This window comes from Phyllobacterium sp. CCNWLW183 (assembly GCF_037203775.1).
GTDB classification, from domain to species: Bacteria; Pseudomonadota; Alphaproteobacteria; order Rhizobiales; family Rhizobiaceae; genus Phyllobacterium; species Phyllobacterium ifriqiyense.
This window is the reverse complement of sequence record NZ_JBBCBN010000001.1, coordinates 1-56,440: the sequence shown is the minus strand read 5'-3', so window position 1 is coordinate 56,440 and position 56,440 is coordinate 1. Positions and strand designations below refer to the sequence as shown.

The window sequence follows — 56,440 nt, the reverse complement described above, 5'->3', positions numbered from 1 at the left end:
AGGGTGCGGAGTTTTTCGCCGCCGTTCCTGCCGTTCGCGATAAGTTGCAAACATTGGCGAAGGTCGGCCTTGGTTATATTCATGTCGGGCAACAGGCAAACACGCTTTCCGGCGGTGAGGCGCAACGAATCAAACTCGCCAAGGAACTGTCCCGCAAGGCAACTGGCAGAACGCTTTATATTCTTGATGAGCCGACAACAGGCTTGCATTTCCATGATGTAGCCAAGCTTCTTGAAGTTTTGCATGAGCTTGTGGATCAAGGCAACACGGTGGTTGTGATCGAGCATAATCTCGAAGTCATCAAGACCGCTGATTGGGTGATTGATCTTGGTCCGGAAGGCGGCGACGGCGGCGGTGAAATCGTAGCGGTTGGTCGTCCTGAGGATATTGTCGATGTTGAGCGTTCTTATACGGGTCAATTCCTGAAGGAGCTGTTGCGGCGCCGTCCGGGACATAGGGTGCAAGCAGCGGCGGAATAGCTGCTTGCAGAGATGTCGTGGCGTTGGTCTGGATACGGTCAGGGAGGAAACTATGACTGCAGGAACTATTCGGGCGGGCATCGGCGGCTGGATATTTGAACCTTGGCGCGGGACCTTCTACCCGGAAGGTCTTTCAAAGGCCAAGGAGCTTAATTATGCAGGACAGCATCTCCAGACGATAGAAATCAACAGCACCTATTACGGCACGCAAAAACCGGAGACCTTCGCCAAATGGGCTGGCCAGGTGCCGGATGGTTTCATTTTCTCCGTTAAAGGAAATCGTTTTGTCACCAATCGAAAGGTGCTGGCGGAGGCTGGAGAGTCCATGGAGCGATTTATCAAATCGGGACTTGCAGAACTTGGTGACCGTTTAGGACCGCTTATCTGGCAGTTCGCGCCGACAAAAAAGTTTGATATTGAGGATTTCGGCGCTTTTCTCGACCTTCTTCCCCGAAAGGAAGCGGGCTTGCCGTTGCGGCACGCGGTTGAAGTGCGCAATCCATCTTTTATCGATCCTGATTTCATTGCCTTGGCACGCAAGAAGAACGTGGCCGTCGTTTATGCCGAGCATTTTGAATATCCGGAGATCGCTGATGTGACGTCCGATTTTGTCTATGCACGACTTCAAAAAGGCGATGATAATATCGAAACAGCTTATTCAACTGACGCATTGGACAAGTGGGCTGAGCGAGCGCAATTATGGGCCGAAGGCGGGGTGCCGGATGATCTTCCCTTGGCTGCTCCCAATGAGAAGACGCAGAAGCATCCTCGTGATGTGTTCGTTTACTTCATCCACGAAGGCAAAGTGCGCGCTCCGCAGGCAGCGCAAGCGCTCACAGGGCGAATCCAGTAAGTCGCCGTCCCTGCCCAGCCTAATAATGTTGCAATTCGCCTAATTTTTAGGCTGCGCAACGGTCTGATTTGTGCATTCATGGTTCAATTCATCGACGGGAAATAAAATTCCCTTTGCCAAAGCGGCATTAAAATTGCCATTTCAAGAATATTCTTCAAAAGCGATGGAATTGGCACGCTTCATGCTTTTATGATGGGCAAGCGGGCATAGGCCCGCCGGTTATATAGGGAGATCGATCTCTGATGAAGAAAATCGAAGCCATCATCAAGCCGTTCAAGCTGGACGAGGTGAAAGAAGCACTGCAGGAAGTGGGGCTTCAAGGCATCACGGTCACCGAAGCCAAGGGCTTTGGCCGTCAAAAGGGTCACACGGAATTGTATCGTGGCGCGGAATATGTCGTCGACTTTTTGCCCAAGGTTAAAGTGGAAATCGTTCTCGGCGATGAATCTGTCGAAGCCGCAATAGAGGCAATTCGCAAGGCTGCGCAGACCGGGCGCATCGGCGACGGAAAAATCTTCGTCTCGAATATCGAGGAAGTCGTTCGCATTCGTACTGGTGAATCCGGTATCGACGCCATCTGATCCAACTGTTGCCGGCGATGAATCCGGTACCCAATCATCGTGCTTAATAAGGAAAATTGGTATGACGACTGCAAATGATATTCTCAAGCAGATCAAAGACAACGACGTAAAGTTCCTTGATCTTCGCTTCACAGATCCCAAGGGCAAGCTGCAGCATGTGACAATGGACGTTGCTGAAGTTGATGAGGATATGTTCGCCGATGGCGTTATGTTCGACGGCTCGTCCATCGCCGGTTGGAAAGCCATCAATGAATCGGACATGGTGCTGATGCCAGATACCGAAACGGTTCACATGGATCCGTTCTTTGCTCAGTCAACCATGGTTATTCTTTGTGATATCCTTGATCCGGTTTCTGGCGAATCCTACAATCGTGATCCGCGCGGCACTGCCAAGAAGGCTGAAGCCTATATGAAGGCCGAAGGCGTTGGCGATACAATTTTTGTTGGCCCAGAAGCGGAATTCTTCGTCTTTGACGATGTGAAGTACAAGGCTGACCCGTATAATACAGGTTTCAAGCTGGATTCAACGGAACTGCCGTCAAACGATGACACAGACTATGAGACCGGCAACCTCGGTCACCGTCCGCGCGTCAAGGGCGGCTACTTCCCGGTTCCTCCGATTGACAGCGCACAGGACATGCGCTCGGAAATGCTTACCGTTTTGACGGAAATGGGCGTGCGCGTCGAAAAGCACCACCACGAAGTGGCAGCTGCTCAACACGAGCTCGGCATCAAGTTCGATCACCTGACACGCAATGCCGACAAGATGCTTATTTACAAGTATGTCGTTCATCAGGTTGCCAATGCCTATGGCAAGACGGCTACCTTCATGCCAAAGCCGATCTTCGGCGATAATGGCTCGGGCATGCACGTGCACATGTCGATCTGGAAAGATGGCAAGCCGACATTCGCTGGCAATGAATATGCGGGCCTGTCAGAAAACTGCCTGTTCTTCATTGGTGGCATTATCAAACACGCCAAGGCAATCAATGCCTTCACCAACCCGTCGACCAACTCCTACAAGCGTCTGGTACCGGGTTATGAAGCTCCGGTCCTGCTGGCATATTCTGCGCGCAACCGCTCGGCTTCATGCCGTATTCCATTCGGCTCTTCGCCAAAGTCGAAGCGCGTTGAGATCCGCTTCCCCGATCCAACAGCAAATCCATATCTCGGTTTTGCTGCCATGTTGATGGCCGGTCTGGATGGCATCAAGAACAAGATTCATCCTGGTCAGCCAATGGACAAGGATCTTTATGATCTTCCAGCAAAGGAACTCAAAAAGATCCCGACTGTCTGCGGTTCGCTGCGTGAAGCGCTCCAGAGCCTCGACAAGGATCGCTCCTTCCTCAAGGCAGGCGGCGTATTTGACGACGATCAGATCGACTCCTTCATCGAGCTGAAAATGGCTGAAGTGATGCGTTACGAAATGACCCCGCATCCGGTCGAATATGACATGTACTATTCGGTCTGATAGCGACCTCTGCATACGAAAAACCCCGGCTCACGCCGGGGTTTTTTATTGAGTCAAATCGGGCAAAATGCCTATACCGAAACCGCTTGCAATATTTGCACGGCGGCCTGCATTTCACGCTTACGTATATCACGGCGAATAGCGGCTTCGGCGTCTTCGCCCCACTGCTCTGATGTCCAGTCCTCCTCCAGATGGGCAAGTTCCCAAGCCTCGTCGCCGGAGATTTCACCTTTGGCTACGGCCAGCGCCAAAATGGCCGAACCCGTTAGGGTTGTGATCGTATGGAGCGCCGCAATCGCAAAGGGATCGGTAAAAGCTCCAAGGTGAACACCAAAAGCGCCAAGCGCTTCGCGTGGCTGCTCCACATGGATCACACCTTCGGCCAAGATAAAACGCGCATTAAGTACAGCCGCCGCCCAGTCGATAATCGGATCCCAGGACTCAGTCTGGCGTTGGACCAGACGTTGCGGAGAACCGGCGCGATAGCAAAGCATATCCGACGAGGCAAAACGCAAAACATCTTCCAGCACCGCCTGTGGATCATTGATGATACCGTCAATTGCTGTGTTGGCCAATCGTGTTGCGGGCATCTGCGCCGGATCGATTTCCTTTTCCTGCGCGGTAAATTCGTCAGCGATGAGTTGTGCTGCGGCACGCGTTGGCAGAACCAGATTTTGCCGGGCGGGGGTTTTAACCACACGCCCATCCAGCTCCACTGAAAATCCGCCATCGCGCTCTGCAACAGCGGCCTCTTTGTAGAATCGCTTTGGCAGAGGCAGTTTTGAGGTTATTTGCGCACGGCGAACAGGGTCCGGATCGGAAAGCTCCTGTTTTGCATCCATGCTGAAAAGTTCATCGCGCATTGTTAAAGTCCATTCCTACGCCTGAGAGGTTATCCCTCTCAATTGTCTTCGTCTGCATCATTTTCGTCCAGACCCAAGAGGTTCCATGTCTGGACCATATGTGGTGGCAGAGGTGCTGTAACATCAATGATACCACCGGATGGATTTGGTATGCGAATGCGCCTTGCATGAAGATGCAGGCGATTTTGGATCCCGCCCGGAAATGACCAGTTTGTATCGGCTTCGAAATATTTCGGATCACCGATGATCGGGCAACCAATATGGGCTGCGTGAACGCGAAGCTGGTGCGTGCGCCCAGTGTAAGGCTCCATTTCAAGCCAGGTCAGCACCTGCCCTGCAGATTCAATAACCCGGTAGTAGGAAATCGCATGATCGGAATCTGGCTCGCCATGAGGGACAACGCGCATTCGGTCGCCATCTTCCGTTGCTTCCTTGGCTAGCCAGGTGGCGATTTTGTCTTCCCGCTTGCGTGGAATACCCTTGACCAGAGCCCAATAGGTTTTCTTGGTTTCACGCTCGCGAAATGCAGCGGTCAATGCCTGCGCGGCACCGCGCGTGCGGGCAACGACCAGCACACCCGAAGTATCGCGGTCAAGCCGGTGCACAAGCCGAGGCTTTTCACCTCTTTTGTTGCGCCATGCTTCCAGCATATCGTCCACGTGGCGGTTAACGCCCGAACCACCCTGAACGGCTAGACCCGCAGGTTTGTTGAAAACATAGACTTTCGGATCTTCATAAAGCAGCATCTGCTTTAGAACATCGCCATCATCGCGGCCGCGTATGCTTTTGCCTGTCAGATGGCCTTCAGCTTTGGAATCTACGGGCAGCGGCGGGATACGGACCGTCTGTCCTGCCTGAAGCCGCGTATCGGATTTGGCGCGCGACCCATCAATTCTTATCTGGCCGGAACGCAGCAATTTTTGCAAATGCCCGAAACCGAGGCCCGGATAATGTACTTTGAACCAACGGTCGAGGCGCATTTCCGCCTCACCCGTATCGACTGTTTTTTGTTCTACCGCTGCCATCAGCTCAAGCCTTTTAATCGCAGACCTTTAGATTCGGCGTGTCCTCAAGCGTATGAAACGCGGAAATCGCATCGAATGATTATTTATGGAATTACAGGTCTTGCGGCAGCGCTTAGCACTATGCGACGGTTCTTGCGAGCCATAATCCTAAAAACACTGCGCAAATGCTCAATACGACGCTTATTAGCACGTAAAAAGCGGCGCTTGCCGTCTCGCCGCGCTGCCAAAGCATAACAACATCGAGCGAAAACGACGAAAAGGTTGTGAAGCCGCCCAGTATGCCAACCGCAACGAACAGGCGAAGCTCTTCCGAACCCTCAAATCGCCGCGTTAGCAGTTCGATAAACAGGCCCATGATCAGCCCGCCAACCACATTGACCACCAACGTGCCATAGGGAAACGCGGTACCAAATAGACGTGTCATTGCCAGACCGGTGAGATATCGCAGAACCGAGCCAATGGCTCCTCCAGATGCGACCAGTAAAATTGCGTTCATGTTACATTCAGTTCGGCTGGATTAATTTGCGATCTCAGTAAGTTGACTCATCACGGGACGTTACGAGCCGTAGAAAAATGTTCCCACTTACGACAGGGAACGATCAAGACTTTAGAGCATTGAATATTGCGGTGCACAAGAGTCTGATGCAGTGTCATTTCTACGCGTTAGTGGCGGACCAAGCAATCGGAGTGGCAAAGTGTCATTATTAAACATCTATTGGAGATCCCTCCAATATCTCGGCGCCGAAAAGCGCGCGACCATGTTTATATGCATCGCCAATATTGCACTCGCTGCAAGCATGATCGTAGAACCATGGCTTGCTGGCCGGGTGATTCAGGCTATCGCAACAAAAACCGCCATCATTCCCCCGCTTAGCCAGTTGGCTGCTGTGGGCTTGTTTCATATTGGTGCCAATGTTCTGGTTTCTCGTGAAGCCGACAGGCTGGCCCATCGTCGCAAGCTCGCCGTACTTACCGAATCCTACAATCGCGTGATCAGCATGCCGCTCGCTTGGCATCATCAGCGCGGCACATCAAACGCGCTGCATACATTGCTGCGCGCGATCGAAACTCTGTTCGGCCTGTGGCTCGAATTCATGCGCACCCATCTGGCAACTGCCGTTGGCCTGGTGCTGCTGTTCCCGCTTGCTCTCAGCCAGGATTGGCGTTTGACCTCAGTGCTCGTTGTGCTCGGCGTGGTCTATATGATGGTTGTCCGTGTCGTTACCAGCAAGACCAAGGATGGTCAGGCCCAGGTGGAACGTCATCACATCACAGCTTTCAGCCATGTCAGTGACTCCATGAGCAACATCTCGGTATTGCAAAGCTACAACCGTGTTGAAGAAGAAACACGGGCGTTGCAGACCTATACAAAGAACCTGCTGGATTCCCAGTATCCGGTTTTGAACTGGTGGGCTCTCGCCGCTGGTATCAACCGCATGGCCTCAACAATCTCCATGATCATCGTTTTGCTGCTTGGTTCTTATTTCGTCATGCGTGACGAGATGAATGTAGGTCAGGTTGTTGCGTTCACAGGTTTTGCCGGTTTGCTGATCGGCCGTCTCGACCAGTTGAGTGCCTTCGTGAACCAGATTTTCGCGGCTCGTGCCAAGCTTGAAGACTTCTATGCAATGGAAGAATCTGCTGCCTATGCAGTCGAGCCGAAGACTGTGCACGATATCGACAATGTAACCGGTGATGTGGAATTCGAAAATGTCTCGTTTGAATTTCCGAACTCTACGCAGGGCTTGAAGAATGTAAGCTTCAAGGCAAAGGCTGGTGAGACTGTTGCCATTGTTGGACCGACAGGTGCCGGCAAGACAACGTTGATCAATCTGTTGCAGAGGGTTTATGATCCCAAGGAAGGCCGTATTCTTGTCGACGATATCGACACGAAGACAATCAGCCGTCGCTCGTTGCGTAATGCCATTGCGACAGTGTTCCAGGATGCTGGCATGTTCAACCGCACGATTGAGGACAATATCCGCGTTGGTCGCCCCAAAGCTTCTGATGAAGATGTCTTTGCCGCTGCGGAAGCTGCCGATGCAAGCGACTTCATCCTGTCGAAGTCTGCAGGCTATAACACTGTTGTCGGCGAACGTGGCTCGCAATTGTCCGGCGGTGAGCGCCAGCGTGTGGCTATCGCCCGTGCGATCCTGAAGGATGCTCCCATCCTGGTATTGGATGAGGCAACGAGTGCTCTTGACGTTGAGACAGAGGCCCGAGTTAAGGTTGCGGTCGACAAGCTTTGCCAGAACCGTACAACGTTCATCATTGCGCACCGTCTGTCGACCGTCCGCGACGCTGACCTCGTACTGTTCATGGATCAGGGTGAAGTTGTTGAATCCGGCAGCTTTGATGATCTGGCCCGTCAGAATGGCCGCTTTACCTCGCTGCTGAAGGCTGGCGGTCTGAAGCTTGATGATGACACAGCCAATGTCACTCCCTTCCCGCGCAAGCCGGAAGCGGCCTGAAAGGGTGAATAAACAAAAGGCCGCTCATGAGCGGCCTTTTTCTTTTGCGGCGATACCCCAGTAGCGCCAAGGCAGGTACCAGGCGAAACGCTTATCAAGCGCTACGGGCACCGGGTCCAACCCGCTGGTGCCGCCCGGCCCACAACGGGCAAACCTGAACAACCCCATCCACCCGCCCGCCCAAAATCCATGACGCGCAATTGCCTCATAGGCATATTCCGAGCAGGTCGGCAAATGCCGACAGGAATTCCCGATGAATCCAGACAGGGTGAGTTGATAAAAGCGAACCAGCCCGGTTCCGATCAGGCGTCCCGGTGTCTTGCGCCATGGACCGCCCCAATTGCGGGAGTATTTTACCGGATGCTTATGCGCGGGATCATTGCACATCCCGTCAGGCTGCGGCTTCGGCGTTTTTTCTATCGATCTGATCAAGACAATCCACAACTGCATCGAAGGTCAACAGTGTGGAGTTGTGCCTGGCTTTGTAATCGCGGACAGGTTCCAGAAATTTCAAATCTTCAAAGCGACCTTCCGGGGGTGGACCATTTTCTTTCAACATGCGCAACATCGTCAGGCGTAATGCGCGAAGTTCTTCGGGCGTTGCGCCGATCACATGACGGGCCATGATTGAAGACGAAGCCTGACCGAGCGCGCATGCCTTCACATCGTGAGCAAAATCGGAAACCACGCCATTTTCGACCTTGAGATCGACGATGACAGTGGAACCGCACAGCTTGGAATGCGCCTTTGCAGACGCATCGGGAGCGTCCAAACGGCCAAGCCGTTGAATATTGCCGGCAAACTCCAGAATTCGCGTATTGTAAACGTCATTGATCATGATTTGCCACTCTTGACACAGTGTTCATCTCAAAGGCGTCACAACTCGCCGTTGATGCTCTATGAATTTCCTATAGACTACCTATATAGTATGCGAGCAGGCCCTCATAAAGTCGCGTAGATTAATTTTGCGATGGCATGTATGCCTACGGGGTGGATGATTGATCCGCTCATGCTTCAATACACCGTCCGTTCCCGCGAGGAACGATTATCGTGTATTGCCGTTTAACTCGTCGCTCCTTTGAGGGCGACTACGGGAGATCGCGATGGATGCGGTAGTGAAAAACTTGCAGCCTATAACTGCAAAGCAAAATAATATTCGCCGACCAACTCAGGAAGAAGCAGAAGCAGCGGTACGCACCCTGCTTCTATGGGCTGGCGATAATCCTGACCGCGAGGGCCTGCTCGACACGCCTGAACGCGTCGTCAAATCATACAAGGAACTCTTCTCCGGCTATGCACTCGATCCTGCTGATGTGCTGGGGCGGACCTTTGAAGAAATAGCTGGCTATGAGGATATGGTCCTCATTCAGGACATTCCTTTCTTTTCACACTGCGAGCACCACATGGTTCCGATCATCGGCAAGGCCCATGTCGCCTATTTGCCTGATGGTGAAAAAGTTGTCGGACTTTCGAAAATTGCGCGCGTTGTCGATATTTTCGCGCATCGCTTGCAAACGCAGGAAAGCATGACTGCCCAGATTGCCAGCGCGATACAAAGTTCCCTGCGTCCGCGCGGTGTTGCCGTCATGATCGAGGCCGAGCATATGTGCATGGCCATGCGCGGTATCCGCAAATCGGGCTCATTGACAACCACGACGACATTTACCGGATCGTTCAAGGACGAGGTCAATGATCAGGTTCGTTTCATGACCATGGTCCGAGGTCGTTGAGGACAAAATGGCAGAAACGTCTTTTCCTCGTCCTGCAGCGCATAATCATGACGTTGAAGAAGGCAATGTTTTCACCCCGCGGTTTGACGCTGCGGGGTTGATAACCGCTGTTGTTACCGATGCCAGGGACGGTGAACTTCTCATGGTCGCGCATATGAATGCCGAAGCTCTACAATTGACCATCGAGACCGGCATTGCTCACTATTGGTCACGGTCGCGGCAATCACTGTGGAAGAAGGGGGAAACCTCCGGCAATCTGCAAAGCGTTGTCGAGCTCGGCACAGATTGCGATCAGGATGCCCTCTGGCTGAAGGTTCGAGTAGCAGGAGACGGACCGACATGCCACACCGGCCGCAGGTCATGTTTTTATCGCAACATCGTTGCGCATGACGGAAAGCCGTCGCTGGTCATGAAGTTTTAGATGGCGTAATGCCTCGCATCTGCCGTTTTCTGCGTTTGTAGTCAGGTTTCATTGGTCAGCTAAGAATTGTTATTCACGCAATATTCAGCTTTTGGTTACCACAATTGAAATTGAATGAAAGTCCACGACTCTAGGAGTTCATGCCATGCTCGAATGGGCATCGCGCCGGACACGTGCGGCGGAATCTATCGGCATCAGCAATGCCACTGATGAGAAGATCGCAGCACCTGAAAGGCCCGTTCAAAGCAAAACACCCATAGCACTTGCTCTGGGAGGCGGAGCTGCTCGTGGTTGGGCGCATATTGGCGTGCTTCGTGCTCTCGATGAAGCGGGCATAGAGATATCGATGATCGCCGGCACTTCGATTGGAGCGCTCGTTGGCGGCTGCTATCTCGGCGGCAAGCTCGACCAGCTTGAGGAATTTGCCCGAAGCCTTACCAAGCGTGGCATTTTCAGTCTGCTTGATCTGCGATTTGGTGGAAATGGGTTGTTCGGCGGTATGAAGCTGGACCGGCGATTGCGTGACCATCTCGAAGAATTATCCATCGAAGACCTGCCCAAGCGGTTCATCGCGGTGTGTACAGAAATCAATACGGGTCATGAAATCTGGCTGACGCGTGGCAGCCTCATCACCTCGATGCGCGCATCCTACGCCCTGCCCGGCGTATTTGAACCTGTCGAGTGCAATGGCCGCATCCTTGTAGATGGCGCTCTGGTCAACCCTGTGCCTGTCGCCGTCTGCCGCTCCTATGAGCAGCCATTGGTCGTCGCGGTTAACCTGCATTACGATCAGTTTGGCCGTGCAGCGGTCATAAAACATAGCGCCGAGGCACCTCATCCGCAAACTGGCGATATTGAAAATTCCGGCTTGCGGCGCCCTGCTTATTCCAAGCGCCTGGGCATTACAGGTGTGATGATGGAATCGTTCAATATCATTCAGGACCGGATTTCACGCGCTCGCATGGCGGGCGATCCGCCGGATATCGCATTATTGCCAAAAGTTGGCAAAATCGGTCTTGCTGAATTCCATCGCGCCGATGAAGCGATCCGAAGCGGATATGAAGAGACCATGACCCGCCTCGGCGAGCTTGAGCGCATGCAAAAGCTTGTTTTCTAGTATCGGCATCACTCGCGGAAATGATGTCAATCAATACAATAGCATCGCGCTAAACGTAGGCCTTGCTGAACAATTTCTATTCCAGCAACTGCTGAAAAACAGACGGCATCCGTCGATTGGCCCACGCTGACAGTACTTGGTTCGCGTATTCCTGCGTAGTCTGCCCTGCAGGCAGCTCCAAATCATATCTCTGACCAACATGAATCCGATGATAATCATCGGCAGCGCTTCCCATCGGCCGATCTGCTCGCAATGTTTCCCTTTTTACGAGTTCATCAAGATCGCAATGAAGCCCGACGAAGAAAACATCGAACGGTTTGAAAAGCTGGGCCAGATTGGTGACCCACCAATCTTCCTCGAGAATATGTTCAAGCAAAATATTATTGCCTGCTGAAGCATAAGCCACGAGCGAACGATGAAATCCGTCAAAGAATTTGGTGCGATTCTCCCTCCAATTGAAGTCGCCGTTCCGAAAACGGTCCAGAGGCAACATCCCGGAATCACGGAGATGATCAATAGAAACATGCCAGAATGGTTCTGGCAGTTGTGCCTGAAGGACTCGCGCAAGAGTAGACTTCCCGCTGCTTGATGCCCCGTGGATAAAGATTATCTTTGCCGTCTTTTCCAATTCAAGCCTAATCCCCGTAATGAACCATTACGGTATTAGGTCGGCTTCATTGCAGCAAAATGAACCTCACTACGTCGATAAATCTAGAACTAAGCCGTCGCGATATAGCTGCGAATCTCTTGTGACTCGCGTTCCACTTCCTCGATCCGCAGCTTAACAACGTCGCCGATCGATACGATGCCATAAAGTTGGCCATCCTTTTCAACCGGCAAATGGCGGAAACGGCCTTGCGTCATCGTTTCCATGACCTGATTAATCGTATGACTTTCGTTGCAGACCTTGACCTTTATGGTCATTGTTTCTGAAATCGGCTTCCATAGAGCATCGGCACCGTCGGCCGAAATGGCGCGAACCACATCGCGTTCGGACAAGATACCTTTGATAGCCTTGTTCTCATCGCAAACGACAAGTGCGCCGATTTTGTGCTTGGCCAAAACCGTGATTGCATCCGCTAGCGACACATCAGGCGTAATGCTGAAAACGTCATAGCCCTTGCGTTCAAGAATCGATCTGACTGTCATGCGCATCCTCCTTACATGTTTGATTGCTGCATCTCCCCCGATGCTTTTAGCAACCTAACTCATCGTGCTTATATGTTGCACCCATTGCAAGTGCATTGCAATTGCGCATGTCGCCTCCATAGTTATCTTTACACAAGAACACTTGGCTCAGATCGATTTGATAAACGCAATCCAATCTATTGATTATAAAACATCTTTTGCATTCAAAAATTGATTGCACTTATCAGGCGCGGTGCCGGTCAAACAGCGATATTCCGAAGAAACCGACCACAAATCCGCCTATATGCGCCTCCCAGGCGATCGACGCAGATTCCTCTACTCCCAATGATAAAAGCCCGGCCGCAATATTGGTGACAAACCAGACTCCAAGAAACGTCAGCACTGTGCGCATGCGCAGTGCAACGGCAATCGGCAATATGTCACCAACAAAGGCTGCCGAGTTGCGCGATGTTGAGCGACGAAATCCAAAACGCGCTGCAGCGCCCATCATGCCGGACACTGCACCTGACGCGCCTACCAGGGGAGCCATGCTATCAGGGTAAATAGCATAATGCGTCAATGCGGCGGCGATGGATGTCGCGATCCAAAAAAGTGTCAAACGCACCGGGCCAATGCGCGCCGCAAGCGGGGATCCGAATGCTGCCAGCCAGATCATGTTTAATGCGATATGAGCCACGCTTCCATGCATGAATGAATAGGAGATCGTCGTAAACCATGTCCACACGTCGCCCTGGCCGCCCATTTGCGCAAAGCGTGCAGGAATAAAGGCATAGTACCAGAGAAACTCGACAGCCTGTCCATCGTCAAGAATATAGGTCTGGTAGAGAAATACTGCGATGCAGATGCCGATAGCTGCGAGGATAATACCCGGAATGTTGAACATCGGCTCTCCGCCTGATGGTTTGTCCCGCGCTATGTCTGGTTCGGTCATTCTGTATCGGCCTCGTTTCGGTCCCGGCAAGCTATAGTATCAAGCCGGCCAGTGGAATCCCGGTTTTCGAATAATCCGATGCATAAACAGAAAGAAGGCCGCCCGGTTACGGACGGCCTTAAATTTAAGGTCAGGTATGAAATCTCGTAAACGCTTGTCTCACATTCGTTGCGACACCTCAACGTAAACCACTTATTAACCCTAACAGCCCGCCACGGTGGACATGGACACATGAAACGTGGCGTTACCCTGCCGTCGGTGACACAGTCCGCGGACATCCGATCGGACAAACAGACAAATTTATGCAGCACGGAAGATCAAACGAGCTTATCGCTTATTGGGAGCAGTTGCGTGGCACACGCGCGCGCCCGAACGCAGCGAGATAGCGCCTGCTGCCATCCCCCGCCAATTGGCCGATATATTCATTTTGCAGGCCAGTCAGGATACCGAAGCAAGGTTCCGGCTTGCGGGCACCCGGATTTGCTCAATTCACGGCCGCGAATTGAAAGATTCAGCTTTCGAATTGCTTTGGCAGGCACGAGATCGCCGCAGTATCTCGCGTTTGCTTGCCAATTCGATAACCCGAAAAAGCCCCGTCGCTATAAACGCCGAAGGCATAAGCGCACGCCAGCGCACCGCGCTGTTTGAATTCATCCTCTTGCCGCTTGCCAATGAAGTGCATGAACAATTTCTGATCGGAATGATTGTCGCCTTGGGACAGCCGTTCTGGCTAGAGTCAGACTCTATCGTCGAAAGCCGCATAAGATCAATCACGACGCTGGATACAAGTCGGAGCCAGTATGCTGGCGGATCGCTATCATCGCCAAACCCGAAAGGCGCTATTCATACAATTATCGGGCAAAATACTGACCGCCTGCAATTGCTGGATGGCGGAAAATCCTCGCGACCACTTAAAACGCGCGCGAAACCATTACCGCCACATTAAGAATCATGGAATAGCTTGTCATCAAGGCTAAACGAATTCTGCCAGTTGGACGTGACGATGCAACCTACCCACGATGGCTCAAGTCCAAACCCTACCGCTACGACAAGGTATTATAGCGTTAAAGTGCAGCTCTATGGGCGTTTTATGCTCGAAGACCGCACGGAACATGTTTGCCAGATCAGCGAAATGTCGCCTGGCAATGTTGTCATCGGCACAGATATCATGGCCCATAATGGCGAGCGCATTATCGCTTATATAGACCATATTGGCCGTGTCGAAGGAACTGTCGAAAAGCTGGTTAGTGGGGGCTTTCTCCTGTCGCTCATCGTTTCTGACCGCAAGAAAAACAAGATAGCGGCGCAGCTGACATGGCTTGCAAACAAACATGAACTGGATACGCCTGAAGATCGCCGGCATCAGCGTATCGCACCGCGCAACCCAATCACCACGCTATCCATGGCCGATGGTCGGCAATATCCCTGCCGTATTGTTGATCTATCCATATCGGGTGCAGCGGTGGAACTGCGCATGCGCCCTGCCCTGAACAGCCAGGTCATCCTCGGCACCATGAGGGGCCGTGTTGCCCGGCATTTTGACGAAGGCGTGGCAATCGAGTTTGCTTCGGTGCAAAGCCGCGACGCCATTGATGCGGCCTTTGAGAGTTAAAGCCAGTTTTTCTCTGACTTAGTTTTTCTTCACACGGCAGAAATATTTTTGGCGCGATTGCTGCGAGAGAACGGCATTTGTCTGGCATCTGTATGGAGCGCATTAAGCCAATGGAAATAACGACATATTTATTTAAACCGATACTTAATTCTAATATTCTGCAACTTACTTAAATCTATACTTTGTTAAACTAAATAATAATAAACATTAATACATCGTAATTGCCTAATTCCTTTATTTTTTACTACCTAATTCGATCAGATTTACTCGCCATCGTTTCCGCTCAATCAAACTCTCTCTGCCATTGTCGCCTCAACCGGGGAGACGACGGTAATGATAAAAAAGACAATCCTATTTGGCGCTGCATTCCTTTTAATGTGCATCGCCGCCTATGCTGAGGCAGGCACTTCGGCAATGATCATGAAGACCGGCGGTCGCACCTCGCAGCCGATTGGTCATTATGAATTCTGCCAGACATATCGCGGCGAATGCAGCGTCAAGAGTAGCAATGATACGCCGCTTAGCCTGACATCAAAGACATGGAATTTGCTGGTTCTGGTCAACAGTCAGGTAAACGCGCAGGTTCGCCCAGAGACGGACATGGATATCTGGGGTAAAGCAGAAGTATGGTCCTATCCGACAACAGTTGGAGACTGTGAGGATTATGTTCTCCTGAAGCGCAAGCTGCTGAATGAAGGCGGCATTCCACTCAGCGATCTATTGATAACCGTCGTTCGGCAGATGAACGGCGAAGGTCATGCAGTGTTGACCGTGCGCACCGGCCAGGGCGATTACATTCTTGATAATCTCGAAGCCCGTATCAAGCCATGGAATGAAACGAACTATGATTACCTCAAGCGCCAATCAACGAAGAACACCGGCGCATGGGTTTCAATCAATGATGATCGCCAGGTGCTGGTCGGCAGTATCGAGCAATGAGTCCGGATCCATTGGCCGGTGCATTTACACCGGCTTGTTAAGCAATCTCCAGACCGCTCATGAAACGCTTCCCGTTTTCGACATAGTGAGCGGCAGAAAGCTTCAACTGTTCTACCGCTGCCTCGTCCAGCGTACGGACCACCCTGGCCGGTGATCCCACGATCAGGGAATTATCCGGAAATTCCTTGCGTTCGGTGACCAAAGCCCCCGCACCTACCAGAGAATTCTTGCCGATTTTTGCACCATTGAGAATAATCGCTCCAATACCGATCAGGGTATTTTCTCCAATAGTACAGCCATGCAGCATAGCGCGATGCCCGATGGTGCATCCGTCGCCGATTGTCAGCGGATATCCCAGATCGGTGTGCATGATCGTGTGTTCCTGCACATTCGTATTGCGACCAATGTGAATGAGCTCGTTATCCCCGCGCAATACAGCGCCGAACCAGATCCCGGCATTTTCACCTAGAAAAACTTTGCCGATAATCGTCGCATCAGGCGCTATCCAGTTTGATTTTCGGTGCTCAAACTGCGGTGCTTGGCCGTTAAGCGTATAAATCGGCATTTGGCGTCCTCCAGAATCACGCGGTTCATTGATACTCAATTAACCATAAATCAGCACATGGGCAGTTAGAATGTGCCGAAGGAAACCTTCGGGCCACATCATGCAGGCGACCACAGAGAAAATAGAGGCAATTTCGGCAAGCTTTCTCTTGCGAAAGGTCTTTTATGGCGTGGTCGCACTTGGCTTCTTGTCCCTATGTCTGGCTCTTGCCGGCTTTTTCCTTGGACACATAATTTCCCTTGGCGGCCATACGGAAGATCGTTCTGCGCAGCAAATCGTCATTGGCAATGACGTGCTCGAGATTCCAGCGAATATGATCCGGTTTGATAGGCAGCGGCGCGATGGCATAGCCGAGCGCGTTGACCTTTATCTGCACTGGCCGGAAATGCAGGGGTACGCCGCAGAATTTAAAAATGATTTCAATGGCGCGGGACCAGACAAGAAATTGATCTTCCTGACATTTGAGGCAAGGCAGGGATCGCAGGATATGCCGGGGCGTTATGGTCCCGTCTATCTTCCACTGACCGAAGGGCCCGGCGCTGCCGGTCCTGCCGGTTTAACGCTCCAACGCTTCAGGGGCGATAGCGGCTTCATCAATGAGGAGCTTCTCGTTGCACCGGATCACGGTGCGAAACCTTCATTTGTTGCGCGTTGTCTTGATAAACCGTCATCCCGCGATAATCTTGCATCCTGCCAAAGCGATATTTTCGTCGGCGGTGATTTGCAGCTGACCTATCGGTTTCCGAGAGAAATGCTTGAGGATTGGCCGCTTCTGGACAAAAAGATTGCAGAATTTGCGCGTGGCCACATCAAAAGTGTTGAGTGATGCTCGAGCACCACTCAACATAGTAAGAATGGGCTAAAGGTCCATTTCCAGGATTGCCATGGAGAAATTATAAGACAATTCGCCTTCGTCTTCATCCTTGTAGATCAGACCGAGGAACTCGTCGCCCAGATAAAGTTCTGCGGAATCATCTTTCCGCGGGCGAGCCTTCACTACCAATTCCGTGTTGCGGAATGTCCGCTTGAAGTAGCTGTCGAGTTTTTTCAGTTCTTCGGGTTTCACCTAAAATCTCCTGTCTTATTCGTCGAGTCAGAGCGGTTTGCCATGTGGCATGGCGCCCTGTAAAGGGTTGACTGCAATCGTTAGTGGTAAGAACCAGGCTTATTCGAAGTTGGTAACGAGCTGATCCATGGCGCGCGAAGGCTCCGAGCAGCCTGCTTCCCCCACAATACGGGCAGGCACACCAGCCACGGTCACATTATGCGGGACAGGCTTCAGAACGACCGAACCGGATGCCACCTTTGAGCAATGACCAATTTCGATATTGCCAAGAATATTGGCTCCTGCGCCAATCAGCACGCCATTACGAATTTTCGGATGACGGTCGCCGGTCTCTTTTCCCGTGCCGCCAAGGGTAACGCCCTGCAGGATTGAAACATTGTCTTCAATAACAGCCGTCATGCCCACAACGATGCCCGTTGCATGGTCGAAAAACACGCCCTGCCCCATGGGAACTGCGGGATGAATATCTGTCTGGAAAACTGAAGATGAGCGGCTTTGCAAATAAAGCGCAAAATCATGACGACCCTCATGCCACAACCAGTGCGCAAGACGATGGGTCTGGATAGCCTGAAACCCCTTAAAATAAAGGATAGGCTCCATAAACCGCGTGCATGCCGGATCGCGGTCATAAACAGCCTGTATGTCGACGCGTAAAATCTGCGACCAGGAAGGATTGGCGTCAAACATGGCTGTAAACGTCTGGCGCAGCAGTTCCGACTCCACATCCGGGTGGTCAAGGCGCTGGGAAATACGATGTATAACCGCCTGTTCCAGCGACTGATGGTTCAGGATGGTAGTGTAAAGAAATGTCGCAAGCAGCGGCTCATTGCGCACGACCTCTTCTGCCTCGGCCCGGATCGCATGCCAGATCGGGTCGATCTGTTTGATCGATCCGGTCATCTTTATGGGAAGGCTTGCTGACATTTTCTAGCTCCAGGCATTCAGCCGAATTTTATACTCTGCAACGGATTATACGGCAAAAGTGGTTTCTTGACACCTCAAAATCCAGTGCCGCAAGCGCAAGAAATTTTGAAGATACCATTCATCTGCCTGATGCTGATCAATGCCAGCATCGCCATGGGTAAGTTAAACTGTGCTTTTTCGCAAGGAATGAAGCATTTCCGGATCGCAAATCACACAGTAATGGGATTGCGCTTCAGAAACTCCAGCACCGCCTCTTTAAAAACCTTGTCGCCTACTGCCAGCATATGGTCACGGTTCGGAATGTCGATTGCTTCACCTTGGGGCATCAGCTCTGCAAGCTTTTGCGCGCTGCCGCCAATATCGTCCTTGGTGCCGACAGCTACAAGCGTCGGCTGCTTGATGCGCGCCATGTTTTCTGCGCTAATCTCTTCCTTGGAGGTGATGACGCACGCAGCCAGCGCGATCTTATCGCTCTTGGTCTTGTCGGCAAACATCCTGAACATTTTGCCGCGTGGATGAGTAATTGCATCAGGGTCGTCTGCCAGAAGAGCCTCGGCTATCGGCGACCAGTCCCCGGCACCTTCGACCATGCCAATACCAAGGCCGCCAAACACCAGATCATGCACGCGATCCGGATGCTTAAGGGCAAGAAAAGCACTAATGCGTGCACCCATGGAGTAACCCATGACATGAGCCGACTTTATACCGAGATGATCGAGCAGCGCCGCAGCATCCCCAGCCATGCGGGTTGGTGTGTAAACTGATTTGTCATGTGGCTTATCGGAATTGCCGTGACCACGATTGTCGATAGCAATTGTCCGGTATCCCGATGCGGTCAAAGTGAAAATCCAGCCCGGCTGAATCCAATTGTATAATGACGACGATGCAAAGCCGTGAATAAGCAGGATCGGTTCGCCCTCGCCTTCATCAATATAGGCAAGTTTTAAGCCGTCATTTTCAAAGAATTGCATTTTTCCGTCCGTTATTTGGCTGCAATTGCGGGATGCCGCACCTTATCGCCAACTCTTAAACCGAGACGTTGCACGGTTCCAGCCTTTACCTCAACAACAAATTTCACCGGACCGCCGGACGAAATCACATCACGCGAAAACGGCACGGCGTTCTGATGGATTGCAGTAATGCGCCCGCCATGATCGAGAAACAGCATATCCAAGGCCGATGGCGTATTTTCCATCCACATGGAGATCAGCCTGGATTGGTCAAAAACAAACAGCATCGCGCTATTGTCTTTAAGGTCCGTGCGGAACATCAATCCGCGCTGACGTTCCTCCTCATTATCGGCGATTTCGACCGTGAAAGGCACATCGCCCTTGGCCGTATTAATGGTCAGCGCGACAGGATCGATGGGCAAATGCATGGGCATCTGCTGTGCCAGCACCGGAAAAGCGGAAATCAAGCAGAATATGACGGCGGCCAGAGATAATCTCAGACGATTCATCAACTGATCTTCAGTGGGAGACCGGCATCTGCGTGCCGATATCAGGATGAATTTCCGAAGCCATAAGACCTTTTTCGCCATTGCCGAAACGAATAAGGACGACCTGTCCGGGCCGCAGCTCAGTGAGACCGAAATGACGCAGCGTTTCCATGTGAACGAAAATGTCTTCCGTACCCTCGCCCCGCGTTAGAAACCCGAAGCCTTTCGTGCGATTGAACCACTTGACGAGAACCCGTTCAAGCCCGCTCGAAGGCGTTACCGTGACATGGGTACGCACTGGCGGTAACTCAGTCGGATGCACCGCAGTCGAATTGTCCATCGACTTTACGCGGAAGCACTGCATACCACGCTCGCCCTGCTTGACCTCGCAAACAACGCGCGCACCCTCCAGCGCGGTCTGGAAGCCATCGCGGCGCAGGCAGGTTACATGGAGCAGAATGTCGGGAAGATCAGAATTGTCGGGAACTATGAAACCATATCCCTTGGCAACGTCAAACCATTTTATCGAGCCTGAAATCTCGACAAGATCAAGACTGTCGCTTGCGCCTTGGTCGTTATGAGAGATCTGGGTCGATACTGTTCTGTCTGACATGAAGCGATCCCCTCCTCTCAATAAACTAAACACTGATTCTCTTGTTGAAGAATAACACCGGTCCGATAGCGGAGAGCAAGCATCATCTTGATGTTTTCTTTCAAACTATAACCAAAACCCGTGTTTATCCTCAATCAGTCTCGTCAAATTAGCTCACAGATTTGTTTGCGTAAGCAATTAGTGTTATCGATATTGCCAGTCACTTGCCCTTGCTGGCGAGCAGACGTTGCTATTTCAATCCCATGAAAAGAATTCAAAGGCAAAAGATGCGTTATCTTCACACTATGGTTCGCGTTCGCGACATCGATGAATCGCTGGATTTTTACTGCAACAAGTTCGGCTTGAAAGAGGTTCGCCGCACGGAAAACGAAAAAGGCCGGTTTACATTGATCTTCCTGGCCGCGTCGGAAGATGAAACCCGTTCTGCCGCTGAACGTGCTCCCGAGCTTGAATTGACCTTTAATTGGGATCCTGAAGAATATACGGGCGGACGCAATTTCGGTCACCTCGCCTATGTCGTGGATGACATTTATAAAACTTGTCAGGATTTGTCAGACAAAGGCGTCGTGATCAACCGGCCTCCCCGCGATGGCAATATGGCGTTCATTCGCTCGCCCGATGGCATCTCGATTGAGCTTATCCAAAAAGGGCCTGCACTGGCGCCACAGGAACCATGGCTATCCATGCCAAACACCGGCTCCTGGTAATCTGCACTACTACACAATACATCGCCTGCCCGGTCGTTCGGGGCAGGCGAAAACCGCAACCCGGCTAAATTCAATCCCCGGCATCTTCCAAGCCTTGACGTCTCCTGTTATCAGAAATGGTCAATGTGGAGGAACGCTATGAAGGATGTGCTTATCGAGCTTGAGCGTCGCAGGACCCTTGCGCGCGAAGGTGGCGGAAAGGCCCGTATCGAAGCGCAACACAAGCGCGGCAAACTCACAGCGCGTGAACGTATCGATATTTTCCTCGATGAAGGCTCTTTTGAAGAGTTTGACACATTCGTCGAACACCGCTCGACTGATTTTGGTATGCAGGACACCAAATTTGCTGGCGATGGTGTTGTTACCGGCTGGGGTACCATCAATGGCCGGACCGTCTTTGTCTTCGCCAAGGATTTCACCGTGTTCGGCGGCTCACTCTCTGAAGCCCACGCGGAGAAAGTTCAAAAGATCCAGGATATGGCATTGCGCAATCGCGCGCCGGTCATCGGGCTTTACGATGCGGGCGGTGCACGCATTCAAGAAGGCGTTGCCGCACTGGGCGGTTATGCGGAAATTTTCCAGCGCAATGTACTGGCCTCCGGCGTCATTCCGCAAATCTCGGTGATTATGGGTCCCTGCGCGGGCGGCGATGTTTATTCGCCAGCCATGACCGATTTCATCTTCATGGTCCGCGACACTTCATACATGTTCGTCACAGGACCGGACGTTGTGAAAACCGTCACCAACGAAACTGTGACGTCAGAACAGCTTGGCGGAGCGTCAATCCACACGACCAAATCATCTATCGCCGATGGCGCTTATGACAATGACGTGGCGGCACTGCTTCAGATGCGCCGCCTGATCGATTTTCTCCCGGCGTCGAACACTGCCGAACTGCCTCAAATCGAATGCTATCAGCCAACAGACGAAATGGATTACTCATTGGATCGTCTGGTGCCCGATAACGCGAACAAGCCCTATGACATCAAGGAACTGGTTCGCAAAACTGTCGATGAGGCCGACTTCTTTGAAATTCAGGAAAGTTTTGCCAAAAACATCGTGGTCGGCTTCGGCCGTATCGAAGGTCGCACCGTCGGCATAGTCGGCAATCAACCAATGGTTCTGGCCGGCGTTCTCGATAGTGATGCGTCGCGCAAAGCCGCGAGGTTCGTCCGGTTCTGCGACTGTTTCAACATTCCGATCGTAACTTTTGTCGATGTACCGGGCTTTCTTCCGGGCACCGCGCAGGAATATGGCGGGCTCATCAAGCATGGCGCCAAACTGCTTTTTGCCTATGCGGAAGCAACGGTTCCTAAAATCACGCTCATTACCCGCAAGGCCTATGGCGGCGCCTATGATGTGATGGCCTCCAAACATCTGCGCGGCGACCTCAATTACGCCTGGCCATCCGCTCAGATTGCCGTCATGGGCGCAAAAGGCGCTGTCGAGATCATTTACCGGAAAGACATTGGTGATGCCGAGAAAATCGCCGAGCACACCAAGCGTTACGAGGATCGCTTCCTGTCACCGTTCGTTGCTGCCGAGCGCGGCTATGTTGACGAGGTGATTATGCCCCATTCCACTCGTAAGCGGATTTCACGGGCATTGCGCATGCTGCGTAATAAGGATCTCGAAAATCCCTGGAAGAAGCACGATAATATTCCGCTCTAATAATACCGAGCAGAACCACACAATAAAAAGGCTCCCATGGGGAGCCTTCGATGCCGTTTATGAAACTTCAAAATTACCTGCGGAAGCTGAAGCCGCCACTTGAGTCACGTAAAATCTGGGAAATTGTACGCTTGTCACATGGCTCGCTTAGTTTCGCCGCAGCTTTTACCAGCGCAGGCTTAACTTTGGCCACTTGTGCAATCTTAAGTGCATTTGTTCCAATTGTTGACGATGTATCTTTATTTATTGTTATCATTCTTTGATACCTCCATTAAAAATACTCTCAGCGAGAGTAATCCTCTACCGGCATACAGTTTATATTCCGTTGCATAGTGAACTTCTAGAGAAACTAAACCGATTTAACAAATCACTATTTGTATCCAATTTTGACTTGTATTTGAATAAACCGATCCCGAGGTAAAAGGTTCCGCCAAGCCCGGAAAAACGCCTGCGACGTCGGCATCCGCGCTTTCGCCTGCTATCGGTGGTGAACCTGACCCGAAAAATGTCAAAAAATGACGCTTAACTGGCTTCCACATCCTGAGGAAAGCGAGACCGTGCATGACACAACCACAAGAGATCGTTCAGGCTTCGAAACAATTTCAAGATTGGTTGGCTGCGCTCAAAGCGAAATCCATGTTTTCGACCCACAATCAGAGCTTTGCGAGCATGCGCGGCGTTATGCATGGTTTGCGCCGCCACATGGACACGGACCAGATACTGACATTTGCGGACGCGCTGCCGCCTTTGCCGCGTGGCCTATTTCTAGAAGGATGGCGGCCCGCTCCTGCGCTTCCTTTGGAGTCGGAAGTGCAACTTGCCAAAGAAGTCTATGATAATCTCACGGCGCATCACAGCCCGCCCGAGACCATTGTCAGCGATGTGCTCGCCACTATCGCCCAGCATCTCGATCCGCATAATGCCAAGATGGCAGGTGAGCAGTTGCCAACTGCGCTAAAGCCGATCTGGTCAAAACATCGACAAGATCTCTAGCTGCTTTTTACGCCAACCTTGTTTTGGATGTCTTCGGCGGTTTCTTTGACGAAGAAGGTAAGTCCTTCCGTGATTGTCACGATATGAGTCCCCGTCCCATAGGGATTGAACGAAACAACATGGTCGAAATTCAGCGTGATGTGATCGCCATTAACGTCTGTGAGTTTGATCCACATGGCCATACCTCCCTGTATAGGACCAAGGAAGCAGGATTCTCTCAATGAAGCAATAATTTACCAGAGATTCCTTCCGTCAATATGATCTACCCTTAACGACGCAATATCAAAATCATCGAAGAGCCGGACATTCACGCTGACGCGTGGATTCTCAAAATCCGGTTTGAAATCCACCCAGTTGGGTACTTCCGAAAAAGTACCGCAGCCGCAAACATTGCAATGATGATGCTTGTTCATGCCGTTGCGGGAATAAATGGCATCGGCTTCCGGCTTCACCGAAATTGTCACTTGGTCGGGTGTGTAATAAGCCCAGAGCGCACCCCGCTTGGTGCAGAAAGTGCAATTGCACACCGTGACCGACTCCGGCGCTTCGCTGATTTCGAGCTTGATTGCACCGCAGTGACAACTGGCAAAAATGGCCATGATTTCCTCCCCTTTGAACATGTCTCCTGGAATCGATATAGCACATCCACTGACAACCTCATGTCAGCAGGCTTTGTGCTCATTCGTTCTTATCGCGAGTGATTTTGCCCTAAACCACTTGCCCTGACACCCAGCCGGAAGACCATGCCCATTGGAAATTATATCCACCTAGCCAACCGGTTACATCGACAACCTCACCTATGAAATAAAGACCTTTCGCTGACTTTGCTTCCATAGTTTTTTGGTCCAGGCCATCCGTATCGACACCGCCAAGTGTCACTTCGGCAGTCCGGTAGCCCTCCGAACCTGCAGGTTTCACCTGCCATTCATTCACCGCTTTTTCGACCGCCAGCAATTGCTTATCGGTCAGGTCAGCCAGATGCCGGTCAATGCCGCTATTTTCCGCAATCAACTGCGCCAGACGCTTCGGCAGAAGCTCACTTAGGGCTGTTTGCAATGCCTGTCGGCCATTGCGGACTCGCGCTGCGCGCAAAGCATCAAACACTTTCACACCGGGCAACATGGCGACGCTGATCGTATCGCCTTCCCGCCAATAAGAAGAAATCTGCAATATGGATGGACCGCTCAATCCGCGATGGGTGAAGAGCATTGCCTCTGCAAATTTTGTCTTGCCGTGGCTTACCACTGCATCGACCGAAATACCCGATAGCGGTTTCAACGGAGCAAGTGTGTTTTCGTCAAAGGTAAGCGGAACCAGTGCAGGACGTGTGTCTGTAATTTTCATGCCGAACTGGCGGGCGATATCATAGCCGAAGCCGGTTGCACCCATTTTCGGAATGGATTTCCCACCGCACGCGACAACCAGTGACGTGCATCTCACCTTGTCTCCGGCCAGATCAACCAGATACCCATTATCTTCCCTTACTATGGAATCGATCGTAGTGCGCAACCGTAACTCGACCCCGGCCTGCCTCATTTCTGTTACCAGCATATCGATGATCTGCTTGGCTGAACCATCGCAGAAAAGCTGACCGAGGGTCTTTTCGTGCCAGGCAATACCGTATCTGTTTACCAGAGCGAGGAAATCGCGCTGCGTATAGCGGCGCAAAGCCGAGATACAGAAATGCGGGTTTTTGCTGATGTAGTTTTGCGGCGCCGCGTTAATATTGGTGAAGTTGCAGCGGCCGCCACCGGATATGCGTATTTTGTCGCCTGGTGTTGCGGCATGATCGATGATCAGCACGGAACGTCCACGCTTGCCCGCCTCAATAGCGCACATCATGCCAGCCGCGCCTGCGCCTATGATGAGAACGTCAACTTGTTTTATCATGGCGCAGGCAATAATTGTTCAGTTCGACCAGCCAGCCAATAGGCCAGCAGCCCTGCCCATTCGCGCGCAGCAATCGCCATATTCTGCAATGAATCCTGTGGGTTGTCTTCTGCAAGTCCAATGGTTTCGGCACCAGATGCGCGATAATCCGCTGGCCATGGCACCACGTCAAACCCCGCTTTGCGAAACAGGCCGATCGAACGCGGCATATGGAATGCCGAGGTGACGAGCAGCCAGGTTTCGCCCGGCTTCGCGTCTACCATCTGCTTTGTGAATAGTGCATTTTCGTAAGTGTTGCGCGACTTGCTTTCGAGAATGAGGCGCTCTGGTGCTACGCCAAGAGCTGTCAGCAGGCGCGGTGCGGTCACGCCATCGGCTTCGCCATCCAAAAGCAATGTGCCTGTTCCACCCGTAACGACAACCTTCGCTTCCGGATGTTTGCGCGCCAAAATGGCAGCCTCGACAAAGCGGTCGCCACTGGCATTGAGTTCATAGCCGCCGCGCACCAGATTTACACCGCCTTCAAAGCCGCCGCCAAGAACGATTATGCCATCCACCTTTGCCGGAAGTGCGTCTGGGCGTTGGAAACGATCCTCCAACGGATTGATCATTAAAGCACCAAGCGTCGTCCACGCGCCAAGTCCCAGAACAAGAAATGCGATAGCAGCCGTTGCCATTGCCAGACGCCGCCAGCGCCAGATGAGCAGCAGGAAAGTCAATCCCATGAAAATGATAGCGAAGTTCAGCGGTTGGGCGAAAAACCAGAAGACCTTTGAAAGCACGAAAAACACTATTTGAGCTCCGCCAGCATCTGCACTTTGTCAATTTCACGTTCAAGACTTGTAGACCATTCCGGTCCTTGTTCGACAATATTGAAGCCTTCGCGCTGATAGAGTCTGATTGCGCCGATATTGCGGGCATGCGTGCTGATGCGCGCCTTCAAGTACCCCGCATGTCGAATTGCCGCCATCATTTCACGCAGCAGCGACGATCCGACCCCTTGCCCCTGCACGGTCGGGTCTACCCAAAGATCGGAAATATAGTCGTTATTTTCTTCCCGAGCGCCCCAGCCAAGCAGCGTCTGCTCCAATTGAGCCACCAACACCGTATTGTAAGAGCTTCGTGCGAATTCCCAGAAAGCCTTTTCGACATGCATGCGCATGCCGGGCAGTTCCGGTTCAAACGAAAAGATATTTGATGCCCAAGCGCTGGAGCCGACAGCAGCGATTGCTGTTATGTCAGCTTCTGTGGCGCGCCTGATTACCACCATTTCGGCGCGTTGAACTTGCCTGCCGCCTGTTCAATCACATAAGCGGTCTGAAACAGAGTTTCTTCGTCGAATGGACGTCCGATCAGCTGGAGACCCAGCGGCAGTCCGCGGCTGTCCAGCCCGGCAGGAACGGCGATACCCGGCAAGCCCGCCATGTTCACGGTCACGGTGAAAATATCATTGAGATACATTTTCACCGGGTCGGAATTCATTTCCTGATCAGCGATGCCGAAAGCAGCAGAAGGCGTAGCTGGCGTAAGGATAGCATCGACACCTGCATGGAAGGCGTCTTCGAAATCCTTCTTGATCAGCGTGCGCACCTTCTGAGCCTGCAAATAATAGGCATCGTAATACCCAGCCGAAAGCACATAGGTGCCAATCATGATACGGCGCTTCACCTCTTCGCCAAATCCCTTGGCGCGGGTGTTTTCGTACATGTCGACAATGTCCTTGCCGGGAACGCGCAGGCCATAGCGAACGCCGTCATAGCGCGCCAGATTTGACGATGCCTCGGCAGGCGCAACGATATAATAGGCCGGCAGTGCATATTTCGTATGCGGCAGCGAAATATCGACAATGGTTGCCCCTGCATCCTTCAGCCAGCTAATGCCCTGCTGCCAAAGCTTTTCAATCTCTTCCGGCATGCCGTCAACGCGGTATTCCTTGGGAATGCCGATCTTTATGCCCGCAAGCGGCTTGCCGATAACCGCCTCATAGTCAGGCACCGCGATATCGACCGAGGTTGTATCCTTGGCATCGACGGAAGCCATGGACCTCAACAGGATCGCGGCATCGCGCACATCGCGTGCAATCGGCCCCGCCTGATCCAGCGACGATGCAAACGCGACAATGCCCCATCGCGAGCAACGGCCATAGGTAGGCTTGATTCCGACCGTGCCGGTAAAAGCCGCAGGCTGGCGAATTGAACCGCCCGTATCGGTTGCGGTCGCTCCTGCGCAAAGCCGTGCGGCGACAGCTGCTGCAGAGCCGCCCGATGATCCACCCGGAACGAGATCAACATTGGAGCCTTTTGCGCGCCAAGGGTTTTTCACTGGCCCGTAATAGGAACTCTCATTGGAAGAGCCCATTGCGAACTCGTCCATGTTGAGCTTGCCGAGCATCACCGCGCCGTCAGCCCATAAATTTGCTGTCACAGTGGATTCATAATGCGGCTTGAACCCATCCAGAATATGCGATGCGGCCTGCGTATGGACACCTTCCGTACCGAATAGATCCTTGATGCCAAGTGGAATGCCTTCCAGCGCGCCGCCATTGCCAGCCGCCAGCCGTGCATCGGATGCCTTCGCCATTTCCAGCGCCTTCTCAGGCGTGGTGACGATATAGGCGTTCAGCGCCTCATTTGCGTTCTCGATTGCCTGAAGATAGGCGCCAGTAAGTTCCGTGGCGGTAATCGCCTTGGCTTTCAGCTGGTCGCGCGCCTCGGCAATGGTGAGAGCGGTCAGATCGGTCATCTTAAAGTCCTTATTGAGCAACTGCTAAAGCGAGCCGCTTTTCGTAAAATGCACTATATTCGGAATCCGGATAGTCAAGCAGCACACCGCAGCGGGTAAATCCGGAGCGTTCATAAAGTCGCCAGGCCGGTTCAAAGCCCGGTGTAGTGCCCGTCTCCAGAACGAGGCGATTCATGCCCTTTTCATTGGCCAGCGCCGTAATTGCATTGAGCAAAGCAGAACCAATGCGCTGTCCGCGCACGGTGGGCCGGGTGAACATGCGTTTCACCTCACCAATTCCATCATCATGTTCTTTGAGTGCGCCGCAGCCGATAGCCTTGCCTGTTTCATCGCGAGCTACAAAAACAGTCGTGTCTTCATCTGCCATCTGCTCGACAGTCATTTTGAACTGGAATTCCAGCGGTGAAAGCGGCGAAAGGTGATCATTGAGATCGCTTACCAGCGAGCGCACATCGTCCTGCAAGGGTGTTTCTATCGCAATGGAAACAGCCATGGTTCAATTACTCCACGACTTTTGGCACAACAAAGAAATTTTCTTCGGTTGTCGGGGCATTGGCGACGATATCTGCAACCTTGTCGCCATCGGTGACAACGTCCTGGCGCTTCTTCATCGCCATGGGGGTTACCGACGTCATCGGCTCCACGCCTTCGACATTCACTTCGTTCAACTGTTCCACGAAACCAAGGATCGCATTCAATTGGCCGGTCATCCGGGAAACATCATCCTCGGTGACCGCGATGCGGGCAAGATTCGCAACGCGTTTTACAGTGGCAGTATCGACGGACATAGGGATTCCTGAATTCAGATTTTGATGTTGAAGCTATAGTGTCCGTTACGCTCAAGCGCAACGGACAACAACAGATAAGCGTTACTGCGCCGCGTCTGGCGCAACTTCCTGCTGCTCGCCATCCACTGGGGCATCTTCAGTGTCCAAGGCATCATCATCCGATGCAGCGGCACCGTCATCTGTCGCAGTTGTATCATCATCGGGAGCAATCCCGAAGATGGAACTGTCAAACAGCGGCTTTCCAGCGGCATCGGGACCTTTGACGGCATTGCCGTTAACCTGGATCGATCCATCGCTTTTCTGGTCGACAATCCACTGAATGCGGCCATCGGGCAGCTCATTGCCAAAGTCTTTGGCCAGTTTGACGAAGACGATGTAATTCTTGATCTCAGGCTCTTCTTCTGATGCCTTGTTCAGCCGGTCGACCAGCTTGTCAAATCCTGCCATTTCCCAAGTTGTCCGGCTCTGCGGCTTTAACGTGGCAAATGTGACCTCGCCTTCGACGGTAAGTTCAGCATCTACGGTTCTCACAAGGCTTTTCGAGATCGTGACCTTTGGCGGATTGAGCATGAAGGCGGTGCCCATTTCCTCGGCAAACGCATCCGAGATCGGCTTCTCCTTGTTCAGATCCATCTCCTTGATCCCGCCACGCACCACCGTATCGAGATCAAGCCCTGCGGCGCCGAAAGAAAGCTCCACATCGGTTGGAAGGAAAGGAATGGTCCAGTCAGGAATTGGCAGAGGCGGATACTGAAGTCCATTTGTGCGCACTGCGTAATTATAGGCGCCGCTTTTGCTGATGCCGTCGAAGTTCACCTCCTGAGAAATGTTCTTCGTTACGAATGGGCCGATCGGGGTGTCAACGCTCATATCCGAGAACCGATATGAGCCAGCCAATTTTTCCCAAAGCGGCAAAGCGGCGAGCAATTTTGTTTTCAACTCGGCTTGTTCAGCGTCGCTAAGCTTCGTCTTTTCTTCCGGTGTTTTTGCAAAGTCGTCGGAATGGGCGACGAAAAACGCCCAAAGATCCAGAATCTCAACATTCCTCACACCGCTGCCTTTTGCGTCGACACCAAGGTTGGCAGCACTGATACCCACCTTCATAAACTCTTCCGGTGTTGTCGGGACGGCTGGTTTGGCTTCACCATCCGTCACTGTCTCTTCAACTGCCGGGTCAGATTTGAATGAAATCGTTTCCTTGAAGTTCTCGGCTGTCTGGACTTGAGTGAAGTCCACTCCTCCCGACGCGCCAGCAGATGCAGCCATTTCAGCCTTTGCCTTGCCGGCAGTGGCTTCCATTTCCTGCGTCGACGATGACGAACTCATTTTAAAGCCGTCATACGTGGAAGTAGCCTTGGAGAAAGTGCCGATTTTCGGATCAAAGACGCCGCGAAGATCCATATTGTCGATAGACCACTTGAAGCTTTCCTTACCGGTTGGCGCATTTATCTCGACAGAACCGTTCACGGTGGTTTTCGACGAAACGTCCCACGAGCCGTCAGCCAGCGGCTTGGTCAAAAAGCTATATTCGCCGAAGTCACCTTTGAAGAGGTCCTGCTTTGGCAAAATCTCCAACAGCTTGGCTGTGCTGAAGGTGATTTTGTAGCTGTCTCCTTCCGGCTTGACACTCAGAACCTTCTTCTCAAGAGCGGTTTTGCCAAAATACTTCGACAAGGTAGCTGACAGTTCTTTTGCCCCATTGGCATCGACCGTTTGCGCACTGGCAGGTGTTAGCGCCAGCAGAGAACAGGAAATCAGCAGCAATTTACGCAAGATATTCTCCAAAGCTCGGTTATCTGACGATAGGGTCAACAACCCTAGCGATCATCTTTTGCAACGGCTCTAACAAACTCAAATCAAACAGTAAAATGCTTATTTGGTTCGGCGACGATTACTTCGCTCGTGCCACCTTCCATTCCGGCAACAAACTTGTCGGCCGTCTGATCTATTATCGGAAAGGAAGCATAGTGACAGGGTATGACCTTGCCAAACTTGAAGTAGCGCCGCGAAGCAAGCGCTGCTACCGCACCGCCCATGGTGAAGCGGTCTCCAATCGGCACAATACCGATTTCCGGCTGGTGCAGCTCATTGATCAAGGCCATGTCGGAAAAGATATCCGTATCGCCCATATGATAGAGCGTAGGTTCATCGTCAAAATGCAGCACCACGCCATTTGCATTGCCGAGTGAATGCGAAACGCCATCCTCGGTCATTTGCGCAGATGAGTGCAGCGCATTGACGTAAGTCACTGTAAATCCGTCATAAGAAACGGTTCCGCCTGTATTTGTCGGATCGACGCGCGCCACGCCTTTCGAGCCGAGCCATGTCACAAGATCAGCATTGCCAGTCACCAGCGCACCTGTATCCTTGGATATATCAACAGTATCGCCCACATGGTCGCCATGGCCATGTGTGAGGATAATGTGATTGGCGCCCTTGGTTGCATCCTTGAAGTCCACGCCCTTGGCGCCGGGATTCCCATTCAGAAACGGATCAATGAGGATGATGTTCTTCGCAGTTTCGATACGGAAACCGGATTGTCCCAGCCAGGTAATTTTCATTGTTCAGAATCCTTCATCATTTAGGTCAGGCCTCGCCAGAGGCGTCTAATAGCGTTATGTGAACAGATTAAACCGATCAGACAACCGCAGGAAGCAAACAGTTTGACAATTTTGGCGATTGAGCAGTTGGAAGAGCATGTTGCGGACGGTAAGACTGTTGCTGGTCTTGATCTTGGCACAAAGACGATTGGTATCGCCATATCAGATCGTGGCTTTTCCTTTGCCAACCCGCGTCCGGTTCTCAGGCGCAGCAAGTTCACCCATGATGCGCAAGACCTGCTGAAGGCGCTTGCCGCAGACAATGTCGGGGCAATTATCATCGGACTGCCGGTTAATATGGATGGTAGCGAAGGACCGCGTGTCCAGGCCACCCGCGCCTTTGTCCGCAATATGGAGAAACTTACCGATCTGCCATTTGTCTATTGGGATGAGCGTCTATCCACCGTTGCAGCGGAACGCGCTCTCATCGGCATGGATGTTTCAAGGCAAAAACGGGCGGAGCGGATTGATTCCGCTGCCGCCGCCTTCATTCTGCAAGGCGCATTGGACCGCCTGCAAGGCCTGCGTCAGGAGGCTGATGCAGTCGGCAATTCTTCGGAATAACGCGCACGCTCTGCGCGCCATGCCTTGACCCATGCGATAATCTTGCGGCGACGCCGGAAGGCGATCAGCAATAGAACCAATCCTGTGTCGAAAACACATGCTCTGGCGACCAGCGGAGGAATGCTCTCAGGCGCTATTCCGAGGATGTTGCCGTAGATCATGAAGACCTGATCATGCAACTCACGGCTGAAAAAATGCATGCCCATGTTGAGATCGTAATAAGACAGGAAATACCATCCCCACAAGAAAACCAGCGGTCCGCCCCAGAAAATCAGGAAATTGCGCATTCAATGCTCCTCGAAGGGCTTGCATGGTTCATTGGCTAACCCTCGGTTTTTATGAAGGCTTTTCGACTCAGAGTGATATCTGTTAAGACGTTAGCCGCAACGTAAACCGTTTGTTAAGGTTAATTTAAGAAAATTTAATTCAAATTGAAGGAATTAGCGAGGGCCCTATCCGAGCCTTCGGCAAATTTTTTCAGCTATTTTAGGAAAATTTGACTCAAATGCCACGCAAGCGGTGGCAAGAGGCTCGCCGGTCGGCATCTCTGCTACTCGAATCAGCCTGCAGATGGATAGAGTGAATTAACGATATTGGCGGCGTTATGCCGGGCGTCCAGCATGCCGTAAGTCGTGCGCCATTGACCACCAAGGCGCGTTTCAATAAAGGCGTCTGCAATATCTTCGGACTGAAGATAGCGCAGTTCCGCTCCTGCCGCAGCCAATGCCAATTGCTCGGTCAGGATGCGTGCTGCACCTTCATCATTTTCAGCCACACGCATGGCGGCGCGGAGCACTTCCACCGTCCCCTGCCCACCACGGCCAAGCTGGGAGCCGATCCAGTTCAGCACTTCGTCGAAAAGTTGCGGTCCGCGCTTCAATACGCGAAGCACATCCAGCGCCATGACATTGCCGGAGCCTTCCCAAATCGCATTGACCGGCGCTTCACGATAAAACCGCGCCAGATTGCCTTCTTCGATGTAACCATTTCCGCCAAGGCATTCCATTGCCTCATAGAGCATTGCCGGGGCAATTTTGGCCACCCAATATTTAACGACAGGGGTCATGACGCGCGCGAATGCCGCCTCGCCGCGATCTCTGGCTGCATTATCAAATGCCCGTGCCAGACGCAGTGTCAGTGCTGTTGCGGCAGCAGAATCCAGCGCCATGTCCGCCAGAACGCGCAGCATTAAAGGCTTGTCTATCAGCGGACCGCCAAAAATGACACGGTGTCTGGCGTGATGCACTGCCTCGGCCAGGCCCGCCCTCATCAAACCAGCTGAAGCAATGGAGCAATCGAGCCGTGTCAACGTCACCATATCGATGATGGTTTTAACGCCATCACCAGGATTGCCGACCATCTGGCCAAGCGCATTCTCAAATTCCACCTCCGATGAGGCATTCGAGCGATTGCCGAGCTTGTCTTTCAACCGCTGGAATCGAAAGCCATTGGACGAGCCATCAGGCAGTATGCGCGGCACCAGAAAGCACGACAGACCTTCGCGGGCTTGCGCCAATACCAAAAATGCATCTGACATTGGCGCGGACATGAACCATTTATGCCCGGTCAGACGATAAAAGCCGCTGCCAGCGGGCTCCGCCTTGGTTGTATTCGTGTTGACGTCTGTTCCGCCCTGCTTTTCCGTCATGCCCATGCCGAGCGTCAGGCCTGTTTTCTTCGCGGGCGATTTATTGCTGGAATCATATTTGCGCGGCAGGATCAGCGGCGACCATTCGCGGTAGAGATGAGGCGCAGCCATGAGCGCTGCCAGTGAAGCGCTTGTCATCGTCAATGGGCAAAGATGCCCGCATTCCAGTTGCGACGTCAGATAGAAACGGCTTGCGCGCGACTGATGCCGCAAACCGGATTCCGCCTTGCCATCTTCCCAGATCGAAGAATGCAGTCCTTGCCCGACAGACCGCCGCATGAGCGCATGGTATGCTGGATGATACTCAACCACATCAGACCGAAAGCCCTGGCGATCATGGGTGCGCAGACGAGGTGCTTCCGTATTGGCGAGCCTTGCCAGATCCAACGCATCCGCCGACAGCACAAAACGACCGCTCTGTTCCAGCTCGTCACGTACGCTTTTCGGGAACCGCTTGGTGATCTGCATCAGCAATGGATCACCCAGACAAGCGTTTTGCCCGGTCATTGGTGGTGTCTGGTTAAGAACGTCGTGGGTTTTCAAGAAACTGTCCTGATTCAAATTCGCTTTTCTTTTATATGGAGCGAACATTCTGACAAGCGGTTAATATATGGACTCTTCGATGATAGTCGATATTCATCATACCTATGCTAAGTCCGTTCCGGCTTTTCAAAATTTTTATTGGGGAGCGATGGACAATGACGCATGGCAGCGCTTGCAGCCGTAAGCTATCGCGCTTATAGGGGGGACTTGATATGACATCAAAAACATCTCCTTTGCTTTTCCCCCATCGCCACTTGCTTGGCATCAAGGGCCTTTCCCCGCAAGATATCATCCATCTTCTCGATCTCGCCGACAGCGAAGTCGCCGTTTCGCGGCAATCGGAAAAGAAAAAGAGCGTCCTGCGGGGCCGCACACAGATCAATCTGTTCTTTGAAGCATCCACCCGCACGCAATCATCCTTTGAGCTTGCGGGCAAACGCCTTGGCGCTGATGTGATGAACATGTCGGTCGGCAATTCGTCGGTGAAAAAGGGCGAAACGCTGATTGATACAGCGATGACGCTCAATGCAATGCGCCCCGACATTCTTATCATCCGTCATGCGTCTGCCGGTGCCGCGGCGCTCCTTGCCCAAAAGGTAGGCTGCTCGGTGGTCAATGCCGGCGACGGCGCCCATGAACACCCGACGCAAGCCCTACTTGATGCGCTGACTATTCGCCGCGCCAAGGGCAAGGTCGCACGGTTGACGGTGGCGATCTGCGGTGACGTTCTTCATTCCCGGGTGGCGAGATCGAATATCATCCTGCTAAATGCGCTGGGTGCGCGGGTGCGCGTGATTGCGCCGTCCACCCTCTTGCCTGCCGGCATTGCCCATATGGGTGCAGAGGTCTTCCACAGCATGGAAGAAGGCCTGAAGGATGTGGACGTCATCATGATGCTGCGTTTGCAGCGCGAGCGTATGGCCGGCTCATTCGTCCCGTCCGTGCGCGAATATTTCCGCTATCACGGCCTTGATCGCGAGAAGCTCAAATATGCCAAGCCGGATGCGCTTGTCATGCATCCCGGCCCGATGAATCGCGGCGTCGAAATCGCTTCCGATGTTGCCGACGGCTCGCAAAGCGTCATTCAGGAACAGGTGGAGATGGGCGTTGCCGTTCGCATGGCGGTCATGGAAGCCCTGCTTGATCCACGCCGTAATCCGGAAGGAGTTGCCGGATGAACACCACGGTTCTTAACAATGCCCGCATTGTCGACCCCTCGCGCGGTCTCGACGAAATTGGCACGCTGATTATACAAGACGGAAAAATCGTTGCCAGCGGCGCCGATGTCCGCAATCAGGGTACACCTGAAGATGCGACCATCATTGATTGCCGTGGCAAGGCTGTGCTTCCGGGCCTCGTGGACGCGCGCGTTTTCATCGGTGAGCCCGGCGGCGAACACCGCGAGACTATCGCTTCGGCAAGCCATGCAGCTGCGGCAGGCGGTGTTACCTCGATCATTATGATGCCGGACACCGATCCAGTCATCGATAATGTTGCACTGGTCGAGTTCGTCAAGCGTACCGCGCGCGACACAGCAGTCATCAATGTTTATCCGGCGGCGGCGGTCACCAAGGGCTTATCCGGCGAAGAAATGACCGAGATTGGTCTGCTGCGGGAGGCTGGCGCGGTGGCTATCACCGAAGGGCGCCATTCCATCGCCAACACACAGTTGATGCGCCGCGCCCTCACCTATGCGCGGGATTTCGGTGTCGTCCTTGCCCATGAAACGCAGGATGCTCATCTGGGCGTCAATGGCGTTATGAATGAGGGCCTTTACGCCAGCTGGCTCGGCCTTTCCGGCACACCGCGCGAAGCCGAAGTCATTCCTCTGGAGCGGGACATGCGCCTTGCTGCCTTGACGAAGGGCGCCTATCACGCTGCACAGATTTCCACCGCCATGTCTGCGGAAGTCGTCAATCGTGCAAAACAGCACAGCTTGAATGTCACCTCTGCGGTGTCCATCAATCACCTTTCGCTCAATGAGAATGACATTGGCGAGTTTCGGACATTCTTCCGCCTGCAACCTCCTCTGCGGCTTGAGGAAGATCGCCTCGCCATGGTTGAAAGCCTGCGGGACGGAACGATCGACATTATCGTATCGGCACATGATCCGCAGGATGTCGACACGAAGCGCCTGCCTTTTGCCGATGCGGCAGCGGGTGCGATCGGTCTTGAAACCCTGCTCGGTGCGGCGCTGCGGCTTTATCACAATGGCGATGTTCCGCTTCTTCGCATCATTGAAGCATTGTCCACCGCCCCGGCCCGGATTTTCGGTCTGGAGGCGGGATCGCTTCGTCCGGGTTCGGTCGCGGATATGACCATAGTCGATCTTGACGAACCATGGATTGTCAGAGAAGAAGATTTGACGTCACGCTCCAAGAACAGCTGTTTTGAAGGCGCGCGTTTTCAAGGCCGTGTTGTCCAGACATTTGTTGCTGGAAAGTCAGTTTTTTCCATCTAAAACCCGAGGGGATGGGTCATGTCGGATTTCTTCAATGCCGGAATTCCACTTTTGCTCCTCTCATTGATCTTCGGTTACCTGCTGGGTTCGGTCCCCTTCGGGCTGATTCTGACACGCATGGCTGGTTTGGGTGATGTGCGCAGCATTGGCTCCGGCAATATCGGCGCGACCAATGTGCTTCGAACCGGCAATAAAAAGCTGGCCGCAGCGACGTTGATCCTTGATATGCTGAAGGGAACCGTTGCCGTGCTGGTTGCCGGTATTGCCGGTCCCGAGGCTGCAATCGCTGCTGGGCTCGGCGCTTTTCTTGGTCACATTTTTCCGGTGTGGCTGAAATTCAAAGGCGGCAAGGGCGTGGCCACATATCTTGGCGTATTGCTTGGACTGTTCTGGAAAGGTGCGCTTATCTTCGCCGCCGTCTGGCTGCTGATTGCCTTTGCCACCCGTTATTCGTCTCTTGCCGCTCTTGTAGCAGCCGTCGTCACTCCTATTGCCTTATACTTTATTGGTTATCATCAGATCGCATTTCTATTTCTCATTTTGACAATCATCGTATTCCTTAAACACCGAGCCAATATTCAGCGGCTTGTTTCGGGTACCGAAGGTAGAATCGGCTCCAAAAAATGAACGAAGAGAAGAAAGGCATTCGCCTTTCTGATGAGCAAAGGTTGAGCTGGGTTCGGCTCATCCGCAGCGAGAATGTGGGTCCGGCTACATTTCGTGAGCTGATAGCCCATTGCGGCTCTGCGTCGAACGCCATTGAGATGCTGCCTGATCTCGTTCGGCGTGGTGGCAGAGGAAAGCCCATCCGCGTCACCAGCAAAGAAGATGCCGAGCGGGAAATTCATGCCGCAGCCAAAATGGGCGCTTTCTTCATCGGCATCGGCGAACCCGATTATCCGCGTTACCTCAAACAATGCGACAATCCTCCGCCTCTAGTAGCAATAAAGGGAAATCCTGATGTTTTCCGTTTGCCGCCCGCGGCAATTGTCGGCGCACGAAATGCTTCATTGGTCGGAATCAAATTTGCCCGAACCATCGCTCGCGAGCTTGGTGAGGTTGGGTTTGCCACGATTTCCGGGCTTGCACGAGGTATCGATACCGCTGCCCATGAAGCAAGCCTGCATCACGGGACTGTCGCTGCTATGGCGGGCGGTCTTGATCACCCCTATCCCCCGGAAAATCTGGGATTATACAAGGCTATTCCCGAACATGGCGGTGCCGTCATCAGCGAAATGCCTTTGGGATGGGAGCCACGCGCCAGGGATTTTCCACGACGGAACAGAATAATCGCCGCTTTGTCTCTTGGCCTGGTCGTTGTGGAAGCAGCGGAGCGGTCAGGTTCGCTCATCAGTGCAAGACTGGCCGGTGAGCTGGGCAGACTGGTGTTCGCCGTGCCCGGATCGCCGCTCGATCCAAGAGCAAAAGGTACCAATGCACTGTTGAAAAACGGTGCGATTGTGACAACGGGCGCCGAAGATATCATCAGCGCTATTGTGCCGCTGATTGACCGTCCCACTCTCGACGAGACCGGCTTTCCTGCCCCTTCAGAAGATTGGATCTCGCCAGTGCCTCCCGATCAAACCGAGAGAGACCGGCTGTTTAATCTGCTGGGGCCGGTGCCGGTGGATATCGATGATTTGATCCGAACCAGCCAGTTACATCCGTCAGTGGTAATGCTGATTTTGCTGGAACTTGATCTGGCCGGTCGACTACAGCGCCACTCAGGAGGTAACGTTTCTCTTGCGTGGGACTGACTTCACGCCCATTTGCTTGCGCAATTGGTCATTGCTCTCTATATACGCGATCTCGATCAAATAGCTTAACATATCCATATTGTTGGTTTTTGCCATTACACGTAATTCACCAAGCATTTGCTGAATAAATCTCGCGCTTTCGATTTCATTAATTTCCTTGCTGCTCATAAATGTTACCCTCAAATACAATTTAATATCTAAAATATATGTTATACGCGGCTAAGAGCATTCAAATTTAAGTTAATATAAGCTTCTGTTTTTAATGCTTTTTCCGCGCAACCAAAAACAGTTGCATGAATCAGTTCTCCCTTTGCACCTGAATTCAAATTACCATTAATTGCACAAGACCGGCGAGCAACTCAGGGTTGTATTTCACGATTTTTCGCTTACAGACCTTGACGTTGTGTGTAAGCCTGTTCATTTCACAGGCCAATTCCGAACTGAAATTAGTGCTTTTGTAATCTGACAAGGGCAGGAAAGCTCAATTCTGCAATGAACGTTGTTGTCGTCGAATCGCCTGCCAAGGCCAAAACCATCAATAAATATCTCGGCTCGGGTTACACCGTCCTGGCTTCGTTTGGCCATGTCCGTGACCTGCCTGCCAAGGATGGGTCTGTGCGCCCGGATGATGATTTTTCCATGTCCTGGGAAGTGGATTCAGCCTCATCCAAGCGCCTTGGGGATATTGTAAAGGCTCTCAAAGACAGTGACGGCCTCATTCTCGCAACCGATCCGGATCGCGAGGGCGAAGCCATTTCGTGGCATGTGCTGGAGGTTTTGCAGCAGAAAAAGGCGATCGGCAAAAAGTCGGTCAAGCGTGTTGTATTCAACGCAATAACCAAGGGTGCCGTGCTTGAAGCCATGGCCAACCCGCGTGACATTGATATGCCGTTGGTTGACGCCTATTTGGCGCGCCGAGCGCTGGATTATCTGTTCGGCTTCACGCTTTCGCCCGTACTTTGGCGCAAATTACCCGGTGCTCGATCCGCTGGGCGTGTGCAATCGGTTGCATTGCGGCTTGTCGCGGATCGCGAAGCGGAAATCGAACGTTTTGTTCGCGAAGAATACTGGAACATCGCTGCGCTGCTCAAGACTCCGCGTAATGATGGCTTTGAAGCGCGTCTGGTTTCCGTCGATGGCAAGAAGCTCGGCAAGCTGGACATAAAGAACGGCGAGCAGGCAGGCGAGATTCGCACCATGCTTGAAGGCGCAGCTTTCAAGGCGGCGTCTGTTGAAGCCAAGCCGATCAAGCGCAGCCCTGGACCTCCCTTTACCACATCCAGCTTGCAGCAGGCAGCATCGGGCCAACTCGGCTTCTCCGCTTCGCGTACCATGCAATTCGCGCAAAAGCTTTATGAAGGTATGGATCTTGGCAGTGAGACTGCCGGTCTGATCACCTATATGCGTACGGATGGCGTGCAGATGGCACCGGAGGCTGTCCAGGCAGCGCGCCAGACCATCGGCAAGGTATTCGGCGAAAAATATGTGCCGGAAAAGCCGCGCTTCTACTCGACTAAAGCCAAGAATGCGCAGGAAGCCCACGAAGCAATCCGCCCGACGGACTTCAACCGGCATCCAAAGGATATGCGCAAGTTTCTTGATGCGGATCAGGCCAAGCTTTACGAGCTGATCTGGAAACGTGCGATTGCCAGCCAAATGCAATCGGCTGATATTGAGCGGACCACTGTCGAAATCGATGCAAACAATGGAGCGCGATCGGCCCAGCTACGTGCCACCGGTTCTGTCGTTCGTTTCGACGGGTTCCTGGGTGCCTACACGGATCATCGCGAAGAAGAAGATGTTGATGAAGACGGCGCACGTCTTCCTGAGGTTCGCGCTGGCGAGGCTCTTGCCCGCGAAAAAATCAATGCCACACAGCATTCGACCGAACCGCCGCCTCGCTATTCGGAAGCCACGCTAATCAAGAAGATGGAAGAGCTCGGCATTGGGCGTCCTTCCACCTACGCCTCGACGCTCGCTACATTGCGTGACCGCGAATATATAACGATCGAGAAAAGAAAACTCATTCCGGAAGCAAAGGGCCGTCTGGTCATCGCGTTTTTGGAAAGTTTCTTCCAGCGTTATGTCGAATATGATTTCACGGCGGACCTCGAAGAGAAGCTTGATGAGATTTCCGATGGCAAGCTCAAGTGGAAAGATGTCCTGCGCGCCTTCTGGACGGATTTCTTCGGTTCTGTCGATGGAATCAAGGAGCTGCGCGTAACCAATGTGCTCGACGCACTGAATGATCGCCTCGGACCGCTTGTGTTCCCTCCCCGTGAGGACGGTAGCGATCCGCGCATTTGTCAGGTCTGCGGTACGGGTAATCTGTCGCTCAAGCTTGGGAAATACGGCGCTTTCGTCGGTTGCTCGAACTATCCGGAATGCAAATTCACCCGTCAGCTGGGCGGTAGCGAGGCTGCAAGCGAAAATGGCAATGGCGGCGATGAGCCGAAACTGCTTGGTAAAGATCCTTATACGGATGAGGATATTACTGCCCGCAATGGCCGGTTTGGTCCTTATGTGCAACGCGGCGAAGGCAAGGAAGCCAAGCGCGCCAGCTTGCCAAAAGGCTGGACATTCGATGCGCTCGACCATGAAAAGGCGCTGGCACTTCTGTCGTTGCCGCGCGATGTCGGCCAGCATCCTGAAACGCAAAAAATGATTTCGGCTGGTATTGGCCGTTATGGCCCCTATCTTACCCATGATGGCACTTATGCCAATCTGGAAAATGCCGATGAAGTTTTCACAATCGGTCTGAACCGGGCTGTGACAGTCATTGCGGAGAAGCAGGCCAAAGGTCCAGGACGTGGGCGGGGTACGCCAGCGGCTCTTAAAGAACTTGGCGAGCATCCCGATGGCGGCCCGATTACAGTTCGCGATGGCAAATATGGGCCTTACGTTAATTGGGGTAAGGTCAATGCCACGCTGCCCAAAGGCAAAGATCCGGCTGGCGTCAGCGTTGAGGAAGCGCTTGTATTGATTGCCGCAAAAGCTGGTTCGGCGCCGAAAAAGAAACTAGCCAAAAAAACAGCAGCAAAAAAGCCCGCAGTCAAAAAGGCGGCTCCTAAAAAAGCTGCAGCGAAAAAAGCAAGTTAGGATAAAGAATTGGCACGCCGTATCTCTCCACCCAGCGGAAAAAAAAGGCCTGCCCATTCTGCCACTTCCGGCCTTATCAAGCCAGTTCGTGAAGCTCGCATGCCCAGCCGCGAGGAAATTCTCCAGTTCATCAAGGAGAATCCCGATCTGGCCGGAAAGCGGGATATCGCCAAGGCCTTCAATCTGAAGGGCGATGCCCGTATTGCTCTGAAAGATATTCTGCGCGATCTGGCTGGCGACGGTCTGGTTGAAAAACGTGCCAAGCGTCTCGCTGTGCCTGGAAGCCTGCCAAGTGTAGCTGTTCTTGACATTACCGGACGCGAAGGCGATGGCGGCTTGATAGCAAAACCAACCGAATGGGAAGCAACCCATGCGGACGAACGCCCGCCGGTCGTTTTCATCCGCGCCTCGCGCGGGCACAAAGGCCCTGCTGTCGGCGTTGGTGATCGCGTGCTTGCCCGTATCTTCCAAGGTGCTGATCCAAGCGGTCCAGCCTATACGGGCCGCGTCATCAAGAAGATTGAGCATCGCAAGGATGCCGTGCTTGGCGTTCTGCGCAAACTCGACAATGGCGAATGGCGTCTTGAACCTGTCGAACGTCGTCAGGCTGAACTTGCCATCGATCCGGCACAACTCGACAACGCCAAGGTTAATGATCTGGTCGAGGTCGAGGTCTCGAAGATAAGCCGCTACGGTCTTGCCCTTGGGCGCATTACCCAGATCATCGGTTCAGTTGCCAGTGAAAAAGCACTGTCCATGATCGCTATTCATGAGCATGAGATACCGCACGTCTTTCCTGACAGCGTTATGGCCGAAGCGGAAAAGGCGAAGCCCGCGACCATGGCCCACCGCGAGGACTGGCGCAATGTCCCGCTCGTCACCATCGATCCGGCCGATGCCAAGGATCATGATGATGCCGTATATGCGGAGCCCGATACGGACGAGAAGAATATCGGCGGATATATTGCGACCGTTGCCATTGCCGATGTTGCGGCCTACGTGACGCCGGATTCACAGCTCGACCGGGAAGCATTGAAGCGGGGCAATTCTGTTTATTTCCCTGACCGGGTTGTGCCGATGCTCCCTGAGCGCATCTCCAACGATTTGTGTTCACTCAAAGAATTGGTGGATCGCCCCGCCCTGGCCGTTCGCATGATTTTCGACAGCGAGGGGCGTAAAATCTCGCATACATTCCATCGCATCATGATGCGCTCCCATGCGCGCCTGTCCTATCCGCAGGCGCAGGCTGCGATTGATGGCGCAACGGATGAGAAAACAGCGCCTATTCTCGATACGATCCTCAAGCCGCTTTGGGATGCATATGCCGCTTTGAAACGTGGACGCGATGCGCGCGAGCCGCTCGAACTTGATTTGCCGGAAAAGAAGATTTTGCTGACGCCCGAAGGTGGTGTCGACAAGGTCATTATCCCGCCCCGCCTTGATGCGCACAAGCTCATCGAGGAATTCATGATCCAGGCGAATGTTGCTGCTGCCGAAACGTTGGAGCGCAAGAAACAGCCGCTCATCTTCCGGATTCACGACGCCCCATCTTTGGCAAAACAGGAAGGCCTGCGGGAGTTTCTGCGCACGCTCGACATCTCGCTCGCTCGCGGCGCTGATATGCGTCCCAGCCACTTCAACAATATATTGAAGCGCGTTGATGGTTCTGAACAGCAGGACATGGTCAATCAGGTCGTGCTGCGGTCGCAATCGCAGGCCGAGTATAATCCAGCCAATATCGGGCATTTCGGCCTCAACCTGATGCGCTATGCGCACTTCACCTCGCCGATCCGCCGCTATGCCGACCTTATCGTGCATCGTGCGCTTATTTCAGCATTAGGTTTGGGCCCCGATGGCATCACGCCCAAGGAGGAGGCTGCGCTAGCCGAGATTGCAGCGCTCATTTCCACCTCTGAACGACGCGCCATGGCAGCCGAACGGGCCACCGTTGACCGCCTGATAGCGCATCATCTTGCCGATAAGATCGGTGCGAGTTTCGAAGGCCGCGTGCAGGGTGTGACCAAAGCTGGTCTTTTTGTCTCACTTGCGACATATGGTGCCGATGGCTTCATCCCCATTTCAACTCTGGGTGATGACTACTATCATTATGACGAAACCAATCACGCGCTGTCCGGCGAACGCAGCGGCAAGGGATTTCGTCTCGGTGATAATGTCGAGGTACGTCTCGTGGAAGCCTTGCCCGTCGCCGGTGCGTTACGATTTGAAATGCTGACAGAGCCACACCCGGTTCCCAGCGGCGTGCGCTCGCATCACAAGGCGACACGCTCTGCACGCAACGGCCAGAAACGTTTTCCTGGCGGGTCGCGCGGCAAGCCGGGAGGCCGGAGAGGTCGAGGATGACAGAACAGCTTATTGGAAAAAGCATCGCACAGGCGAAACCGCATCGGCCTGTCGGTCAGGCCATGTGGCGCGGTTTTCTAGGCCGCTGCCCGCATTGCGGCCAAGGAAAACTCTTCCGAGCCTTCGTGAAATCAGTCGATAATTGTTCCGTATGCGGTGAAGATTATACGCATCATCAGGCCGATGATTTCCCCGCCTATATAACCATCACAATTGTCGGGCATATTGTGCTTGGCGGCTTTCTGGCGATGGAAACACTTGTCATATTGTCGAACTGGGCGCATCTGGCAATATGGGTACCGCTGACGATCATCATGTCGCTCGCGTTGCTCCAGCCGGTAAAAGGCGCGATTATAGGCTTGCAATGGGCAAATTACATGCACGGGTTTGGCGAGAGCAGCGATCCAAAATCATCGGAATAACAATTTAATGGCCGTGAATGAGCTGAGGAAGCCGGTTCTTGCACAACAGGGCACCCTGAAGAAGCGGATACGCACGCGCGATGCTGCTTCTCTTCTGATTGTCGACCGTTCCGGCGATGAGTTGCGCATTCTCATGGGAAAGCGTCACATGCGGCATGTCTTCATGCCAGGGAAATTTGTTTTTCCAGGTGGCCGGACAGAACCGGCCGATGGGCGCATGCAGGCAATCGCGGAATTGTCCGAGCAGGACAGGACCAAGCTTCTCGATGATATGCCGGGGCGTTCGAGCATCACGCGCTGCCGTGCGCTGGCTCTTTCGGCCATCCGCGAGACCTATGAAGAGGCCGGGCTGTTTCTTGGTCAAAGAACTGAGTTCTCGAATGTTTCCCATCCGGACTGGGCTGCTTTTGCCGAGCGCAATGTCATGCCTGACCTTTCGGCGCTTCGCTATTTTGCGCGAGCAATCACCCCGCCCGGCATGCCTCGCCGCTTCGACACGCGGTTTTTTCTGGCATTTCGCGAGGCCGTTGCCGATTCGCTTCCTGAACAAACCGGCCCCTCACAGGAACTCGAGGAACTGGCATGGCTTTCCTTTGCTGAAGCGCTGGAACTTGATATTCCGGACATCACCAGAATTATCATCCGCGAAGCGCAAGGTTTGCTTGAAGCAAATCCTTCTCTTGATCCCGGTAATCCTGTGATCCGTTACCGTTTAAAATACGGGCGATTCGTCCGCGAGGTTATTTGATCCATGGATGCACTTAATTCTGACCGCGTAAAAGTCGGTTCGTCCTGGCGCGCGCTTGTAGCGGCCATAGCAACGATCAGCGCTGTTGGTGTCGCCATCGGCCTAGGCATTCCACTTCTTAGCGTGATTCTCGAAAACCGCGGCCATTCCGCCACGATGATTGGCCTGAACGCCGCTGTTGCGGGCATTGCCTCCATTGTGGCAGCTCCGTTCGCGGCTCCAATCGCTGCGCGATTCGGCGTCGTGCCCACTTTGCTGGCAATGCTACTTATGGGCGGCCTCGCCTTTTTTGGCTTTCATTTTTTCACCGATTTCTGGATGTGGGTGGTCTTGCGTGTGTTTTTGCACTTCGCACTGACCATGCTCTTCATCCTGTCTGAATACTGGATCAATGCTGCCGCTCCACCCGAAAGGCGCGGCTTGGTGCTCGGCATTTATGGAACAGTGCTTTCCATGGGCTTTGCGCTTGGGCCATGGCTGTTTGCGCAAATAGGCAGTGTGGGAATCACGCCTTTTGCAGTTGGCTTCGGCATTATTGTTGTAGCCATGCTGCCCGTGCTGTTCGCATGGAAAGAGAGCCCTGATTTTCACGAAGAAGAACATGTTCCATTCGCCCCCTTCATCTGGGCAGTACCAACTGCAACCGCTGCTGTCTTTGTTTTCGGTGCTGTCGAAACAGGCGGCTTCGCCTTGTTTCCGGTATTCGGCGCCCGCATCGGCTATAGTGAGGCCAATGCAGCCCTGCTTTTGACAACAATTGGGCTTGGTAACGTTTTGATGCAGATTCCGATTGGTCTGCTCAGCGATCACGTGAAAGACCGACGCAAGATCCTTTTAGCCTGCACGTTGATCGGGCTTCTCGGCATGGGGCTTTTGCCCTTTATCTACTATAGCTGGTATCTTGTCGCTGCCCTGTTGTTTGTGTGGGGCGGTGCCGTGGCCGGGCTCTACACGGTTGGCTTGGCACATCTTGGATCACAATTGACGGGACGTGAGCTGGCCTCCGCCAATGCAGCCTTTGTGTTTTGCTATGCAGTGGGCATGCTCGTTGGCCCGCAGGCAATCGGCATTGGCATGGACATGATGGGACCAAGCGGCTTCGCCGTTGCTCTGGCGCTGTTCTTTGCTGCTTATGCGCTATTGGTTGGCTCGCGACTCATCAGCAGGAAGGGTTGATTGTTACAACTGCAAGGTGCTGGGACTTTCTCTAAAAGTGCCATATATTGGTTATTGGAGCGAGAGGCGAGCTTTCGTCCGCCTCTCTTTTCCTTAGTGTTTGAATTGAACCCGGACGGTCATTGACCAGCTCGTCCGGGTTTTCTCACAATAAGGCTGATACAAAACGGCAGATACCGCATCGTTCAATTCCAAGTTTGAAGGCAAGGCTTGCTCCTGTTGTTGGAGAAGCCAATCTTCCCCAATGCACCGCTGGCCCAGTGCTTTCTGCTTTTGCCTTCAAAACCTGAAATTACTCGAGCTATTGATGACGTGGTTCTTCACGCTGAACAACAAACGCAGGGTTGAATGTGCCAGACACAAATCATCGCGCCGGTTGTCCATGCACTTGGTGACGCTTTAAAAATCGGGAGATCGCCAGCCAAGGGTTGACTTTTATCGAGGTTGGTTTATGTGTCCGACCAACTTTCCGCTTGATGCCACACTGCTGGACTTGAATAGCGGTCCTTCATACTCAGAACAGGTAGTTTTAAAATGGCTAAGGCTGCGAATATCAAGATCAAGCTTCTGTCGACCGCTGATACCGGTTTCTTTTACGTTACGAGCAAGAACAGCCGTACAAAGACGGAAAAGATGTCTTTCCGCAAGTACGACCCGGTCGCACGCAAGCACGTTGAATTCAAGGAAACCAAGATCAAGTAATCTTGCTTTCTTCAAACAAATCAGCCGCCTTCGGGCGGCTTTTTTGTTGTGGTATTTATTGCTGTATTCTTATTGATTATATTTTGGAAAATGCATGGAAATCGATATTTTAACCGGTGATACGCTTCGTGAAGACGAAGTGGTTAGCATTTACAAAGCCAATAATTGGTCCTCCGCGCAAAAGCCGCAAACCTTGCTGGCAGCACTCAGTAACTCCCACACTCTCCTTACGGCACGTTCCAATAACCAGCTGCTGGGATTAGCCAATGCTATTTCTGATGGCCATCTGGTAGTCTATTTCCCCCATTTGATTGTGCACCCCGACTATCAGGGGATGGGCATCGGCCGGAAGTTGATGACAGCCATGCTGCAGCGATATGCTGATTTTCATCAAATTATGCTGACGGCAGATATTGGCGCTCTATCCTTTTACGAAACGCTTGGTTTCGTAAAAGCCGGCAAAACCGTTCCCATGTGGATCTATGCAGGCGGCGACCACTAAGGCGCGGTCACGCAGCCGCAGACACGACCTTGTTGCGCCCCGATGATTTGGCTCCGTAAAGCGCATCATCGGCACGCTTCATCAGATTATGCACCGTGTCGCCCTCCTGCAGAACGCTTGCAATACCAATGCTGATTGTTACAGGTATGGCTGGGCCCATATTGTTGATCTGGAAAGGCGTCGATGCCACCTCGCGACGGATTCGCTCTGCGACGATGGAGGCCAGTGTCTGATCTGTATCTGGCATCACTATGAAGAATTCCTCGCCGCCATAGCGGCTGGCCAAATCGCTGCCGCGCACATTGCGACGCAGCCGCCTGGCAAATTCACGCAGAACCTCATCGCCGCCATCATGTCCGTATGTATCATTTATCAATTTGAAGCGATCAATATCGGTCATGAGAATCGATAGTGGACGACGACGCTCTACCGCGCGTTTGAACAGCGTTGCCAGATGAGTCTCGAGATAAAGCCGGTTGTGCAGGCCCGTCAGACTGTCAGTCACAGCCATTTCATAGGTTTTCACGACGCTGGCGCGCAGACCGTCATGATAGGCCTTACGGCGCAGCTGGGTGCGTAGACGCGCGAGAAGCTCGTTCGGATTGACCGGCCGCACCAAATAGTCGTTTATCCCTAGTTCTAAAGCCCGCCGGATCAATGGCTCTTCCCCCATATCCGCCACCAAGATGATCGGCAACGATCTGGTATTGTCCAGCGAGCGCAGCTGCGCGCAAATCCGCAATGGATCAAATGCGGCGAAGCTTGAAGAAATAATAAGGCAATCATGATTGCCTTGCACGGCCTTGAAGAAACCGGTTTGCGGATCACTCTCCACGTCGACCGAACATTCTTCGCCCAATACGCGTTTTATCTTTTCGGTGCTTTCCGGACGTTCATCAATCAACAGAACGCGTGCAAATTTCATCGCCTCGTGGACGCCAGTTGGCAGGCGCAGAATGGATTCGAGCCCCACATCACGGGTCGTTGCCACACGAAGACGCAGTTCATCCGTCAGGTTTTTCAGCCGAACCAGGCTTTTAACGCGCGCCATGAGCTGGAGATCATCGACAGGCTTGGTCAGAAAATCATCAGCACCAAAATTCAAGCCAGTAATCCGGTTTGAATCCTGATCAAGCGCGGTCACGAGAATCACCGGGATGTGGGCCGTTGCCGCTCTCGATTTTAACCGGCGGCAAACTTCAAATCCGTCGAGACCGGGCATCATTACGTCAAGTAAAATGACATCGATATTGCCGTTTTCAGAAATCTCGAGCGCTTCATAACCATCGGTCGCCGTAACCACCTCATAATACTCGGCACGAAGCCGGGCTTCCAGAAGCTTTACATTGGCTGGAACGTCGTCAACGACAAGAATACGGGCCGTCATGTTCAATTCTCCCGACGTTCAAGCGTCGCCAAGGTAGGATTTGATTGTTTCGATGAATTTGGGAACTGAGATAGGTTTGGAGATGTAAGCTTCACACCCACCTTGGCGGATGCGCTCTTCGTCGCCCTTCATTGCAAAGGCCGTCACTGCGATAATGGGAATAACATGAAGGTCGTCATCGGCCTTCAACCACTTTGTGACCTCAAGACCCGACACTTCGGGAAGCTGTATATCCATGAGGATAAGGTCTGGACGATGCTCGCGAGCAAGGTCCAACGCTTCCAAGCCATTGCGTGTGCGTATGGTTTCATAACCACTGGCTTCAATAAGATCGCGGAAGAGCTTCATATTAAGCTCATTATCCTCGACGATCATGACTTTCTTTACCATTGGCAATTTCCTGTTGGTCACTCTCGAAGGATACGGTCCACGCCATGCAAACTCTTACGGCGAGACACTAAATCCTACCTTTACCAGTTTCTGAAATAACGTCTGATGATTGATGAAAAGAAAACTCTGCCGTTTAATTCAGAAATGCTGCTGATCATGTTTAACCAAGCATTTATTCAACATGTTCTTTTGGATATGTTCAACTGCTATTAGGCTCAAGACTCATTAATCTGGTCTAAATGGATTGAAGCTTTTCATTTGGATAGCAGCGCCAAGGCTTGAGGTAATGTGGTTTATTTTCAAGACCTTCAACACAACTTATGGATGAAATATTCTAGATGCAGAAGATTGACTTGGATGGAGCACACGACCTTGCCATCAATTCGCTTGTGTTCATGTCGCAAGACAGCGAATTGTTCTCCCGTTTCCTGGCTTTGACCGGCATTACCGCCGATCAAATCCGCACGGCCGCACAAGAGCCGGGTTTTCTTGCGGGCGTGTTGCAATTCTATCTGGCGCATGAGCCGACGCTGATGCGTTACTGCACTGAGACCGGCACAGATCCAGCTCTGTTTCAGCAGGCATTGCGCCTGTTGCCCGGCGGGCGTCAGGATGCCTATTGAAACGGTTGGTAAGTCACTGAGGCTTGTTGCAACGCCTCCTACTGTTCGCTAAGGTCCAGACGTTCATTTTATGTTCCGGGCATCATGGCCAGTCTTAACAATCCGCAATTCGGTTTTTGCCGTGACTGCCTGGCCAATCAGGCGCACGAGGCCAAGCGTTGCCAATCATGCGGTAGCCCTCGCTTGCTTCGGCATCCCGAACTTTATCGCCTGGGTATCGCCCACGTGGACTGTGACGCCTTCTATGCGTCGGTCGAAAAACGCGACAACCCCGAACTGCGCAACAAACCTGTCATCATTGGAGGCGGAAAACGTGGCGTTGTTTCAACGGCTTGCTACATTGCCCGCATCCATGGTGTTAAGTCCGCCATGCCTATGTTCAAGGCGTTGGAAGCATGTCCGCACGCCATTGTCATCAAGCCGGATATGGAAAAATATGTCCGAGTCGGGCGCGAGATCAGGCAGATGATGCGCGACCTCACGCCTCTCGTCGAGCCACTGTCCATTGATGAAGCTTTTCTCGATCTTTCCGGTACGGAACGGCTCCACCATGATCCTCCGGCGCGGGTCATGGCGCAATTTTCTAATCGGGTTGAACGTGAGTTGGGATTATCGGTTTCGGTCGGTCTTTCCTATTGCAAATTCCTCGCCAAGATCGCATCCGATTTCGAAAAACCGCGTGGCTTTTCTATTATCGGTGAAGAAGAGGCCCTCACCTTTTTGCGCGACAAGCCCGTGACAATGATCTGGGGTGTCGGCAAGGCTTTTGATGCAACCTTGGAGCGAGATGGCATTCGTACCATTGGTCAATTGCAAACCATGGAGCTTGGTCCCCTGATGCGCTCCTATGGCACCATGGGTCAGAGGCTGTACCGTTTGTCTCGCGGCATGGACACAAGACGGGTTGAGCCTGAAGGTGAAAGCAAGAGTGTTTCCGCAGAGACAACGTTCAATGAAGACATCTCGTCAATGGAAGAGCTCGTCGCCATTTTGCGGGCCCTGTCAGAGAAAGTATCCCGACGGTTAAAAGCAGCCGACATTGCTGGGCGAACCATCGTTCTCAAGTTGAAGTCACGCGACTTCAAATTGAAGACCCGTAATCGTCAGCTCGCCGATCCGACCCAGCTTGCCGACCGGATTTTTCGGACAGGTGTTTCGCTGCTTGAAAAGGAAATTGACGGCACTCGCTATCGCTTGATCGGGATCGGAGTGAGCGATCTCACCGACGACGGCAGAGCCGACCCGCTCGATCTTGTTGATGTGCAGGCTACTAAACGCGCAGTTGCCGAAACTGCCATAGACAAGCTACGCGGGAAATTTGGCAATCAAGCCGTGGAAACAGGATATACATTCGGCAAGATAAAATCGCGCGCAAAAGAAGCGCCGGATGAAATAGATTAGCGGAAAAAAGGTGAGATAGTCTGAACTTTTGCTCAAAAATGCCAGAAAACAGGCGATTTTTGCTGAAAAAATTCAATCTGCAATTGCAATATAGTTGCGCTAAGTTGAATTCACCCCATTTCAACTTCGACAATGCCCGGAATAGCCTTCATGGCGCTCGCTATTTGCGGGCCTATCCGGTAGCGGTTAGGCAGTTCAATCTCAACTTCATTGGCACCGTTCTGCTTGATCAGAATAAGGCTGACAATCTGCCCGTCATTTTGCGGCGTCAGATAGGGCGTAATAGCCGCCAGAGGCTCGCTGGAGCGCATATATAGCCGCAACGCCTTCTGCATGCGTGTAGCTTCATCTTCAAGCGAATGTGCCGTCTGTATGCGCAGGCTAATGCCCTCAGGCCTGTCCTCTGCGCCAACTGTGATGACAACGGAACGGCCCGGTTCCAGCAAGTCGCGGAATTGCGCCAGCGCTTCTGAAAATAGGATCGCTTCAAATTGCCCTGAGGAATCAGAGAATTGGATGATTCCCATCTTGTTGCCAGTTTTGGTACGACGTTCCTGCTTTGCGGTAATTGTACCTGCCAGCCGCCCGGCATTGGCACCACGCTTCACTGCCGCAGAAAACTCTGACCAGGTTTGAACGCGCATTTTGTCGAGGATGGGTTGATATTCATCAAGAGGATGCGCGGAAAGATAAAAGCCCGCCGCCTCAAATTCCCGTCGCAGTTTTTCTGATGAAAGCCAAGGGCTTACGGACGGAAGCTGAATTGTTTGTGCAGTTGCTGCCATACCGCCGAAAATGTCCGTTTGACCGCTGACACTGTCTTCTTGTGTGCGTTGCGCATGACCAATTATACGATCCAGACCGGCGATAAGTGCTGGCCGCTCCCGTCCAAAACAGTCAAATGCGCCAACATTGATAAGGCTTTCGAACACCCGCCTGTTGACGACGCGCGGATCGATCCGCTCACAAAAATCTTCAAGGCTGGCATAAGGCGTCGATCCGCGCTTTTCGACAATATGATCGACAGCGGCTTCACCAACGCCTTTGATGGCGGCCAACGAATAGTAGATGCGGTTTTCGCCGACTTCAAATAGCCGGTAGGACGTATTGACCGAAGGCGTGACAACCTCGATACCGAGCCGCACAGCTTCACGCCGGAAATCATTGAGCTTGTCCGTGTTCGACATGTCGTAAGTCATTGACGCGGCTAAGAATTCAACCGGGTAATGCGCTTTCATATAAGCGGTCTGGAACGATACGATAGCGTAAGCGGCCGCATGGGATTTATTGAAGCCATAATCGGCAAACTTCGCCAGAAGGTCGAAAATAAAGTTGGCCTGCGGCTTGGTTACGCCGCGTTCAACGGCGCCATCAACAAAGCGAACTCGCTGCAAATCCATTTCAGAGCGGATTTTCTTACCCATGGCGCGCCGCAGAAGATCGGCTTCACCGAGCGTATAGCCCGACATTTCCTGCGCGATCTGCATCACCTGCTCCTGGTAGATGATGACGCCCTGCGTTTCTTTGACGAGGTGATCGATCTTTGGATGGATCGACGCCATTTCTTCATCGCCGTTTTTACGCGCATTGTAGGTCGGGATGTTTTCCATTGGACCTGGACGATAAAGCGCAACAAGCGCGATAATATCCTCGATCCGGTCAGGTTTCATACCAATCAGCGCCTTGCGCATGCCGGTACTTTCCACCTGAAACACGCCGACAGTCTCGCCGCGCGACAGCATCTCGTAAGTCGGTTTATCGTCGAAAGGCAGATTTGAGAGATCCACGATTATATCGCGGCGACGGACCAGATTCACCGCAGTTTGAAGAACTGTCAGCGTTTTCAGGCCGAGAAAGTCGAATTTGACCAGCCCGGCCTCTTCCACCATCTTCATGTTGAACTGCGTAACCGGCATATCGGAACGCGGATCCCGATACATCGGGACGAGTTCAGAAAGTGGGCGGTCACCAATGACGATACCGGCGGCATGTGTCGATGCGTGCCGGTAAAGGCCTTCAAGTTTCAAAGCAATATCAAGCAACCGCTCGACAACGGGTTCCTTGTCACGTTCTTCGCGCAGACGCGGCTCATCCTCAATAGCCTTCGAAAGCGTTACCGGATTAGCGGGATTGGCAGGAACCATCTTTGTCAGGCGATCCACCTGCCCGTATGGCATTTCAAGAACGCGCCCGACGTCACGCAAGACAGCGCGCGCCTGCAATGTTCCGAATGTTATAATTTGCGCTACCTGATCGCGCCCATATTTTGCCTGAACATAGCGGATGACCTCGTCACGTCGTTCCTGACAGAAGTCGATGTCAAAGTCGGGCATAGAAACGCGGTCGGGATTGAGAAAGCGTTCGAACAGAAGCGAGAATCGCAGCGGATCGACATCCGTAATAGTCAGAGCGTAGGCAACAAGCGAGCCAGCACCAGAACCACGCCCCGGCCCAACAGGAATATCATGCGCCTTTGCCCATTTGATGAAGTCCGAAACGATAAGGAAGTACCCGGGATACTTCATTCGGGTTATGACGGAGATCTCATATTCGAGCCTCTCAGCATATTCTTCCCGTGTATGGGCTCCCGCAAGCCCTACAGTCGCAATCCGCTGTTCAAGCCCTTCGCGGGCCTGGCGCGCAAGCTCTTCCGCCTCTGCTGCCAATGCAGCTTCAGGATCGGCGCTTTCTCCGGTAAAGCGCGGCAAAATCGGAGCGCGATTCTTCGGGTAGTACGAACAGCGCATGGCGATTTCGACAGTGTTTTCTACAGCCTCCGGCAAATCAGCGAAGAGCTCCACCATCTCATCTTCGCTCTTGAGATAGTGGTCCGGACTAAGGCGGCGCCTGTCGTCAATTGATAGCAGCGATCCAGATGCGATTGCCAGCAAGGCATCGTGGGCTTCATAGTCGGCACTCTTGGAGAAGAACACGTCGTTGGTGGCAACAAGCGGTAGTTCCAGCTCATAGGCCAGGTCCACCTGTGTCGCTTCCAACGCCTTGTCATAACCGCGATGGCGCTGCAACTCGACATAAAGTCTGTCGCCGAACAGTGATTTCAGCATCAAAAGCCGCTGGCGGGCACGATCAATCCGATCATCCTTGATTGCCTTGGCAATAGCGCCTTCTGGTCCGCCGGATAGCATGATAATGCCATCCGTTTTTCCTGCCAGCCAGCTGGAAACTATGTGGACCGGATCACCAGAGGGAGTTTCAAGATAAGCCCGGCTGACAAGCCGAACGAGATTGGCATAACCCTCTTCCGTCGCCGCCAGCAAAACCAGTGGCGCGAGCCCGAGCGCTTCACGCCGGTTTACATTGCGGCTCTCCTCGGTCTGGTCGTGAAATGCGATATCCATCTGACAGCCGATGATAGGCTGCAATCCGGCTTTTGAGCCTTTCTGCGCAAACTCAAGAGCGCCGAAAAGATTGTTTGTGTCCGTAATTGCAATGGCGGGAGCCTTGCTGGCCACAGCAAGGTCGATCACCTTGGGAACCTGCAACGCGCCTTCAAGCAATGAATATGCGGAATGAACTCTCAGATGGACAAAGCGCAATGGGCGCTTGCCTGCATTGCTCATATTGCCGTGCCCATCTGCCACTTTTTATCTCCGATACTGAACGGAGAACCGATTCCACCGCGCGCATATAGTCCGATATGCGCGATGAGGTGTCTACTCAAATTGAACGTTTGGGCCGCGTGAACAGTGGATAGTCGGGGCTCGCTCAATCATCCCCGAAGGTCTGTTTCTTCAGATGACGCTCACCCACATCGCGAATGTCGCAATGAAGAGACTGACGGTAACAAATGACATCACATCCTGGAAAAGTTCGCTCATCGGTAAAACCCTTCTTCGTTTGCACTATGTATATGTTTTGTTCCATTTTTGTTCTAAAGTCAAGCGCATCTGTGGCATGGTGAGTGCTATGGTTTTCAAATTACTAATGAGAGGTAAATACTGCTGACTAATCAGAGATTGGTGATCTTGCCGTCTTTCAACGTAACACGTCGATCCATACGCCGGGCAAGTTCATGATTATGCGTAGCAATCATTGCCGACAGGCCGGATTGACGAACAAGCGCCTCCAGTGCTTCGAACACGTAAGATGAGGTAACGGGGTCGAGATTGCCCGTAGGCTCATCGGCGAGTAATACAAGCGGCGCGTTGGCCACAGCGCGGGCAATCGCCACTCTTTGCTGTTCACCGCCGGAAAGTTCGCTCGGGCGGTGAGCTGCCCTCGCCCCGACCTTCATATAGTCGAGCAGCTGCTGAGCACGTTCCGAGGCAACGCCCGGCTTCATGCCGCGAATCATCTGAGGCATCATCACATTCTCGAGAGCAGAAAATTCGGGCAGAAGATGGTGGAACTGATAAACAAATCCCACATCATTGCGACGGATGGCCGTCCGCTCTTCGTCCGACAAAGAACCGCAGGAGCGCCCGTCAAGAATCACATCGCCACTATCGGGCCGCTCAAGCAAACCGGCAGTGTGCAGCAATGTGGATTTCCCTGCACCCGAAGGCGCAACAAGCGCAACCATTTCTCCCTTGCCCAGAGAAAAACTGGCATTGTCGAGAATGATGAGTTCGCGGCCGATTTCATCATAGCGGCGACCGACATTCGTCAGCTGCAAAATAGGCCCGGCCATTTTATTCGTACCTCAGAGCTTCAACGGGATCGAGTTTGGCTGCGCGCCAAGCGGGGAAAAGCGTCGCCAGAAATGACAGGACAAGCGCCATGAGAATTACAGTAAAGGTCTCGTTGAAGTCCATTTTGGCCGGAAGAGTACTTAGGAAATAGAGTTCAGGATTGAAGAGTGTCGTTCCGGAAAGCCAGGAGAAAAACTCCCTGATCCGTTCGACATTGAGGCAGACGACGACGCCAAGCACGACCCCGGCAATCGTGCCAGTCACGCCGATGGCTGCGCCAGTCATCAAGAATATGCGCAGGATGGAATTTCGCGTTGCACCCATGGTTCGAAGGATGGCGATATCGCGGCCCTTGTCTTTCACGA

The 56,440-nt window shown here is 52.8% G+C and carries 61 protein-coding genes (1 of these 61 cut by a window edge); 30 read left to right on the top strand and 31 right to left on the bottom strand.

All coding sequences use genetic code 11. The annotated features are described in order from the left end of the window. The 4 genes from uvrA to glnA all read left to right on the top strand — a co-directional run. Window positions 1–479 carry the 3' end of an excinuclease ABC subunit UvrA gene (uvrA, locus tag V9K95_RS00305; protein ID WP_115053152.1) on the top strand. The gene continues 2,443 nt to the left of window position 1, outside the view, so only the last 479 of its 2,922 coding nucleotides appear in the window; its start codon lies off the left edge, out of view; its stop codon occupies window positions 477–479. 52 nt (window positions 480–531) lie between these two features. After that, window positions 532–1,332 carry a DUF72 domain-containing protein gene (locus tag V9K95_RS00300; protein WP_336440167.1) on the top strand — a complete coding sequence of 267 codons (801 nt, stop codon included), beginning with the start codon at window positions 532–534 and terminating at the stop codon, window positions 1,330–1,332. 242 nt (window positions 1,333–1,574) lie between these two features. Continuing rightward, window positions 1,575–1,913, top strand: a complete 339-nt coding sequence (locus V9K95_RS00295) for a P-II family nitrogen regulator (RefSeq protein ID WP_008123000.1) — start codon at window positions 1,575–1,577, stop codon at window positions 1,911–1,913. Between the two features lie 61 nt (window positions 1,914–1,974). Next, a complete protein-coding gene (gene glnA, locus V9K95_RS00290) occupies window positions 1,975–3,384 on the top strand; it encodes a type I glutamate--ammonia ligase (protein WP_115053154.1) in 1,410 nt (469 codons plus the stop codon). A 71-nt stretch (window positions 3,385–3,455) separates the two neighbouring features. Here the strand turns inward: glnA and V9K95_RS00285 are convergent, their stop codons facing one another. From V9K95_RS00285 to crcB, 3 genes are all read right to left on the bottom strand, one after another. After that, on the bottom strand, window positions 3,456–4,247 hold the full coding sequence (locus V9K95_RS00285) for an ATP12 family protein (protein WP_115053155.1): 792 nt from the start codon (window positions 4,245–4,247) through the stop codon (window positions 3,456–3,458). Between the two features lie 38 nt (window positions 4,248–4,285). Then, window positions 4,286–5,272, bottom strand: coding sequence for an RluA family pseudouridine synthase (locus V9K95_RS00280; RefSeq protein ID WP_115053156.1), 987 nt, complete (start codon window positions 5,270–5,272; stop codon window positions 4,286–4,288). Window positions 5,273–5,390: 118 nt separating this feature from the next. Further along, window positions 5,391–5,768: a fluoride efflux transporter CrcB gene (crcB, locus tag V9K95_RS00275; protein ID WP_115053157.1), complete on the bottom strand. Its 378-nt coding sequence runs from the start codon at window positions 5,766–5,768 to the stop codon at window positions 5,391–5,393. 199 nt (window positions 5,769–5,967) lie between these two features. On the opposite strand from crcB, the gene V9K95_RS00270 reads away from it, so the two are divergent. Further along, on the top strand, window positions 5,968–7,743 hold the full coding sequence (locus V9K95_RS00270; protein WP_115053158.1) for a glucan ABC transporter ATP-binding protein/ permease: 1,776 nt from the start codon (window positions 5,968–5,970) through the stop codon (window positions 7,741–7,743). A 24-nt stretch (window positions 7,744–7,767) separates the two neighbouring features. Here V9K95_RS00270 and yidD read toward each other — a convergent pair whose 3' ends face one another. Together yidD and V9K95_RS00260 are read right to left on the bottom strand one after the other, a co-directional pair. Next, entirely contained in the window at window positions 7,768–8,130 is a 363-nt protein-coding gene (gene yidD / locus V9K95_RS00265) for a membrane protein insertion efficiency factor YidD (RefSeq protein WP_336440168.1), read from the bottom strand. A 4-nt stretch (window positions 8,131–8,134) separates the two neighbouring features. Then, entirely contained in the window at window positions 8,135–8,581 is a 447-nt protein-coding gene (locus V9K95_RS00260; protein WP_115053160.1) for an iron-sulfur cluster assembly scaffold protein, read from the bottom strand. 265 nt (window positions 8,582–8,846) lie between these two features. Between V9K95_RS00260 and folE the strand changes: the two genes are divergently transcribed. From folE to V9K95_RS00245, 3 genes are all read left to right on the top strand, one after another. Then, window positions 8,847–9,473, top strand: a complete 627-nt coding sequence (gene folE, locus V9K95_RS00255) for a GTP cyclohydrolase I FolE (protein WP_115053161.1) — start codon at window positions 8,847–8,849, stop codon at window positions 9,471–9,473. A gap of 7 nt (window positions 9,474–9,480) precedes the next feature. Next, window positions 9,481–9,894 carry a phosphoribosyl-AMP cyclohydrolase gene (gene hisI / locus V9K95_RS00250; protein WP_115053162.1) on the top strand — a complete coding sequence of 138 codons (414 nt, stop codon included), beginning with the start codon at window positions 9,481–9,483 and terminating at the stop codon, window positions 9,892–9,894. Between the two features lie 145 nt (window positions 9,895–10,039). Then, on the top strand, window positions 10,040–11,011 hold the full coding sequence (locus V9K95_RS00245) for a patatin family protein (protein ID WP_115053163.1): 972 nt from the start codon (window positions 10,040–10,042) through the stop codon (window positions 11,009–11,011). A gap of 76 nt (window positions 11,012–11,087) precedes the next feature. On the opposite strand, the gene V9K95_RS00240 is transcribed toward V9K95_RS00245, so the two are convergent. The 3 genes from V9K95_RS00240 to V9K95_RS00230 form a co-directional block, all read right to left on the bottom strand. Continuing rightward, window positions 11,088–11,639 carry a phosphotransferase-like protein gene (locus V9K95_RS00240; RefSeq protein WP_115053164.1) on the bottom strand — a complete coding sequence of 184 codons (552 nt, stop codon included), beginning with the start codon at window positions 11,637–11,639 and terminating at the stop codon, window positions 11,088–11,090. 89 nt (window positions 11,640–11,728) lie between these two features. Further along, on the bottom strand, window positions 11,729–12,160 hold the full coding sequence (locus V9K95_RS00235; RefSeq protein ID WP_336440169.1) for a CBS domain-containing protein: 432 nt from the start codon (window positions 12,158–12,160) through the stop codon (window positions 11,729–11,731). A gap of 223 nt (window positions 12,161–12,383) precedes the next feature. Continuing rightward, window positions 12,384–13,091 carry a rhomboid family intramembrane serine protease gene (locus tag V9K95_RS00230; protein ID WP_336440170.1) on the bottom strand — a complete coding sequence of 236 codons (708 nt, stop codon included), beginning with the start codon at window positions 13,089–13,091 and terminating at the stop codon, window positions 12,384–12,386. Between the two features lie 337 nt (window positions 13,092–13,428). Between V9K95_RS00230 and V9K95_RS00225 the strand changes: the two genes are divergently transcribed. From V9K95_RS00225 to V9K95_RS00215, 3 genes are all read left to right on the top strand, one after another. Then, on the top strand, window positions 13,429–14,037 hold the full coding sequence (locus tag V9K95_RS00225) for a PAS domain-containing protein (protein ID WP_336440171.1): 609 nt from the start codon (window positions 13,429–13,431) through the stop codon (window positions 14,035–14,037). Between the two features lie 57 nt (window positions 14,038–14,094). After that, window positions 14,095–14,703, top strand: a complete 609-nt coding sequence (locus V9K95_RS00220; protein WP_115053168.1) for a PilZ domain-containing protein — start codon at window positions 14,095–14,097, stop codon at window positions 14,701–14,703. Between the two features lie 333 nt (window positions 14,704–15,036). Beyond that, on the top strand, window positions 15,037–15,642 hold the full coding sequence (locus V9K95_RS00215) for a transglutaminase-like cysteine peptidase (RefSeq protein WP_115053169.1): 606 nt from the start codon (window positions 15,037–15,039) through the stop codon (window positions 15,640–15,642). Between the two features lie 37 nt (window positions 15,643–15,679). Here the strand turns inward: V9K95_RS00215 and V9K95_RS00210 are convergent, their stop codons facing one another. Continuing rightward, a complete protein-coding gene (locus V9K95_RS00210) occupies window positions 15,680–16,207 on the bottom strand; it encodes a gamma carbonic anhydrase family protein (RefSeq protein ID WP_307284773.1) in 528 nt (175 codons plus the stop codon). Between the two features lie 100 nt (window positions 16,208–16,307). On the opposite strand from V9K95_RS00210, the gene V9K95_RS00205 reads away from it, so the two are divergent. Beyond that, entirely contained in the window at window positions 16,308–17,033 is a 726-nt protein-coding gene (locus V9K95_RS00205) for a hypothetical protein (RefSeq protein ID WP_336440172.1), read from the top strand. 33 nt (window positions 17,034–17,066) lie between these two features. Here the strand turns inward: V9K95_RS00205 and V9K95_RS00200 are convergent, their stop codons facing one another. From V9K95_RS00200 to V9K95_RS00180, 5 genes are all read right to left on the bottom strand, one after another. Beyond that, window positions 17,067–17,273: a DUF3126 family protein gene (locus V9K95_RS00200; RefSeq protein ID WP_008122972.1), complete on the bottom strand. Its 207-nt coding sequence runs from the start codon at window positions 17,271–17,273 to the stop codon at window positions 17,067–17,069. A 99-nt stretch (window positions 17,274–17,372) separates the two neighbouring features. Continuing rightward, the gene (gene cysE / locus V9K95_RS00195; RefSeq protein WP_336440173.1) at window positions 17,373–18,197 is read right to left on the bottom strand and encodes a serine O-acetyltransferase; all 825 of its coding nucleotides are present in this window, start codon (window positions 18,195–18,197) and stop codon (window positions 17,373–17,375) included. A 209-nt stretch (window positions 18,198–18,406) separates the two neighbouring features. Beyond that, a complete protein-coding gene (locus tag V9K95_RS00190) occupies window positions 18,407–19,168 on the bottom strand; it encodes an alpha/beta fold hydrolase (protein WP_442958530.1) in 762 nt (253 codons plus the stop codon). Window positions 19,169–19,179: 11 nt separating this feature from the next. Then, window positions 19,180–19,656 carry a DUF192 domain-containing protein gene (locus V9K95_RS00185; protein WP_336440174.1) on the bottom strand — a complete coding sequence of 159 codons (477 nt, stop codon included), beginning with the start codon at window positions 19,654–19,656 and terminating at the stop codon, window positions 19,180–19,182. 10 nt (window positions 19,657–19,666) lie between these two features. Continuing rightward, on the bottom strand, window positions 19,667–20,248 hold the full coding sequence (locus tag V9K95_RS00180; protein ID WP_115053174.1) for a cold-shock protein: 582 nt from the start codon (window positions 20,246–20,248) through the stop codon (window positions 19,667–19,669). A gap of 266 nt (window positions 20,249–20,514) precedes the next feature. On the opposite strand from V9K95_RS00180, the gene gloA reads away from it, so the two are divergent. The 4 genes from gloA to V9K95_RS00160 all read left to right on the top strand — a co-directional run bounded on the left by gloA (window position 20,515) and on the right by V9K95_RS00160 (window position 23,619). Continuing rightward, window positions 20,515–20,955 carry a lactoylglutathione lyase gene (gene gloA / locus V9K95_RS00175; RefSeq protein WP_336440175.1) on the top strand — a complete coding sequence of 147 codons (441 nt, stop codon included), beginning with the start codon at window positions 20,515–20,517 and terminating at the stop codon, window positions 20,953–20,955. Between the two features lie 138 nt (window positions 20,956–21,093). Beyond that, complete coding sequence (locus V9K95_RS00170) at window positions 21,094–22,626, top strand: acyl-CoA carboxylase subunit beta (protein WP_115053176.1); 1,533 nt, start codon at window positions 21,094–21,096, stop codon at window positions 22,624–22,626. A gap of 50 nt (window positions 22,627–22,676) precedes the next feature. Further along, window positions 22,677–22,889: a hypothetical protein gene (locus V9K95_RS00165; protein WP_307284753.1), complete on the top strand. Its 213-nt coding sequence runs from the start codon at window positions 22,677–22,679 to the stop codon at window positions 22,887–22,889. Window positions 22,890–23,187: 298 nt separating this feature from the next. Further along, the gene (locus V9K95_RS00160; RefSeq protein WP_336440176.1) at window positions 23,188–23,619 is read left to right on the top strand and encodes a DUF2267 domain-containing protein; all 432 of its coding nucleotides are present in this window, start codon (window positions 23,188–23,190) and stop codon (window positions 23,617–23,619) included. On the opposite strand, the gene V9K95_RS00155 is transcribed toward V9K95_RS00160, so the two are convergent. The 10 genes from V9K95_RS00155 to V9K95_RS00110 form a co-directional block, all read right to left on the bottom strand. Further along, complete coding sequence (locus tag V9K95_RS00155) at window positions 23,616–23,795, bottom strand: flagellar FlbD family protein (RefSeq protein ID WP_115053179.1); 180 nt, start codon at window positions 23,793–23,795, stop codon at window positions 23,616–23,618. The genes V9K95_RS00160 and V9K95_RS00155 overlap by 4 nt on opposite strands. Window positions 23,796–23,852: 57 nt before the next feature. Beyond that, entirely contained in the window at window positions 23,853–24,218 is a 366-nt protein-coding gene (locus V9K95_RS00150; RefSeq protein WP_336440177.1) for a GFA family protein, read from the bottom strand. Between the two features lie 109 nt (window positions 24,219–24,327). Further along, window positions 24,328–25,506 carry an NAD(P)/FAD-dependent oxidoreductase gene (locus V9K95_RS00145; protein ID WP_336440222.1) on the bottom strand — a complete coding sequence of 393 codons (1,179 nt, stop codon included), beginning with the start codon at window positions 25,504–25,506 and terminating at the stop codon, window positions 24,328–24,330. After that, complete coding sequence (locus V9K95_RS00140) at window positions 25,506–26,300, bottom strand: ElyC/SanA/YdcF family protein (protein WP_115053181.1); 795 nt, start codon at window positions 26,298–26,300, stop codon at window positions 25,506–25,508. Before V9K95_RS00140 ends, V9K95_RS00145 begins: the two co-directional genes overlap by 1 nt. Then, window positions 26,300–26,779: a GNAT family N-acetyltransferase gene (locus V9K95_RS00135; protein ID WP_336440178.1), complete on the bottom strand. Its 480-nt coding sequence runs from the start codon at window positions 26,777–26,779 to the stop codon at window positions 26,300–26,302. Before V9K95_RS00135 ends, V9K95_RS00140 begins: the two co-directional genes overlap by 1 nt. After that, complete coding sequence (gene gatA / locus V9K95_RS00130; RefSeq protein WP_115053183.1) at window positions 26,770–28,251, bottom strand: Asp-tRNA(Asn)/Glu-tRNA(Gln) amidotransferase subunit GatA; 1,482 nt, start codon at window positions 28,249–28,251, stop codon at window positions 26,770–26,772. The genes V9K95_RS00135 and gatA overlap by 10 nt, the downstream gene beginning before the upstream one ends. Before the next feature lie 10 nt (window positions 28,252–28,261). Continuing rightward, window positions 28,262–28,744, bottom strand: a complete 483-nt coding sequence (locus V9K95_RS00125) for a GNAT family N-acetyltransferase (protein ID WP_336440179.1) — start codon at window positions 28,742–28,744, stop codon at window positions 28,262–28,264. Between the two features lie 7 nt (window positions 28,745–28,751). Further along, window positions 28,752–29,039, bottom strand: coding sequence for an Asp-tRNA(Asn)/Glu-tRNA(Gln) amidotransferase subunit GatC (gene gatC / locus V9K95_RS00120; protein ID WP_115053185.1), 288 nt, complete (start codon window positions 29,037–29,039; stop codon window positions 28,752–28,754). An 81-nt stretch (window positions 29,040–29,120) separates the two neighbouring features. After that, a complete protein-coding gene (locus V9K95_RS00115; protein ID WP_336440180.1) occupies window positions 29,121–30,812 on the bottom strand; it encodes a hypothetical protein in 1,692 nt (563 codons plus the stop codon). Window positions 30,813–30,895: 83 nt separating this feature from the next. Next, window positions 30,896–31,600, bottom strand: a complete 705-nt coding sequence (locus V9K95_RS00110) for a metal-dependent hydrolase (protein WP_115053187.1) — start codon at window positions 31,598–31,600, stop codon at window positions 30,896–30,898. 102 nt (window positions 31,601–31,702) lie between these two features. Here V9K95_RS00110 and ruvX point away from each other — a divergent pair, with 102 nt between their 5' ends. Continuing rightward, a complete protein-coding gene (ruvX, locus tag V9K95_RS00105) occupies window positions 31,703–32,203 on the top strand; it encodes a Holliday junction resolvase RuvX (protein WP_115053188.1) in 501 nt (166 codons plus the stop codon). Here the strand turns inward: ruvX and V9K95_RS00100 are convergent. Beyond that, window positions 32,167–32,490 carry a DUF6105 family protein gene (locus V9K95_RS00100; protein WP_115053189.1) on the bottom strand — a complete coding sequence of 108 codons (324 nt, stop codon included), beginning with the start codon at window positions 32,488–32,490 and terminating at the stop codon, window positions 32,167–32,169. The genes ruvX and V9K95_RS00100 overlap by 37 nt on opposite strands. Window positions 32,491–32,762: 272 nt before the next feature. Then, on the bottom strand, window positions 32,763–34,394 hold the full coding sequence (locus V9K95_RS00095) for an acyl-CoA dehydrogenase family protein (RefSeq protein WP_336440181.1): 1,632 nt from the start codon (window positions 34,392–34,394) through the stop codon (window positions 32,763–32,765). A gap of 212 nt (window positions 34,395–34,606) precedes the next feature. On the opposite strand from V9K95_RS00095, the gene V9K95_RS00090 reads away from it, so the two are divergent. From V9K95_RS00090 to V9K95_RS00040, 11 genes are all read left to right on the top strand, one after another. Then, window positions 34,607–35,572: an aspartate carbamoyltransferase catalytic subunit gene (locus V9K95_RS00090; protein WP_307284723.1), complete on the top strand. Its 966-nt coding sequence runs from the start codon at window positions 34,607–34,609 to the stop codon at window positions 35,570–35,572. Beyond that, entirely contained in the window at window positions 35,569–36,855 is a 1,287-nt protein-coding gene (locus tag V9K95_RS00085) for a dihydroorotase (protein WP_336440182.1), read from the top strand. The genes V9K95_RS00090 and V9K95_RS00085 overlap by 4 nt, the downstream gene beginning before the upstream one ends. Before the next feature lie 18 nt (window positions 36,856–36,873). Continuing rightward, window positions 36,874–37,482: a glycerol-3-phosphate 1-O-acyltransferase PlsY gene (gene plsY, locus V9K95_RS00080; RefSeq protein WP_307284717.1), complete on the top strand. Its 609-nt coding sequence runs from the start codon at window positions 36,874–36,876 to the stop codon at window positions 37,480–37,482. Continuing rightward, window positions 37,479–38,612, top strand: a complete 1,134-nt coding sequence (dprA, locus tag V9K95_RS00075; RefSeq protein WP_336440183.1) for a DNA-processing protein DprA — start codon at window positions 37,479–37,481, stop codon at window positions 38,610–38,612. The genes plsY and dprA overlap by 4 nt, the downstream gene beginning before the upstream one ends. Before the next feature lie 492 nt (window positions 38,613–39,104). Next, window positions 39,105–41,711 (top strand): type I DNA topoisomerase, encoded by a 2,607-nt coding sequence (gene topA, locus V9K95_RS00070; RefSeq protein WP_336440184.1) that lies wholly within the window; start codon window positions 39,105–39,107, stop codon window positions 41,709–41,711. Between the two features lie 9 nt (window positions 41,712–41,720). After that, on the top strand, window positions 41,721–44,072 hold the full coding sequence (gene rnr / locus V9K95_RS00065) for a ribonuclease R (protein WP_442958531.1): 2,352 nt from the start codon (window positions 41,721–41,723) through the stop codon (window positions 44,070–44,072). Then, complete coding sequence (locus V9K95_RS00060) at window positions 44,069–44,494, top strand: DUF983 domain-containing protein (protein WP_115053197.1); 426 nt, start codon at window positions 44,069–44,071, stop codon at window positions 44,492–44,494. The genes rnr and V9K95_RS00060 overlap by 4 nt, the downstream gene beginning before the upstream one ends. A gap of 7 nt (window positions 44,495–44,501) precedes the next feature. After that, a complete protein-coding gene (locus V9K95_RS00055; protein WP_336440185.1) occupies window positions 44,502–45,242 on the top strand; it encodes an NUDIX hydrolase in 741 nt (246 codons plus the stop codon). 3 nt (window positions 45,243–45,245) lie between these two features. After that, the gene (locus tag V9K95_RS00050) at window positions 45,246–46,418 is read left to right on the top strand and encodes an MFS transporter (RefSeq protein WP_115053199.1); all 1,173 of its coding nucleotides are present in this window, start codon (window positions 45,246–45,248) and stop codon (window positions 46,416–46,418) included. Between the two features lie 534 nt (window positions 46,419–46,952). Next, window positions 46,953–47,120, top strand: coding sequence for a 50S ribosomal protein L33 (gene rpmG / locus V9K95_RS00045; protein ID WP_008122896.1), 168 nt, complete (start codon window positions 46,953–46,955; stop codon window positions 47,118–47,120). Window positions 47,121–47,214: 94 nt separating this feature from the next. Further along, entirely contained in the window at window positions 47,215–47,622 is a 408-nt protein-coding gene (locus tag V9K95_RS00040; RefSeq protein WP_336440186.1) for a GNAT family N-acetyltransferase, read from the top strand. 7 nt (window positions 47,623–47,629) lie between these two features. Here the strand turns inward: V9K95_RS00040 and V9K95_RS00035 are convergent, their stop codons facing one another. Both V9K95_RS00035 and V9K95_RS00030 read right to left on the bottom strand, forming a co-directional pair. Further along, complete coding sequence (locus V9K95_RS00035; protein ID WP_115053201.1) at window positions 47,630–49,009, bottom strand: PleD family two-component system response regulator; 1,380 nt, start codon at window positions 49,007–49,009, stop codon at window positions 47,630–47,632. An 18-nt stretch (window positions 49,010–49,027) separates the two neighbouring features. Then, window positions 49,028–49,399 (bottom strand): response regulator, encoded by a 372-nt coding sequence (locus V9K95_RS00030; RefSeq protein WP_008122893.1) that lies wholly within the window; start codon window positions 49,397–49,399, stop codon window positions 49,028–49,030. Window positions 49,400–49,737: 338 nt separating this feature from the next. Here V9K95_RS00030 and V9K95_RS00025 point away from each other — a divergent pair, with 338 nt between their 5' ends. Both V9K95_RS00025 and V9K95_RS00020 read left to right on the top strand, forming a co-directional pair. Continuing rightward, window positions 49,738–50,022, top strand: a complete 285-nt coding sequence (locus V9K95_RS00025; RefSeq protein ID WP_115053202.1) for a DUF3572 domain-containing protein — start codon at window positions 49,738–49,740, stop codon at window positions 50,020–50,022. An 84-nt stretch (window positions 50,023–50,106) separates the two neighbouring features. Then, window positions 50,107–51,423, top strand: a complete 1,317-nt coding sequence (locus tag V9K95_RS00020; protein WP_115053203.1) for a DNA polymerase IV — start codon at window positions 50,107–50,109, stop codon at window positions 51,421–51,423. 110 nt (window positions 51,424–51,533) lie between these two features. Here V9K95_RS00020 and dnaE read toward each other — a convergent pair whose 3' ends face one another. From dnaE to V9K95_RS00005, 3 genes are all read right to left on the bottom strand, one after another. After that, window positions 51,534–55,004, bottom strand: coding sequence for a DNA polymerase III subunit alpha (dnaE, locus tag V9K95_RS00015; RefSeq protein ID WP_115053319.1), 3,471 nt, complete (start codon window positions 55,002–55,004; stop codon window positions 51,534–51,536). Window positions 55,005–55,393: 389 nt separating this feature from the next. Next, window positions 55,394–56,074, bottom strand: a complete 681-nt coding sequence (locus V9K95_RS00010) for an ABC transporter ATP-binding protein (RefSeq protein ID WP_115053204.1) — start codon at window positions 56,072–56,074, stop codon at window positions 55,394–55,396. Window position 56,075: 1 nt separating this feature from the next. Beyond that, the coding region (locus tag V9K95_RS00005) for an FtsX-like permease family protein (protein WP_336440187.1) at window positions 56,076–56,440 on the bottom strand (365 nt) is incomplete at its 5' end.

What these genes read in the sequence shown, in the direction of transcription:
- V9K95_RS00050 (WP_115053199.1), top strand. Translation starts at nt 45,246, where the DNA reads ATGGATGCACTTAATTCTGACCGCGTAAAAGTCGGTTCGTCCTGGCGC.
- V9K95_RS00295 (WP_008123000.1), top strand. Translation starts at nt 1,575, where the DNA reads ATGAAGAAAATCGAAGCCATCATCAAGCCGTTCAAGCTGGACGAGGTG.
- V9K95_RS00180 (WP_115053174.1), bottom strand. Translation starts at nt 20,248, where the DNA reads ATGTCAGACAGAACAGTATCGACCCAGATCTCTCATAACGACCAAGGC.
- V9K95_RS00245 (WP_115053163.1), top strand. Translation starts at nt 10,040, where the DNA reads ATGCTCGAATGGGCATCGCGCCGGACACGTGCGGCGGAATCTATCGGC.
- V9K95_RS00170 (WP_115053176.1), top strand. Translation starts at nt 21,094, where the DNA reads ATGAAGGATGTGCTTATCGAGCTTGAGCGTCGCAGGACCCTTGCGCGC.
- folE (WP_115053161.1), top strand. Translation starts at nt 8,847, where the DNA reads ATGGATGCGGTAGTGAAAAACTTGCAGCCTATAACTGCAAAGCAAAAT.
- V9K95_RS00160 (WP_336440176.1), top strand. Translation starts at nt 23,188, where the DNA reads ATGACACAACCACAAGAGATCGTTCAGGCTTCGAAACAATTTCAAGAT.
- V9K95_RS00165 (WP_307284753.1), top strand. Translation starts at nt 22,677, where the DNA reads ATGCCGTTTATGAAACTTCAAAATTACCTGCGGAAGCTGAAGCCGCCA.
- dprA (WP_336440183.1), top strand. Translation starts at nt 37,479, where the DNA reads ATGAACGAAGAGAAGAAAGGCATTCGCCTTTCTGATGAGCAAAGGTTG.
- rpmG (WP_008122896.1), top strand. Translation starts at nt 46,953, where the DNA reads ATGGCTAAGGCTGCGAATATCAAGATCAAGCTTCTGTCGACCGCTGAT.
- dnaE (WP_115053319.1), bottom strand. Translation starts at nt 55,004, where the DNA reads ATGAGCAATGCAGGCAAGCGCCCATTGCGCTTTGTCCATCTGAGAGTT.
- V9K95_RS00060 (WP_115053197.1), top strand. Translation starts at nt 44,069, where the DNA reads ATGACAGAACAGCTTATTGGAAAAAGCATCGCACAGGCGAAACCGCAT.
- V9K95_RS00155 (WP_115053179.1), bottom strand. Translation starts at nt 23,795, where the DNA reads ATGTGGATCAAACTCACAGACGTTAATGGCGATCACATCACGCTGAAT.
- gatA (WP_115053183.1), bottom strand. Translation starts at nt 28,251, where the DNA reads ATGACCGATCTGACCGCTCTCACCATTGCCGAGGCGCGCGACCAGCTG.
- V9K95_RS00025 (WP_115053202.1), top strand. Translation starts at nt 49,738, where the DNA reads ATGCAGAAGATTGACTTGGATGGAGCACACGACCTTGCCATCAATTCG.
- hisI (WP_115053162.1), top strand. Translation starts at nt 9,481, where the DNA reads ATGGCAGAAACGTCTTTTCCTCGTCCTGCAGCGCATAATCATGACGTT.
- cysE (WP_336440173.1), bottom strand. Translation starts at nt 18,197, where the DNA reads ATGTCAGCAAGCCTTCCCATAAAGATGACCGGATCGATCAAACAGATC.
- gatC (WP_115053185.1), bottom strand. Translation starts at nt 29,039, where the DNA reads ATGTCCGTCGATACTGCCACTGTAAAACGCGTTGCGAATCTTGCCCGC.
- V9K95_RS00020 (WP_115053203.1), top strand. Translation starts at nt 50,107, where the DNA reads ATGGCCAGTCTTAACAATCCGCAATTCGGTTTTTGCCGTGACTGCCTG.
- V9K95_RS00230 (WP_336440170.1), bottom strand. Translation starts at nt 13,091, where the DNA reads ATGACCGAACCAGACATAGCGCGGGACAAACCATCAGGCGGAGAGCCG.
- V9K95_RS00125 (WP_336440179.1), bottom strand. Translation starts at nt 28,744, where the DNA reads ATGGCTGTTTCCATTGCGATAGAAACACCCTTGCAGGACGATGTGCGC.
- V9K95_RS00210 (WP_307284773.1), bottom strand. Translation starts at nt 16,207, where the DNA reads ATGCCGATTTATACGCTTAACGGCCAAGCACCGCAGTTTGAGCACCGA.
- V9K95_RS00235 (WP_336440169.1), bottom strand. Translation starts at nt 12,160, where the DNA reads ATGACAGTCAGATCGATTCTTGAACGCAAGGGCTATGACGTTTTCAGC.
- V9K95_RS00090 (WP_307284723.1), top strand. Translation starts at nt 34,607, where the DNA reads ATGACATCAAAAACATCTCCTTTGCTTTTCCCCCATCGCCACTTGCTT.
- V9K95_RS00135 (WP_336440178.1), bottom strand. Translation starts at nt 26,779, where the DNA reads ATGGTGGTAATCAGGCGCGCCACAGAAGCTGACATAACAGCAATCGCT.
- V9K95_RS00055 (WP_336440185.1), top strand. Translation starts at nt 44,502, where the DNA reads ATGGCCGTGAATGAGCTGAGGAAGCCGGTTCTTGCACAACAGGGCACC.
- glnA (WP_115053154.1), top strand. Translation starts at nt 1,975, where the DNA reads ATGACGACTGCAAATGATATTCTCAAGCAGATCAAAGACAACGACGTA.
- yidD (WP_336440168.1), bottom strand. Translation starts at nt 8,130, where the DNA reads ATGTGCAATGATCCCGCGCATAAGCATCCGGTAAAATACTCCCGCAAT.
- topA (WP_336440184.1), top strand. Translation starts at nt 39,105, where the DNA reads ATGAACGTTGTTGTCGTCGAATCGCCTGCCAAGGCCAAAACCATCAAT.
- V9K95_RS00300 (WP_336440167.1), top strand. Translation starts at nt 532, where the DNA reads ATGACTGCAGGAACTATTCGGGCGGGCATCGGCGGCTGGATATTTGAA.
- V9K95_RS00190 (WP_442958530.1), bottom strand. Translation starts at nt 19,168, where the DNA reads ATGCAATTCTTTGAAAATGACGGCTTAAAACTTGCCTATATTGATGAA.
- V9K95_RS00205 (WP_336440172.1), top strand. Translation starts at nt 16,308, where the DNA reads ATGCAGGCGACCACAGAGAAAATAGAGGCAATTTCGGCAAGCTTTCTC.
- V9K95_RS00150 (WP_336440177.1), bottom strand. Translation starts at nt 24,218, where the DNA reads ATGGCCATTTTTGCCAGTTGTCACTGCGGTGCAATCAAGCTCGAAATC.
- crcB (WP_115053157.1), bottom strand. Translation starts at nt 5,768, where the DNA reads ATGAACGCAATTTTACTGGTCGCATCTGGAGGAGCCATTGGCTCGGTT.
- V9K95_RS00185 (WP_336440174.1), bottom strand. Translation starts at nt 19,656, where the DNA reads ATGAATCGTCTGAGATTATCTCTGGCCGCCGTCATATTCTGCTTGATT.
- V9K95_RS00035 (WP_115053201.1), bottom strand. Translation starts at nt 49,009, where the DNA reads ATGACGGCCCGTATTCTTGTCGTTGACGACGTTCCAGCCAATGTAAAG.
- V9K95_RS00110 (WP_115053187.1), bottom strand. Translation starts at nt 31,600, where the DNA reads ATGAAAATTACCTGGCTGGGACAATCCGGTTTCCGTATCGAAACTGCG.
- V9K95_RS00280 (WP_115053156.1), bottom strand. Translation starts at nt 5,272, where the DNA reads ATGGCAGCGGTAGAACAAAAAACAGTCGATACGGGTGAGGCGGAAATG.
- V9K95_RS00215 (WP_115053169.1), top strand. Translation starts at nt 15,037, where the DNA reads ATGATAAAAAAGACAATCCTATTTGGCGCTGCATTCCTTTTAATGTGC.
- V9K95_RS00040 (WP_336440186.1), top strand. Translation starts at nt 47,215, where the DNA reads ATGGAAATCGATATTTTAACCGGTGATACGCTTCGTGAAGACGAAGTG.
- V9K95_RS00010 (WP_115053204.1), bottom strand. Translation starts at nt 56,074, where the DNA reads ATGGCCGGGCCTATTTTGCAGCTGACGAATGTCGGTCGCCGCTATGAT.
- gloA (WP_336440175.1), top strand. Translation starts at nt 20,515, where the DNA reads ATGCGTTATCTTCACACTATGGTTCGCGTTCGCGACATCGATGAATCG.
- V9K95_RS00100 (WP_115053189.1), bottom strand. Translation starts at nt 32,490, where the DNA reads ATGCGCAATTTCCTGATTTTCTGGGGCGGACCGCTGGTTTTCTTGTGG.
- V9K95_RS00260 (WP_115053160.1), bottom strand. Translation starts at nt 8,581, where the DNA reads ATGATCAATGACGTTTACAATACGCGAATTCTGGAGTTTGCCGGCAAT.
- V9K95_RS00285 (WP_115053155.1), bottom strand. Translation starts at nt 4,247, where the DNA reads ATGCGCGATGAACTTTTCAGCATGGATGCAAAACAGGAGCTTTCCGAT.
- plsY (WP_307284717.1), top strand. Translation starts at nt 36,874, where the DNA reads ATGTCGGATTTCTTCAATGCCGGAATTCCACTTTTGCTCCTCTCATTG.
- V9K95_RS00030 (WP_008122893.1), bottom strand. Translation starts at nt 49,399, where the DNA reads ATGGTAAAGAAAGTCATGATCGTCGAGGATAATGAGCTTAATATGAAG.
- V9K95_RS00085 (WP_336440182.1), top strand. Translation starts at nt 35,569, where the DNA reads ATGAACACCACGGTTCTTAACAATGCCCGCATTGTCGACCCCTCGCGC.
- V9K95_RS00220 (WP_115053168.1), top strand. Translation starts at nt 14,095, where the DNA reads ATGCAACCTACCCACGATGGCTCAAGTCCAAACCCTACCGCTACGACA.